The sequence below is a fragment of the Mesorhizobium sp. M0045 genome (assembly GCF_040323385.1).
Lineage (GTDB): Bacteria > Pseudomonadota > Alphaproteobacteria > Rhizobiales > Rhizobiaceae > Mesorhizobium.
The window spans coordinates 1-52,644 of record NZ_JAMYUY010000011.1 but is presented as its reverse complement, the minus strand read 5'-3'; the positions used below and the strand labels follow the sequence as shown (position 1 = coordinate 52,644).

At 61.6% G+C, this 52,644-nt stretch carries 63 protein-coding genes and 1 pseudogene (1 of these 64 only partly in view); 9 read left to right on the top strand and 55 right to left on the bottom strand.

The window, feature by feature from the left end; all coding sequences use genetic code 11:
• The 4 genes from kdsA to NKJ72_RS18460 form a co-directional block, all read right to left on the bottom strand.
• Positions 1-141 carry the start of a 3-deoxy-8-phosphooctulonate synthase gene (gene kdsA, locus NKJ72_RS18475; protein WP_254817187.1) on the bottom strand. Its footprint begins 711 nt before the window's first position, so the window shows 141 of its 852 coding nt (coding positions 1-141); the start codon lies at positions 139-141; the stop codon falls past the left edge of the window.
• Positions 138-1,022 (bottom strand): VOC family protein, encoded by an 885-nt coding sequence (locus NKJ72_RS18470; RefSeq protein ID WP_352478819.1) that lies wholly within the window; start codon positions 1,020-1,022, stop codon positions 138-140. Before NKJ72_RS18470 ends, kdsA begins: the two co-directional genes overlap by 4 nt.
• Before the next feature lie 97 nt (positions 1,023-1,119).
• Entirely contained in the window at positions 1,120-1,407 is a 288-nt protein-coding gene (locus tag NKJ72_RS18465; protein ID WP_254817185.1) for a Dabb family protein, read from the bottom strand.
• Between the two features lie 103 nt (positions 1,408-1,510).
• On the bottom strand, positions 1,511-1,645 hold the full coding sequence (locus NKJ72_RS18460; protein WP_292655342.1) for a hypothetical protein: 135 nt from the start codon (positions 1,643-1,645) through the stop codon (positions 1,511-1,513).
• A 158-nt stretch (positions 1,646-1,803) separates the two neighbouring features.
• Here NKJ72_RS18460 and NKJ72_RS18455 point away from each other — a divergent pair.
• A pseudogene (locus tag NKJ72_RS18455) lies at positions 1,804-2,794 on the top strand (glycerophosphodiester phosphodiesterase family protein).
• 85 nt (positions 2,795-2,879) lie between these two features.
• Here the strand turns inward: NKJ72_RS18455 and NKJ72_RS18450 are convergent.
• Positions 2,880-4,859 carry a bifunctional 2',3'-cyclic-nucleotide 2'-phosphodiesterase/3'-nucleotidase gene (locus NKJ72_RS18450; RefSeq protein WP_352478818.1) on the bottom strand — a complete coding sequence of 660 codons (1,980 nt, stop codon included), beginning with the start codon at positions 4,857-4,859 and terminating at the stop codon, positions 2,880-2,882.
• Between the two features lie 131 nt (positions 4,860-4,990).
• Positions 4,991-6,256, bottom strand: coding sequence for an NAD(P)/FAD-dependent oxidoreductase (locus NKJ72_RS18445; protein WP_352478817.1), 1,266 nt, complete (start codon positions 6,254-6,256; stop codon positions 4,991-4,993).
• A gap of 180 nt (positions 6,257-6,436) precedes the next feature.
• On the opposite strand from NKJ72_RS18445, the gene NKJ72_RS18440 reads away from it, so the two are divergent.
• Positions 6,437-7,093, top strand: a complete 657-nt coding sequence (locus tag NKJ72_RS18440) for a 5-formyltetrahydrofolate cyclo-ligase (protein ID WP_352478816.1) — start codon at positions 6,437-6,439, stop codon at positions 7,091-7,093.
• A 12-nt stretch (positions 7,094-7,105) separates the two neighbouring features.
• Here NKJ72_RS18440 and NKJ72_RS18435 read toward each other — a convergent pair whose 3' ends face one another.
• A complete protein-coding gene (locus tag NKJ72_RS18435; protein WP_023675099.1) occupies positions 7,106-7,579 on the bottom strand; it encodes an Lrp/AsnC family transcriptional regulator in 474 nt (157 codons plus the stop codon).
• Between the two features lie 157 nt (positions 7,580-7,736).
• Between NKJ72_RS18435 and ald the strand changes: the two genes are divergently transcribed.
• The gene (ald, locus tag NKJ72_RS18430; RefSeq protein WP_352478815.1) at positions 7,737-8,852 is read left to right on the top strand and encodes an alanine dehydrogenase; all 1,116 of its coding nucleotides are present in this window, start codon (positions 7,737-7,739) and stop codon (positions 8,850-8,852) included.
• A 197-nt stretch (positions 8,853-9,049) separates the two neighbouring features.
• Entirely contained in the window at positions 9,050-10,351 is a 1,302-nt protein-coding gene (locus tag NKJ72_RS18425; RefSeq protein WP_352478814.1) for an outer membrane protein, read from the top strand.
• 218 nt (positions 10,352-10,569) lie between these two features.
• On the opposite strand, the gene NKJ72_RS18420 is transcribed toward NKJ72_RS18425, so the two are convergent.
• The 6 genes from NKJ72_RS18420 to NKJ72_RS18395 form a co-directional block, all read right to left on the bottom strand.
• Positions 10,570-11,037 (bottom strand): DUF1203 domain-containing protein, encoded by a 468-nt coding sequence (locus NKJ72_RS18420; protein ID WP_254817179.1) that lies wholly within the window; start codon positions 11,035-11,037, stop codon positions 10,570-10,572.
• Positions 11,038-11,114: 77 nt separating this feature from the next.
• Positions 11,115-11,921: a 4-hydroxy-tetrahydrodipicolinate reductase gene (dapB, locus tag NKJ72_RS18415; protein WP_352478813.1), complete on the bottom strand. Its 807-nt coding sequence runs from the start codon at positions 11,919-11,921 to the stop codon at positions 11,115-11,117.
• Positions 11,922-12,066: 145 nt separating this feature from the next.
• Positions 12,067-12,630: a GNAT family N-acetyltransferase gene (locus NKJ72_RS18410; RefSeq protein WP_292655364.1), complete on the bottom strand. Its 564-nt coding sequence runs from the start codon at positions 12,628-12,630 to the stop codon at positions 12,067-12,069.
• 5 nt (positions 12,631-12,635) lie between these two features.
• A complete protein-coding gene (sseA, locus tag NKJ72_RS18405; RefSeq protein ID WP_352478812.1) occupies positions 12,636-13,487 on the bottom strand; it encodes a 3-mercaptopyruvate sulfurtransferase in 852 nt (283 codons plus the stop codon).
• A gap of 35 nt (positions 13,488-13,522) precedes the next feature.
• Positions 13,523-14,266: an alanyl-tRNA editing protein gene (locus NKJ72_RS18400; protein ID WP_352478811.1), complete on the bottom strand. Its 744-nt coding sequence runs from the start codon at positions 14,264-14,266 to the stop codon at positions 13,523-13,525.
• Positions 14,266-15,300 (bottom strand): cysteine synthase A, encoded by a 1,035-nt coding sequence (locus tag NKJ72_RS18395; RefSeq protein ID WP_352478810.1) that lies wholly within the window; start codon positions 15,298-15,300, stop codon positions 14,266-14,268. Before NKJ72_RS18395 ends, NKJ72_RS18400 begins: the two co-directional genes overlap by 1 nt.
• Positions 15,301-15,514: 214 nt before the next feature.
• On the opposite strand from NKJ72_RS18395, the gene NKJ72_RS18390 reads away from it, so the two are divergent.
• Complete coding sequence (locus NKJ72_RS18390; protein WP_352478809.1) at positions 15,515-16,336, top strand: SDR family oxidoreductase; 822 nt, start codon at positions 15,515-15,517, stop codon at positions 16,334-16,336.
• A gap of 236 nt (positions 16,337-16,572) precedes the next feature.
• Here the strand turns inward: NKJ72_RS18390 and NKJ72_RS18385 are convergent, their stop codons facing one another.
• Positions 16,573-17,994, bottom strand: coding sequence for a DEAD/DEAH box helicase (locus NKJ72_RS18385; protein WP_352478808.1), 1,422 nt, complete (start codon positions 17,992-17,994; stop codon positions 16,573-16,575).
• A 387-nt stretch (positions 17,995-18,381) separates the two neighbouring features.
• Between NKJ72_RS18385 and NKJ72_RS18380 the strand changes: the two genes are divergently transcribed.
• On the top strand, positions 18,382-19,914 hold the full coding sequence (locus NKJ72_RS18380) for an acyl-CoA carboxylase subunit beta (protein WP_352478807.1): 1,533 nt from the start codon (positions 18,382-18,384) through the stop codon (positions 19,912-19,914).
• 172 nt (positions 19,915-20,086) lie between these two features.
• Here NKJ72_RS18380 and NKJ72_RS18375 read toward each other — a convergent pair whose 3' ends face one another.
• Positions 20,087-22,090: a hypothetical protein gene (locus tag NKJ72_RS18375; RefSeq protein ID WP_352478806.1), complete on the bottom strand. Its 2,004-nt coding sequence runs from the start codon at positions 22,088-22,090 to the stop codon at positions 20,087-20,089.
• Positions 22,087-23,616 carry an NAD(P)H-hydrate dehydratase gene (locus tag NKJ72_RS18370; RefSeq protein ID WP_352478805.1) on the bottom strand — a complete coding sequence of 510 codons (1,530 nt, stop codon included), beginning with the start codon at positions 23,614-23,616 and terminating at the stop codon, positions 22,087-22,089. The genes NKJ72_RS18375 and NKJ72_RS18370 overlap by 4 nt, the downstream gene beginning before the upstream one ends.
• A gap of 364 nt (positions 23,617-23,980) precedes the next feature.
• On the opposite strand from NKJ72_RS18370, the gene NKJ72_RS18365 reads away from it, so the two are divergent.
• Together NKJ72_RS18365 and glnA are read left to right on the top strand one after the other, a co-directional pair.
• Complete coding sequence (locus NKJ72_RS18365) at positions 23,981-24,319, top strand: P-II family nitrogen regulator (protein ID WP_019857988.1); 339 nt, start codon at positions 23,981-23,983, stop codon at positions 24,317-24,319.
• A 53-nt stretch (positions 24,320-24,372) separates the two neighbouring features.
• A complete protein-coding gene (gene glnA / locus NKJ72_RS18360; protein ID WP_254817166.1) occupies positions 24,373-25,782 on the top strand; it encodes a type I glutamate--ammonia ligase in 1,410 nt (469 codons plus the stop codon).
• Between the two features lie 118 nt (positions 25,783-25,900).
• Here the strand turns inward: glnA and NKJ72_RS18355 are convergent, their stop codons facing one another.
• Positions 25,901-26,941, bottom strand: a complete 1,041-nt coding sequence (locus NKJ72_RS18355) for a glutamine synthetase beta-grasp domain-containing protein (protein ID WP_352478804.1) — start codon at positions 26,939-26,941, stop codon at positions 25,901-25,903.
• Between the two features lie 319 nt (positions 26,942-27,260).
• Between NKJ72_RS18355 and NKJ72_RS18350 the strand changes: the two genes are divergently transcribed.
• Entirely contained in the window at positions 27,261-27,455 is a 195-nt protein-coding gene (locus NKJ72_RS18350; protein WP_292660390.1) for a DUF2735 domain-containing protein, read from the top strand.
• 76 nt (positions 27,456-27,531) lie between these two features.
• Here the strand turns inward: NKJ72_RS18350 and NKJ72_RS18345 are convergent, their stop codons facing one another.
• The 38 genes from NKJ72_RS18345 to NKJ72_RS18160 form a co-directional block, all read right to left on the bottom strand.
• Positions 27,532-29,421, bottom strand: a complete 1,890-nt coding sequence (locus NKJ72_RS18345) for an MFS transporter (protein ID WP_352478803.1) — start codon at positions 29,419-29,421, stop codon at positions 27,532-27,534.
• A gap of 185 nt (positions 29,422-29,606) precedes the next feature.
• Entirely contained in the window at positions 29,607-30,398 is a 792-nt protein-coding gene (locus NKJ72_RS18340) for an ATP12 family chaperone protein (RefSeq protein ID WP_352478801.1), read from the bottom strand.
• Between the two features lie 2 nt (positions 30,399-30,400).
• Positions 30,401-31,258, bottom strand: a complete 858-nt coding sequence (locus NKJ72_RS18335; RefSeq protein WP_502894261.1) for a DMT family transporter — start codon at positions 31,256-31,258, stop codon at positions 30,401-30,403.
• A 68-nt stretch (positions 31,259-31,326) separates the two neighbouring features.
• Complete coding sequence (locus NKJ72_RS18330; protein ID WP_352478798.1) at positions 31,327-32,307, bottom strand: RluA family pseudouridine synthase; 981 nt, start codon at positions 32,305-32,307, stop codon at positions 31,327-31,329.
• Between the two features lie 62 nt (positions 32,308-32,369).
• Entirely contained in the window at positions 32,370-32,708 is a 339-nt protein-coding gene (locus NKJ72_RS18325) for a DUF190 domain-containing protein (RefSeq protein ID WP_352478796.1), read from the bottom strand.
• Positions 32,705-33,076: a fluoride efflux transporter CrcB gene (crcB, locus tag NKJ72_RS18320; RefSeq protein WP_254817401.1), complete on the bottom strand. Its 372-nt coding sequence runs from the start codon at positions 33,074-33,076 to the stop codon at positions 32,705-32,707. The genes NKJ72_RS18325 and crcB (NKJ72_RS18320) overlap by 4 nt, the downstream gene beginning before the upstream one ends.
• A 125-nt stretch (positions 33,077-33,201) precedes the next feature.
• Positions 33,202-33,588: a fluoride efflux transporter CrcB gene (gene crcB, locus NKJ72_RS18315; protein ID WP_352478794.1), complete on the bottom strand. Its 387-nt coding sequence runs from the start codon at positions 33,586-33,588 to the stop codon at positions 33,202-33,204.
• A 31-nt stretch (positions 33,589-33,619) separates the two neighbouring features.
• Positions 33,620-34,450, bottom strand: coding sequence for an aspartyl/asparaginyl beta-hydroxylase domain-containing protein (locus NKJ72_RS18310; RefSeq protein ID WP_352478793.1), 831 nt, complete (start codon positions 34,448-34,450; stop codon positions 33,620-33,622).
• Positions 34,451-34,586: 136 nt separating this feature from the next.
• The gene (locus NKJ72_RS18305; RefSeq protein ID WP_352478791.1) at positions 34,587-35,897 is read right to left on the bottom strand and encodes a replication-associated recombination protein A; all 1,311 of its coding nucleotides are present in this window, start codon (positions 35,895-35,897) and stop codon (positions 34,587-34,589) included.
• A 43-nt stretch (positions 35,898-35,940) separates the two neighbouring features.
• On the bottom strand, positions 35,941-37,428 hold the full coding sequence (locus NKJ72_RS18300) for a DegQ family serine endoprotease (RefSeq protein ID WP_352478789.1): 1,488 nt from the start codon (positions 37,426-37,428) through the stop codon (positions 35,941-35,943).
• Between the two features lie 193 nt (positions 37,429-37,621).
• Entirely contained in the window at positions 37,622-38,053 is a 432-nt protein-coding gene (gene rplQ, locus NKJ72_RS18295; protein WP_023675127.1) for a 50S ribosomal protein L17, read from the bottom strand.
• Positions 38,054-38,169: 116 nt separating this feature from the next.
• Positions 38,170-39,180 carry a DNA-directed RNA polymerase subunit alpha gene (locus tag NKJ72_RS18290; RefSeq protein WP_023675128.1) on the bottom strand — a complete coding sequence of 337 codons (1,011 nt, stop codon included), beginning with the start codon at positions 39,178-39,180 and terminating at the stop codon, positions 38,170-38,172.
• Between the two features lie 104 nt (positions 39,181-39,284).
• Positions 39,285-39,674: a 30S ribosomal protein S11 gene (gene rpsK / locus NKJ72_RS18285; RefSeq protein ID WP_023799279.1), complete on the bottom strand. Its 390-nt coding sequence runs from the start codon at positions 39,672-39,674 to the stop codon at positions 39,285-39,287.
• 134 nt (positions 39,675-39,808) lie between these two features.
• The gene (rpsM, locus tag NKJ72_RS18280) at positions 39,809-40,177 is read right to left on the bottom strand and encodes a 30S ribosomal protein S13 (RefSeq protein ID WP_006205445.1); all 369 of its coding nucleotides are present in this window, start codon (positions 40,175-40,177) and stop codon (positions 39,809-39,811) included.
• 198 nt (positions 40,178-40,375) lie between these two features.
• On the bottom strand, positions 40,376-40,987 hold the full coding sequence (locus tag NKJ72_RS18275) for an adenylate kinase (protein ID WP_352478786.1): 612 nt from the start codon (positions 40,985-40,987) through the stop codon (positions 40,376-40,378).
• Entirely contained in the window at positions 40,984-42,324 is a 1,341-nt protein-coding gene (gene secY, locus NKJ72_RS18270; protein ID WP_023675130.1) for a preprotein translocase subunit SecY, read from the bottom strand. The genes NKJ72_RS18275 and secY overlap by 4 nt, the downstream gene beginning before the upstream one ends.
• A 191-nt stretch (positions 42,325-42,515) precedes the next feature.
• Positions 42,516-42,989, bottom strand: coding sequence for a 50S ribosomal protein L15 (rplO, locus tag NKJ72_RS18265; protein WP_352478784.1), 474 nt, complete (start codon positions 42,987-42,989; stop codon positions 42,516-42,518).
• A gap of 22 nt (positions 42,990-43,011) precedes the next feature.
• Positions 43,012-43,209 carry a 50S ribosomal protein L30 gene (gene rpmD, locus NKJ72_RS18260; RefSeq protein ID WP_006205449.1) on the bottom strand — a complete coding sequence of 66 codons (198 nt, stop codon included), beginning with the start codon at positions 43,207-43,209 and terminating at the stop codon, positions 43,012-43,014.
• A gap of 24 nt (positions 43,210-43,233) precedes the next feature.
• A complete protein-coding gene (gene rpsE, locus NKJ72_RS18255) occupies positions 43,234-43,797 on the bottom strand; it encodes a 30S ribosomal protein S5 (RefSeq protein WP_006333394.1) in 564 nt (187 codons plus the stop codon).
• Positions 43,798-43,880: 83 nt separating this feature from the next.
• A complete protein-coding gene (gene rplR / locus NKJ72_RS18250; protein WP_352478782.1) occupies positions 43,881-44,240 on the bottom strand; it encodes a 50S ribosomal protein L18 in 360 nt (119 codons plus the stop codon).
• A gap of 85 nt (positions 44,241-44,325) precedes the next feature.
• Positions 44,326-44,859, bottom strand: coding sequence for a 50S ribosomal protein L6 (gene rplF / locus NKJ72_RS18245; protein ID WP_023675133.1), 534 nt, complete (start codon positions 44,857-44,859; stop codon positions 44,326-44,328).
• Between the two features lie 88 nt (positions 44,860-44,947).
• Positions 44,948-45,346, bottom strand: coding sequence for a 30S ribosomal protein S8 (gene rpsH, locus NKJ72_RS18240; protein WP_006205453.1), 399 nt, complete (start codon positions 45,344-45,346; stop codon positions 44,948-44,950).
• A 12-nt stretch (positions 45,347-45,358) separates the two neighbouring features.
• On the bottom strand, positions 45,359-45,664 hold the full coding sequence (rpsN, locus tag NKJ72_RS18235; RefSeq protein WP_352478780.1) for a 30S ribosomal protein S14: 306 nt from the start codon (positions 45,662-45,664) through the stop codon (positions 45,359-45,361).
• Between the two features lie 27 nt (positions 45,665-45,691).
• A complete protein-coding gene (gene rplE / locus NKJ72_RS18230; RefSeq protein WP_008875670.1) occupies positions 45,692-46,270 on the bottom strand; it encodes a 50S ribosomal protein L5 in 579 nt (192 codons plus the stop codon).
• Entirely contained in the window at positions 46,263-46,577 is a 315-nt protein-coding gene (rplX, locus tag NKJ72_RS18225; protein WP_254817150.1) for a 50S ribosomal protein L24, read from the bottom strand. Before rplX ends, rplE begins: the two co-directional genes overlap by 8 nt.
• Positions 46,578-46,589: 12 nt before the next feature.
• Positions 46,590-46,958, bottom strand: coding sequence for a 50S ribosomal protein L14 (rplN, locus tag NKJ72_RS18220; protein ID WP_006205457.1), 369 nt, complete (start codon positions 46,956-46,958; stop codon positions 46,590-46,592).
• Between the two features lie 82 nt (positions 46,959-47,040).
• Entirely contained in the window at positions 47,041-47,280 is a 240-nt protein-coding gene (gene rpsQ, locus NKJ72_RS18215) for a 30S ribosomal protein S17 (protein ID WP_023675136.1), read from the bottom strand.
• An 11-nt stretch (positions 47,281-47,291) separates the two neighbouring features.
• Positions 47,292-47,492 (bottom strand): 50S ribosomal protein L29, encoded by a 201-nt coding sequence (gene rpmC / locus NKJ72_RS18210; protein ID WP_006205459.1) that lies wholly within the window; start codon positions 47,490-47,492, stop codon positions 47,292-47,294.
• 13 nt (positions 47,493-47,505) lie between these two features.
• Positions 47,506-47,919: a 50S ribosomal protein L16 gene (gene rplP / locus NKJ72_RS18205; RefSeq protein ID WP_006205460.1), complete on the bottom strand. Its 414-nt coding sequence runs from the start codon at positions 47,917-47,919 to the stop codon at positions 47,506-47,508.
• A 27-nt stretch (positions 47,920-47,946) separates the two neighbouring features.
• On the bottom strand, positions 47,947-48,672 hold the full coding sequence (rpsC, locus tag NKJ72_RS18200; RefSeq protein WP_023675137.1) for a 30S ribosomal protein S3: 726 nt from the start codon (positions 48,670-48,672) through the stop codon (positions 47,947-47,949).
• The gene (gene rplV, locus NKJ72_RS18195) at positions 48,672-49,061 is read right to left on the bottom strand and encodes a 50S ribosomal protein L22 (protein WP_006205462.1); all 390 of its coding nucleotides are present in this window, start codon (positions 49,059-49,061) and stop codon (positions 48,672-48,674) included. Before rplV ends, rpsC begins: the two co-directional genes overlap by 1 nt.
• Before the next feature lie 2 nt (positions 49,062-49,063).
• Positions 49,064-49,342 (bottom strand): 30S ribosomal protein S19, encoded by a 279-nt coding sequence (gene rpsS, locus NKJ72_RS18190; RefSeq protein ID WP_006205463.1) that lies wholly within the window; start codon positions 49,340-49,342, stop codon positions 49,064-49,066.
• Positions 49,343-49,358: 16 nt separating this feature from the next.
• A complete protein-coding gene (gene rplB / locus NKJ72_RS18185; protein ID WP_023675138.1) occupies positions 49,359-50,192 on the bottom strand; it encodes a 50S ribosomal protein L2 in 834 nt (277 codons plus the stop codon).
• A 22-nt stretch (positions 50,193-50,214) separates the two neighbouring features.
• A complete protein-coding gene (locus NKJ72_RS18180) occupies positions 50,215-50,508 on the bottom strand; it encodes a 50S ribosomal protein L23 (RefSeq protein ID WP_006205465.1) in 294 nt (97 codons plus the stop codon).
• Positions 50,505-51,125 (bottom strand): 50S ribosomal protein L4, encoded by a 621-nt coding sequence (rplD, locus tag NKJ72_RS18175; protein ID WP_023675140.1) that lies wholly within the window; start codon positions 51,123-51,125, stop codon positions 50,505-50,507. The genes NKJ72_RS18180 and rplD overlap by 4 nt, the downstream gene beginning before the upstream one ends.
• A complete protein-coding gene (gene rplC / locus NKJ72_RS18170; protein ID WP_254817149.1) occupies positions 51,125-51,853 on the bottom strand; it encodes a 50S ribosomal protein L3 in 729 nt (242 codons plus the stop codon). Before rplC ends, rplD begins: the two co-directional genes overlap by 1 nt.
• 96 nt (positions 51,854-51,949) lie before the next feature.
• Positions 51,950-52,258 (bottom strand): 30S ribosomal protein S10, encoded by a 309-nt coding sequence (rpsJ, locus tag NKJ72_RS18165; RefSeq protein WP_006205468.1) that lies wholly within the window; start codon positions 52,256-52,258, stop codon positions 51,950-51,952.
• Positions 52,259-52,321: 63 nt separating this feature from the next.
• Positions 52,322-52,644, bottom strand: a 323-nt coding sequence (locus NKJ72_RS18160; RefSeq protein WP_502901861.1) for an EF-Tu C-terminal domain-related protein, incomplete at its 5' end; no start/stop codon positions are given.

Below are 52,644 nucleotides of genomic sequence, written 5' to 3'. Positions count from 1 at the left end.
CGCACCGGCCATGTCGAAAGCGTGCTGCCGCGATTCCAGCTGACATGGACCGGCGATCAGCGATAAGGGCGCGCTGTTGCCGAAAATGACTTTGCCGACCGCAACGGAAGAGTTCGGCATCAGTGGATTGAGCTTGTTCATGCGATCTCCCGGAAAATGAAGGCGGCGCCCTGCCCTGGCGCCGGCGGCACGATGATATCACCGCCGCGCGTGTGGTGTTCGACGGAATTGGCTGCAAACAGCTTGGCGACGGCGTCGGCGTGCCTAATCGAAAAGACGATCCCGGCATAGCGGAGTTCAGATGGCGCGCCGGCAGGAATGCCGAAGCGTGCCGAATAGGCTGCAGGATCCAGAATGGTCACTACGGCATTCGGCAGCTCATAGACAGTGCCGCCCTGCGCCTCGATTCCGGCTGCGATCGAAATCAAGCGGCCTTGTTCGAAAGGTTCGCCAGTGACTGCTACGACTTCGACAATGCCGGTTGCGCCATTAGCGTGGCCCTGCAACGCAGTGCGGTCGACGTTCGGCGCATTGATCCGCTCGCAGGCGAAGAGAAAAGCGTCCGTTGCCTTGCCTGTAGCCGCGAAGGCCAGTTTGAACGATGCGGTGTCGCTCTTTCCCGTCGCATCGGTGAAGGCGCGCGAAAAGCTTAGCGCGTCCCCCGCCGACAGACCGGCTTCCATGTAACGCGCGTGGTCCGCGGCGGCGCTTTCGGTGCCCAGCGCCACGGCAGAAAATCCTTCATCGCCGTTTTCTTCGCGATAGGTGCGATCACGCGCGACAAAGACATTGCGGTTCGCGATCGCCTTTGCCACGGCCTGTCTGTCGGCGACCACGAGCGGCTCGAGATAGGTGCCGTCGGTGTGGAAGACACAGCAGTTTTTCGTTCCGAAAGGGTGGATACCTGTCGGCGCAACAGTAAAGCCAAGCAGGGTCAAGCGCGCCCGCGCAATATCGAGGCTCGCGGTCGGCAGCACCAGGTGATCGAGCGGATGAGGCCTTGCGGAGGTGTTCTCGGTCATGTCCCGCGCGGTGTGCCTCATTCCTGAAAATGGTTCAAGGGCTTGGCCGACGCCTCAGCGGCAAGACCATTATCAGCGCCTAGGGGACGGCGGCTCGTCAACTTGCAACGATGTCGGCCGAATAACGCAATTCGCGTAGCGGTTTGACCCGGCTGGTCGTCTCTGCATAGAGCGGATGCGCCTTGTAGGCGGCGAGCGCCGCTTCGTCCTCGAACTCGGCGTAGACGACCACATCGATCTCATCCGAGAGCGGGTCGACCTTGGTGTTGAGCGTTACCTCGAAATGACGCGAATGAGGTATCTTGCCAAGCGCCAGGAGGCCCGTGCGCACTGCCTCGACATCCGCTTTATGCCGTGCGCTGAAGAAAACGATATGCCGGATCAACCCAGCCTCCTCGACCGTTGGACCGGCGTTCTTTTGTGTCAGCGGCAGCGTGCCGTCAATCGGCAGGTTTGTCGCGTCTGCGAACCGTAGCAGCGAAGAGAAACTACACCATGCTGGTTACATAGTGCACGATGCGGGTCACCTCCCTGACCGTCCTGTCGAGGTAGCGGCCTTGGTTGTAAATGCCGTCCCAGATCAGGAAAAAGGTGACGGTCGTGATGACGATGACATAACGCATGACTAAAACTAGCGCATATGGACGGCTGCAACCATAACGATTCCAACGCTGCTGGGGACCCTCCCCGGGAATCTTTAGCGGCCGTTTGATCTGCCCGGCCGTCAAAAAGTCCGATCGTGACGCAGGATGCGGCCATAACGGCCAATGGGAATCATATCATGCGCAGACGGACGATCTCCCTCGTTGCAATTCTTGTCGCTGCGGGCGGCATCTGGCTCAACAACACCTCGCTGCTTTCGAGCCGGCCGGCCGGCACCCCTTCGGTGCTTGCGCATCGCGGCCTGGCTCAGGATTTCGACCGTACGAACCTCGGATCGGAAACATGCACGGCCGCTCGCATGCTGACGCCGCGCCATTCCTTCCTCGAGAACACGATACCGTCGATGGAAGCCGCCTTCGCGCTCGGTGCGGACGCGCTCGAACTTGATGTCCATCCTACCACGGACGGCAAGTTCGCCGTCTTCCACGATTGGACGCTGGATTGTCGCACCGACGGCAAGGGTGAAACGCGCAGCCATGCAATGTCCGAATTGAAGACGCTCGATATTGGTTATGGCTACACTGCCGATGGCGGCAAGACCTTTCCGTTTCGCGGCAAGGGTGTCGGCATGATGCCGTCGCTGGATGAAGTCTTGCAGCGCTTCCCGAACCGGCGCTTCAACATCAACGTCAAAAGCAACGATCCCAAGGAAGGCGAGATGCTGGCTGCCCTGGCTCGCCACATTGACGCCGGCCGAGCGCCCCAATCTGACGGTCTATGGCGGCGACAGGCCTATGGACGCGGTCAAGGCAGCATTGCCGGATACGCACACGCTGAGCCGCGCATCCCTGACGCGCTGCATTCTTCGCTACACTGCGCTCGGCTGGAGCGGCTACGTTCCTGATGCCTGCCGCCAGGGCACTTTGCTCATCCCCGTCAATATCGCAAAGTGGATGTGGGGCTGGCCGGACCGTTTTCTCGACCGTATGGACGGTGTCGGCAGCCATGTCTACCTGCTCGGTCCCTATTCCGGCGGCGGCTTTTCACAAGGCCTCGACGACCCAGCCTCGATCGACCAACTGCCGGACGATTATTCCGGTGGGATTTCGACGGACGCACTGGATCTGGTCATGCCTGCCGTCAAGCGGCGTTTCGCACCACGTGGGTGACAAGGCCATCTACTGGAAAAAGGTTTGCCATACCGGACAGTATCTTAGCGCTGAGACAGTTTCGAGTCGACGCTCAAATCCTCACCTAGAGAGTGATGCGGTACTTGGCAAACCCTGCTTCGCCCTCGCCCGCCGGCTCGATCTTCAGCGACGTCACTTGCGCAATGAAATCCTTTGCCCTGGCGCCGGTCTGGAATACGACGCTGGTTCCCGGTAGTGGCGCAAACGACCAGTTGGCGTCCGCCGACGGATTGATGGTGCCTTTGCTGACGATATAACGCACGATCACATCGCGGTTGGTGTCGGGCGCTTCGTAGATGATCTTCGAGGCATTGATCTGCGGGAAATTGCCTCCGCCGCCGGCTCGGTAGTTGTTGGTGGCGACGACGAATTTCCGCTTGGGATCAATTGGTTTGCCGTTGAACATCAAGTCAATAATGCGGTTCGAGCCAGCATTCACCAGCCCGCCCTTCGAATCATATTTCGGTGGCTGCGACAGATCGATTTTGTAGGTGACGCCGTCGATCACGTCGAAATTATAGGATGGGAAGTCAGTGTTGATGAGCGCCTGGTCGGCTTTGCCCGGTTCGATCCGGTTGAAGATGCCGGCCGACATTTCCAGCCATTCCTTCACCTCCGCTCCGGTGATTTCGACGGCGCGCACCGTGTTTGGATAGAGGTAGAGGTCGGCGACGTTCTTGATGGCGATATCGCCCACCGGCACGTCGGTGTAATAGTCGGCGCCGTTGCGCCCACCCGCCTTGAACGGTGCCGCCGCCGACAGCAGCGGCATATCCTTCCACTCGGTGTTCTTCAGGATGTCCTTCAAGTACCAGGTCTGCGCCTGACTGACGATCTGGACCGATGGATCGTCGGCGACCAGCGCAAAATAGGAATAGAGCGGCGCCGAGGTTTTGCCGACAGGCCGGCGCACATAGGCGAGCGTCGCCTCGTGATCCTGTTTGAGCGCGTCGACGATGCGCTGGTCGTCCGCGACGGTCGGCTTGTTCGTCTTGTCGACCCGCTCAAAGATCGGCCTGGCCTCAGAGGTCGCCGAGACGATTTTCCATGTCGATCCGTCGCGCTCCAGCAACAGATCGATCAGCCCCATATGCGAGCCCCAGAAGCCGGCCATAACGGCGGGCTTGCCTTGCAGCGTGCCTTTCGCCGGATCGACGGCTTCCAGCAACTGAAAGTCCTTCTTGCCAGGGAAGACGAGGTGCTGGTGGCCGGTGAACACCGCATCGATGCCTTCGACACCTGCCACGAAGACGGAGGCATTCTCCATCATGTCGCTTTGCTTCACGTCGATGCCGGAATGGGAGAGCGCAATGACGATGTCGGCGCCTTCTTCCTTCATTTGCGGCACCCACGCCTTGGCCGCCTCGACGATGTCGCGCGTCTTGACACTTCCTTCGAGATTTTTCAGGTCCCAGACCATGATCTGCGGCGGCACGAAGCCAATGATGCCGATCCTGATCGGTTGCTCGGCGCCCGATCCGTCTTTGATCTTCCTGTCGAGGATGACATACGGCTTGAGATAGAGCTTGTCGTCGCGCGGGTTCGCGGCGAGCTCGGTGCCGCGGATCAGGTTCGCGCAGACGAACGGGAAATTGGCACCGGCCAGCACCTTGTCCATGAACGACAGGCCATAGTTGAACTCGTGGTTGCCGAGCGTCGAGCATTCGTAGCCGAGCAGGTTCATGCCCTTCATGACCGGATGCAGATCGCCATCCTTCATCCCTCTCTCGTAGGCGATGTAGTCGCCCATCGGGTTGCCTTGTAGAAGGTCGCCATTATCGACCAGCATCGCGTTGGTTGCTTCCTTGCGCACGGCTTCAATCAACGATGCCGTTCGCGACAGCCCCATCGTGTCGTTGGCTTTGTCGGCGTAGTAATCGTAAGGCAGCACATTCACGTGGATGTCGGTCGTCTCCATAATCCTCAGATGCGCCTGATTGGCTTGAGCCCGGGCGGAGAACGGATGCAGCATAATCAGCGCTCCGCTCACGGCAACGCCGGCGAGGAAATCGCGGCGTGAGACGAGGTGGCGCAGTTGGGACATTCGTTTTCTCTTTCTTCCACGACCTGACAAGTCCTGCCCGAAGCAAAGCTTCGCGCCGAAATCCAGCCGAGTCCAGAAGCCGATTCCATCAAGAGGAGGTGACGCGCCGATGAATGTCCGGCAGCGAACAATCAGCCCTTATCGTCGTCGCCCTGGGTGATCAACCGCGCGCTGCGCTGACCGGTGAAGTAGATCCATAGCCAGCTCAGGGAAACCGCAAGCCGGTTACGAAAGCCGATCAGGAAGTAGATATGCGCCAAGCCCCACAGCCACCAGGCAAGCCGGCCGGTGAGCTTGATCCAGCCGAAATCGATGGCCGCGGCGCGCTTGCCGATCGTCGCCAGATCGCCGTCATGCCTGTAGCTGAAAGGACGCGGTGTCGCGTCACCGGCAAGCCTTGCCTTGATCGTCGCGGCGACGTGCCGTCCCTGTTGCTTGGCGGCGGGCGCGACGCCCGGCACCAGCCGGCCATCCGGCCGCAGGACGTGCGCTGCGTCACCGATGACGAAAATCTCCCGGTTTCCCGGCACACTCAGGTCGGGCTCGACAAGCACTCTGCCCGCGCGGTCCGCTGCCGCGCCGAGCCATTCGGCGGCCGGCGAAGCGGCGACGCCCGCCGCCCACAGGATTGTCCTGGCCGGCAAGTGTGTGTCGCCGAAGACGACACCCTCGGCATCGCAGCGCGTAACCGCCCGGCCGAGTTCGACGGTCACGCTGAGCCGTTCGAGCGCCTTCGTTGCATAACCGGAGAGTTCGGGAGCGAAATTGGACAGGATGCGGTCGCCGGCCTCAATCAGCACCACACGCGTCTGCCGCGTGTCGATGTTGCGGAACTCGCCGCGCAGCGTGTCGTGCGCCAGCTCAGCAATAGTGCCGGCCAGTTCCACGCCGGTCGGCCCGCCGCCGACGATCGCCAGCGTCAGCAATGCCTGACGGTTGGCGGGATCGGTTTCCCGTTCGGCCCGCTCGAAAGCTAAAAGAATACGCCGTCGAATGGTGGTGGCATCCTCCAGCGTCTTCAGGCCCGGGGCAAACGGTTCCCATTCGTCATGGCCGAAATAGGCGTGCCGCGCGCCGGTCGCCAGCACAAGCGTGTCGTAAGCGACCGTGCCGCCGTCCTGCAGCAGCACGCGCTTGCCGGTGCGGTCGATGCCGGTAACGGTGGCGAGCAGCGTCGTCACGTCATCGCGCTTGCGCAGGAGATGGCGGATCGGCCAGGCCACTTCGGAGGTGGCCAGCGCCGTCGTCGCCACCTGGTAGAGCAGTGGCTGAAAGAGGTGATGATTACGCCTGTCGATCATGGTGATGCGCACCGGCGCGTGGGCAAGTGCGCGGGTGAATTCGAGACCGCCGAATCCGGCGCCTACGACGACGACGTGATGGTTGGCTGTGTTCATCTCACTCATCCCTCTCGCCAAGGCTGATGTAAGTGTCGTTGTGCAGTGCAGCAATGCCTGCGCTGCAACTAACTGGGAGTCGTCTCTTGATGTCGTGAATACGCATGCTGCAGACTCGTTCCCAGATATAGCCTGCGTCCAGGATACGACTTGGTTGGAACTGTATATTGCAGGTGAAGCATGGCTAGGGATGAAGATGAAGGCTCAGCGCAGTACGCCTCGCCGCCTTGTTTTATGCACGAGCTCGACCCGGAGTTCCAAGCGCCGCTATCCGACTGGACCGACGTAAGGCGCTGGCGCAAGGCCGAGCGCCAGCGATTGATCGCATCCCGCCTTGCCGTTTCAGCCGACACGCGCGCAGCCATGTCGCAGCGCATTGCCGAAGGGCTCGACGCGATGATCGGTGACATCGCCGGCCGCGTGGTCAGCCTCTATTGGCCGTTTCGCGGCGAGCCGGACCTGCGCCCGTGGATGGAAACCGTCGACGCGCGGGGCGGGCGCACGGCGTTGCCCGTCGTCGTCGAGAAAGACCGGCCGCTTGTCTTTCGCGCCTATACCCACGGAGACCGGCTGGAGAAGGGCGTCTGGAATATCCCGATACCGGCTGACGGCGATCCGGTGTTACCCGACATCGTCATTTCGCCGATTGTCGGCATCGATCCTGAGCAGTTTCGCCTGGGCTATGGCGGCGGCTTCTTCGATCGTACGCTTGCCGCGATGCCCTTCAAACCGCTGGTCATCGGCGTCGGCTACGAACTGCAGCGCATCGTCACCATCTACCCGCAGCCGCACGACATTCCGATGGACCGTGTGGTGACCGAGGCAGTCAACACCTAGGCGAGTTCGGGCCTAGGCGAGTTCAGGTTTCATTCCCACCGCTGTGCGATCGACGATTTCGCGCAAGGCAAAAGACGAATTGATCTTCGTCACATGCGGCATTGCCGACAGCCACTCCTTGTGGATACGTTCGTAGTCGACGAGATCCTTTGCCGCTATACGCAGGATGTAGTCATATTCGCCCGACATCAAATGGCAGGATAGGACGTTCGGGCAGCGCTTTATCGCTGCCTCGAAATCCGACAACGTCTTCTCGAATTGCCCGGACAGCGATATATGCACGATCGCCGTCATCTGGTGCCCAAGTGCAGCGTTGGACAGCCGGGCGTGATAGCCGCGGATGGTTCCGGATTTCTCCAGATTGTCCAGCCGCCGCGAACAGGCCGACTGCGATAGGCCGACCTTCTCGGCGAGCGCTGCATTGGGTATGCGCCCATCCTTCTGCAACGTCTCAAGAATGGCGATATCAATCCTGTCGAGCGGCATTTTTGCGAGTTCCTGCGACAATTGCAATGTTTTGCGCAACGATTATCGAAGAGTCGCCTCTCAGGCAAGCGCATTCGCAAACACTTATCGAGCGATTCGTGGTTCACTATCTCTAGACAGGGAACGAGCCCCAAAGGGCCGGATCAGGAGAAAAAAGATGCGCGTCGGCTGCCCCCGGGAAATCAAGAATCACGAATACCGCGTCGGCCTGACACCGGGCTCGGTCCGCGAATATGTCGCGCATGGCCATGAAGTGCTTGTCGAGACCGGCGCCGGTGCAGGCATCGGCGCCGATGACAACGCGTATCGCGCTGCCGGCGCCACGATCGCCAAGACGGCAGCCGACGTGTTTGCCAAGTCCGACATGATCGTGAAGGTCAAGGAGCCGCAGGCCAACGAATGGGTTCAGCTCCGCGATGGCCAGATCCTCTATACCTATCTACATCTTGCCCCGGATCCGGAGCAAACCAAGGGCCTGTTGGCCTCCGGCGTGACCGCGATAGCTTACGAGACGGTCACCGACGAGCGCGGCGGCCTCCCGCTCTTGGCGCCGATGTCGGAAGTTGCCGGCCGCCTGTCGATCCAGGCGGGCGCCACGGCGCTGCAAAAGGCCAATGGCGGCCGCGGCGTGCTACTTGGCGGCGTGCCCGGCGTGCTCCCCGGCAAGGTCACCGTGCTCGGCGGCGGCGTTGTCGGCCTGCATGCCGCACGGATGGCGGCCGGCCTCGGCGCCGACGTCACTATTATCGACCGCTCGATCCCGCGCCTGCGTCAGCTCGACGACATCTTTGGCGGCCGCGTTCACACCCGCTACTCGACCGTCGAGGCGCTGGAGGAAGAATGTTTTTCGGCTGACATAGTCGTCGGCGCCGTGCTGATCCCGGGGGCAGCAGCGCCCAAGCTGGTGACGCGCGAAATGCTGTCGGGCATGAAGAAAGGAGCCGTGCTGGTCGACGTCGCCATCGACCAGGGCGGTTGTTTCGAGACCTCGCACGCCACCACCCATGCCGAGCCGACCTATGAAGTCGACGGCATCATCCATTATTGCGTCGCCAACATGCCGGGCGCGGTGCCGGTCACCTCGGCCCACGCGCTCAACAATGCTACGCTGCACTATGGCCTGCAGCTCGCCAACAAGGGCCTCAAGGCGCTGGTAGACGACCACCATCTGCGCAACGGGCTTAACGTCCACAAGGGCAAGATAACGAATCGCGCGGTGGCCGAAGCGCTCGGTTACGAACTGGTCGAGCCGAAGGCCGTTCTCGCGGCCTGATTTCCAACCGTTTGTTCCTGATGAGTCGCCGATGCTGTCGGCGGCTGCTTGTTCACAGGCAATTTTCTCGGTCTACAGCCGGTCTTGCCCGCATCTGGTGCCCGTTTGATGCAATGTGCTCTTTCTGTGGCTTTTTTGTTACAGCCGCCACAATGAGCCGATGCTACGTAGATGCCGGGTTCACCAGGGGCAGGGTAATGATCAGCAGAAAATTCACGAAATCTCTTCTTCTCGGCGCAGTTTCTGTTCTGGCGCTTGGGTCGGTCTCTCATGCCGCCGACGTGGTCGAACCGGTCGTGGAGACGGCGGGCTTCAACTGGAGTGGCATCTACGTCGGCTTTGGCGTTGGCGCCGGGGCGAACGTCCACGAGTTGAGCAGCGACTTCATTCCTGGGGTGTCGTTCAACGGTATTGGTGGCGAAGGCCTGTACGGTGAACTCACCGTTGGGTATGACTATATGGTGGCGCCGCGGTTCCTGATCGGCGGACTTCTGGACGCTCATGCCGGCAACATCGAAACCTCCCTCGACGTTGCTGGATTCGACGCATCGGTCAAAGAGACCTATGGTTTCGACGCTGGCTTGCGGGCAGGCTACCTCTTCACGCCAAACACTTTGGGCTATGTCCTTGGTGGCTATTCATGGCAGAAATACAAATTTGACACGAGCGCAGGTTTTGACTTCGACTGGGACCAGAGCGGCTACTTCGTCGGAGCCGGCGTCGAGACGGCCATCAACAGCAACTGGACCATCAAAACCGAATATCGTTTTACGCAATTCAGCACCAACGATGATGTCCTTTCCGAGTTCGGTGTACCGGATGGCGCAATCAACCTCGATACATCGCGTCACACGTTCCAGGTAGCAGCCAATTATCGTTTTGGCGCCCAGAATGGCGGTGTCTCTTCCTTTGAGGCACCTACCTACAACTGGACCGGCTTCTATATCGGCGGTGCGGGCGGCGCGGGTGCGTCGGTGCATCAGATCAATGTTCCGCCGCTTGGCGACCTGGAGTTCAACGGTATCGGCGGCGAAGGCGTGTTTGGCGAATTGAACGCCGGCTACGATCATGACTTCGGCAGCTGGGTTGCCGGCGTTATGGTTGATGCTCGCTACTCCGGCATGACCTCGGAGCTGGAAGTGCCCGGCGGGTCCATTAATCTGGACACCGACTATGGTTTCGATGTGCTGGGCCGGGTCGGTTTGAAGGTCAACGAATCAACCCTCGCCTATGTGCTTGGCGGTTACAGCTGGCAGCATTTCGATCTGAACGCATCTTCACCCATCGGCGACATCATCGATTGGGGCTCGAGCGGCTTCTCGGTCGGTGGTGGTTTGGAAGCGGCCGTGACCAACAACGTAACTGTCGGTCTCGAATATCGTTATTCGCAGTTTGCCGAGAAGGATATTCTGGAGGAGTTTGGAGGGCCGAGCGATGTCCTCACCACCACTCCTTCTTTCCACACCGTCCGTATCGGTGCGAAGTATAAGTTCAACTAAGGCCCTCCAGGCAAATCGTTCAAGCCCGCCGGCTAATCCCGGCGGGTTTTTTGTTTTGCGAACAATGCAGGCACAAAAAAGCGGAGCCAAAGCCCCGCTTCCTCGGTTATCGAGATTTCCGCCGATTCATCCGCGGTCGGCAAATCGATCGACAGTCTCTTTCTACCGCTTGTATGCGACGGGAGTGCGACAGGCCCAAGCCGGTGCAGCCTGTTCGGTTACGCGCGGTCGATCCGGCACTGATAGCAATTGTTGCGGGCCGAGCGGATGTGGACGTAAGCAATGTCGTCGCGTTTGAACAACGTCTCTGCCCGTGCGGCAATGGCGTCGGTCGGAATGACGCCGCCGCTACCGTAAACAATACGGTCGTCCTTGCCATAACCGCGCACGATGTAATCGCTGCTTTCGAGCATTTCTGGAAGCAACTCAACCTCGGCAGCGCGTTCGCATTCTTCCGCATGCAGAAAGATCGGCCCGGTTTCGGCATAAGGCTGCAGCTCCGGAAAAGGCCTATAGGCCAGAACAAGATAGGCTTCCCCCGCAGCAACATTCTTCAAGCAATGACGGCAAGGCACGCCGTCGCCGTCCGAAATCTGCCGCTCTGGCATCAGGCCATAAGCATCCGCCCCGCCGCGCTGAAGTGCCCGGACTGCGTCGGTTGGCAAGGCTTTGAATCTTATCGTCATGGCAAAATCTCCGGTGTCGTTGACCGGAAATTATGCTCGCAAGACAGAGCTTCCCACCCGATTCCTGCCGAAATGGATCAGTCCATCAGCGCGTCGAGACCGCGAACCAGACCCTTGATCTGCTGTACCCGTCTGATGGCGAGCAGCGTGCCCGCCACATAGGGTGCCGCGGACGAGCCGGCGTCGTGGCGGATGGTCAGCCGCTCGTCTGGCAGGCCGAACAGCGCCTCGCAGGACAGGATGTAGGACGGCAGGCGAAGCGCGTGCACTTGCACCCCCTCGCCTGCGCCGACCGCACCCCCGCGTGTAGCCGGCACGCCAGAGACCTCGGAGACCGGCTTTGCCGTTGAGGCCTTGCGGATGTCGGCCAGCGCCTCAGCAAGCTCCCGTGCGGTACCGGAGGGCGCGTCGGGCTTCTTTGCACTGGCATAATCGATGACCTCGACATCCGGCACGTATTTTGCCGCCATAAGTGCAAACCGCTTCATCAGCGTGGCGGTGATGGAAAAGTTGCCGGCGGCAACGACGCCGACGCCGTTGGCGCGCGCCGCGGCATCGATGTCGGCATAGTCGGCAGCACCCAGTCCCGATGTGCCGATCACAGCGTGCCGTCCCTTGTCGATGGCGAGCAGCACATGGTCTTTCACGACATGCGGCTTGGTGAAGTCGACCAGTACGTCCGACGGCGCCTCCAGCGCCTCGGCCAGCGAAGCCGAAACGACAATACCATTAGCCGGCATGCCAACCAGCAGACCGGAATCCTGCCCAGCACCGCTGCGGGACACGGCCCCGGCCAGCGCCATGTCGCCTTGCGCCGCGATCGCCGGAACTAGCGCCTTGCCGACCCAGCCCGTCGCACCGGCCATTACCGCCCGTATTGTCATCGTGCGATCCTCCATCACCATCGGTTTTTAGACGACAGCGATATGGAAAGTGCCCGGCTCATACAAGTCGGACCCGCCTTTGAGTGTTGATCCAGACCCTGGGCGTGGCAACGACAAGCTGAAGCCTGGATGAACGGGCCTGAAATCAGGGCCGCATGACGCTGGCCGCGCGCTCGGCGAAAGACATCGGATGCACGACCTCTTTTTTTTGCGCCACTGGCGTAAAGCCTAGTTTTTGATAGAGCGGCAGTGCTGCTGGGTGATCGAGGGTGCAGGTTTGCACGGTTACCCGCCTTGGCCCGTGCGACCACGCCGCGGCGATTGCCGCACCGAGGAACCAGCGGCCGATGCCTTGCCCGGTCGCGTGCTCCATCATTCCGAAATAAGCGAGTTCCACTTCCTCCGGCAAATGCGGCTTGAGGTCGAAGAAGCCGGCCGGCGCACCATCCAGATAAAGCACCCTGATGTCGCGGTCCTCGCGGTGAATGCCCGCCGCAAGCTCCTCGTCGCTCAGCCTCAGCACATTGACCCAGTGCCATTTGCGGCCGACCCGATCCATCAAATAGCGGTAGAAATGCAGCGGAATGTCTTTGGTCTTGAGCAGCGCGATCTGGCGGTTGTACGGCAGAGGCGGCGAATAGGCAGGCGGCACATGCATTTCGAGAAACGTCACGGTGACGTCGATGTCTTCCAGCGATCCGTCTTCCATCACCGTCAGTCCTTGCCCGTCACGACGGGCGTGTCGGAAAGCCCGCCCCATTCGGTCCACGAACCGTCATAAAGCCTGTTGTCGGCATGGCCAAGCGTCTCCAAAGCCAGCGTGATGGCTGCCGCGGTGACGCCCGACCCGCAGGAGGTGACGACCGGCTTCGACAGGTCGATGCCCGCTCCTTCGATCACGTTGCGTAGCCTGTCCTTTGGCAACAATTCGCCGTTTTCCGAAAGCGCCGAAAACGGCACGTTGTGCGCGCCCGGCATATGACCGGAGCGGATGCCGGGGCGCGGCTCCGGCTCGGTGCCGGCAAAACGGCCAGGCGAGCGCGCGTCGGCGATCTGGCTCTCCCCCGTCTCGACGATCCGGCGCATATCGGCAAGGCTGGCGACGCGGGCGGCATCGAAGTTGGCATAAAACACGCAAGGCGCGATCTTCGTCAGCTCCGCCGTCACCGGCCGTCCGGCGGCTTTCCAACGGTCGAAGCCGCCGTCGAGAATATAGACCTGGAATACGCCCATGACGCGAAACAACCACCAGGCGCGCGGTGCAGAAAAGAACCCTGGCCCGTCATAGACAACAATCGTGTCATCGGCCGAAATACCCATCGCGCCGACATATTGCGCGAAATGCTGCGGCGACGGCAGCGTGTGCGGCAGAGCCACGTCGGGGTCCGAAACCGCATCCTGGTCAAGGAAGCGGGCGCCTGGAATATGCGCTGCGTCATACTCCGCGCGCGCGTCGCGCTTTTGGGCCGGCAGATACCAAGACGCGTCGACAATCGTCAGGCCGGGCTTGCCGAGCTGCTTCTGCAACCAATCGGCATCGATGGTGAAAGGACTGTCGTCGGCCATCTTTTCTCTCCTGTCCCGCCTGTCGCAGTCCTATATCAGGCTGGCGGCATAGGACCAAAGCGAATGCGGAAGCGCCGGTTCTCGCGGCCCTTCTTCTCGATCTTGCCGATATGGATCTCGCCGATTTCGCCGGTGCTCTTTACATGGGTGCCGCCGCAAGGCTGGCTGTCGATCGAGGCGTTCTCGCCGATGCAGACCAATCGGATCTTTCCCGTGCCAGCCGGAGGCCGCACATTCTTGGATTTCACCAGGCCCGGATTGTATGCCAGTTCCTCGTCGGAAATGAGCCGGGTGAAGATCGGGTGGTCGGCCCGCACCAGCTCCATCAGTCTGGCCGTCACGTCTTCCTTGGTAAAGCCGGCGTCCGGGATGTCGAAATCGATACGGCTGTCGTCCTCGGAAACCGCGGCGCCGGTGATCGGGAACGGGCAGACGACGGTAAGCAGGTGGCAGGCAGAATGCATGCGCATCAGCAACTGCCGCCGCGGCCAGTCGATGGCGAGCCGCATGCGCTCGCCCACCTTTGGAACTGCCTGCTCCAGCGCCGGCACATGGATGATCTCGTCGTTGGTTTCGCCGGTGATCGTAGCGGCAATCGCTATGCCGGTGCCGTCGGCGCGCTCGAGGCTGCCGGTGTCGCCCGGCTGCCCGCCCGACGTGGCGTAAAACACCGTCCGGTCCAGAATGATGCCGCCGCGATCGTTGACTGCGACGACAGTGGCGTCGGCCGTCCCCAGATAGGCGTCGTCACGAAACAGCGCTTCGGTCTTGTGCGCCATCACGCAACCCTTTCGAACGGTACCGAAATCGTGCTCTGTTGCTCCATCCACCCCGGCACCGGCAGCTTCTTTTCGCGCAGGAATTCAGGATTGAACAGCTTCGACTGGTAGCGCGTGCCGTAGTCGCAAAGCATGGTCACGATGGTGTGGCCGGGGCCTAGCTCGCGCGCCAGGCGAATGGCGCCGGCAATGTTGATGCCGGTCGAACCGCCAACGCAAAGCCCCTCCTCCTGGATCAGGTCGAATATGATCGGCAGTGCGTCCTCGTCGGGGATCTGGAAAGCAAAATCGGGTGTAAAGCCTTGGAGATTGGCGGTGATCCGCCCCTGCCCGATGCCTTCGGTGATCGAACTGCCCTCGGATTTCAGCTCGCCGCTGGTGTAGAAGGAATAGAGCGCAGCCCCCAGCGGATCGGCCAGCGCTATCTTGACTTGGCTGTTCTTGGCCTTCAGCCCGAAACCGACGCCTGCCAGAGTGCCGCCGGAACCGACCGCCGACACGAAACCATCCACCTTGCCGTCGGTCTGGTTCCAGATTTCTTCGGCCGTAGTACGGATATGGCCGTCACGGTTGGCGACATTGTCGAACTGGTTGGCCCAGATCGCGCCGTTCGGCTCGGTCTTCGCCATCTGCTCGGCCAGCCGGCCCGACAGCTTCACGTAGTTGTTCGGGTTCTTGTAAGGCACGGCGGGCACTTCGATCAGCTCGGCGCCGAGCAGTTTGATTGTATCCTTCTTCTCCTGGCTCTGGGTGTCGGGAATGACGATCACCGTGCGGTAGCCGAGCGCCTTGGCAACCAGTGTCAAGCCGATGCCGGTGTTTCCGGCCGTCCCCTCGACGATGACGCCGCCGGGCCGCAGCAACCCACGCTGCTCCGCATCGCGGATGATAAACAGGCCGGCGCGGTCCTTGACCGACTGCCCGGGATTCATGAATTCGGCCTTGCCCAGGATCTCGCAGCCGGTTTCTTCCGAGGCCTTGTTGAGGCGGATCAGGGGCGTGTTGCCGATCACGTCGATCACAGAACGGGGCATGGAGATTCCTTTGTGGGTGCGGCGAAACCCTAGAAACCCGAAGCTTCGGTTTCAAGGCAAGAATTTGCCTGGTCCAGTCGCATTCGCACACTGCAATTCCTGCACCCAGGGGCGCCCAGCCGGTATTCATTTCAACGATGTACCGAAAAGCACTCTTTTCATTCGATTTCTTCACCGGTAGAGCGCAGGTTAAGAAGAGCCGGCGGGGCGCAGCATGACACTCTATTTGGCCAATCCGAAGCATGGCGTCGCCTGGATTACGGGCGGCAGCAGCGGTATCGGCCGTTCGCTGGCCAAGGATCTTGCCGCTCAGGGCTATGTCATCGCGGTGACTGCGCCCGATGACCATCCGATCGATACGCTCATCGTCGAAACGGCGCAGATGTCGGGGCGTGTCGCAGCCTTTCCTTGCGACGTGACCGACGAAAAACGCATGGCAGAGACGGTTGCAGCGATCGAGAAAAATCTCGGTCCGATCGTGTTGGCAGTGTTCAACGCGGGAAGCTATATCGCAACGCCGGGCGAGGATCTTGTCGCGCGCAATTTCCGTGGGTCTTTCGAAGTCAATTATTTCGGCATCATCAATGGCCTGGTGCCGGTCATCGAACGCATGCGCGTACGCTCGCGCGGCCATGTCGTGCTGATCGGTTCGGTCACCGCCTATTTCGGCTGGCCCACTACCGCTGCCTATGGCGGCACCAAGGCGGCAGTCAATATCCTGGCCGAGTCGCTGAAATACGATTTCGACAAGATGAACGTCCGCATCCAGGTGATTAATCCGGGCTTTGTCGACACGCGGCTGACTGAGAAGAACTTCCTGCCGATGCCGGGCTTGATGCCGGTCAACCTGGCCTCGAGCCGTATCGCGAAAGGCATCGAATGCGGCGGCTTCGAAGTCACTTTCCCACGCCGCCTGAGCTGGACGCTGAAGCTGCTCAGGATGCTGCCGAGGCCGTTCTCCCGATGGGTGATCAGCACGGTCACCCGCTGGAATGCGCGGCCGCTGAATTTCGACCGCAAGCCACCGGTCGAATAGGATCGGTGACGGGGCGACGGATCGTGTCTGCGGGTCGCTGGGGCGCCACGTCATTGCCGGCGACGCGCTCGCGCCATCGACCACGGCTTTCCTCGCGCAGCGGATTGTCGTGTGGGTCGAGGCGGTGGTGAAGTAAACCAAAGGCCTCAAGCAAAGGGCGACCGAAGCATCACTCCGGTCGCCCTTTTCAATCGTGAGTAACCAAGCCAGGCTTGGCCGGACGCAAAACGGTCAGATTATGCCGCCCGCGCAGCCGGCCGCTTGCCGCCGAAGCGGCGCTTGTTGTTGCCCTTGAAGGGCTTGGCGCCTTCCGGCTTGCGGTCGCCCGCAAAGGCCGGCTTGTCGCCGCCGAAACGCTTCTTGGCGAAGCCGTTGTTGGCGCCGCCGGGACGCCTGCCGTCGCGACGGCCGTTGTGGTCGTTGCGATCGTTGGCCGGCTCGAAGCTGCGCTCGTTCTTCTCAGCCGGATTGCGCTGCGGATCGGGGCTGCCGAGATGATCGGCAACGATCGGCAGCTTGGTGCGGATGATACGCTCGACCTGGCGCAGCTTGGCGTTTTCCGACGGGTCGCAAAGCGTGATGGCGATGCCATCCATGCCGTTACGGCCGGTGCGGCCGATACGGTGGACATAGCTCTCCGCCTCATCCGGCAGGTCGAAATTCACCACATGGCTAATGCCGGGCACATCGATGCCGCGTGCCGCAATGTCGGTCGCCACGAGAATGCGCACCGAGCCTTCGCGGAAATCGTTGAGCGCCTTCTGGCGGGCATTCTGCGACTTGTTGCCGTGGATAACGGCGGCCTTGAAGCCGTCGCGCTCGAGGTCCTTGGTCACCCTGTCGGCGCCATGCTTGGTGCGCGAAAAGATGATAACGGACTTCATCGCCTCGTCGGCGAGCATCGTCGATAACACCTGGCGCTTCTGCTTGGTGCGGGCAAAGACGACGCCCTGCACGATCTCCGCGGCCGCAGTGCTGTGGGGGGCGACCTCGACGCGGATCGGGTTCTTCAGCAAGCCTTTCGCCAGCTCGGCGATTTCGGCCGGCATGGTCGCCGAGAACAGCACCGTCTGACGGTCCGGCGCCGTCGCCCTGGCGATGCGCTTGACGTCGTTGATGAAGCCCATGTCGAGCATGCGGTCGCCTTCGTCGAGCACCAGCCATTTGGTGTCGGCAAGTACGAGATCGCCCTCACGCACCAGATCGGTCAGCCGGCCAGGCGTGGCGATCAGGATGTCGACGCCGGGTGCAACCTTCTTGACCTGGCTGAAGCGCGAGACGCCGCCAAGCACCAGCGCGGTCGAGACATGTGCGCCCTTGGCGAGAATCTTGATGGTGTCCTCGATCTGTACGGCGAGCTCGCGCGTCGGCGCCAGGATCAGCGCACGAGCCGTCTTCGGCCGGCGCTTGGTGCCAAGCGCGATGATCTTCGACAGGATCGGCAGCGCGAACGCCGCGGTCTTGCCCGAGCCGGTCTGGGCGATGCCGAAAATGTCGCGGCCTTCGAGCTGCGGCGGGATAGCCTGCGCTTGAATCGGCTTGGGATCGGTAAAGCCTGCGCCATGGGTGGCCTTGAGCAGTGCACCACTAATTCCAAGTGCGGCGAAACCGGTCAGTTCCCAAGTGTTCTCACCGGTCAAAGTGTTTTCATTGGTCAAAATATTCTTCTTTCATACGGCTTCTGGCCGCAAACATCGATGGCGGCAGGGCGCAACCTGCCGTCGACAATTGTCATGAAACGACAAGGCGGGCGGACGTCATCGTCCACACGGCTGCGCTGTCGTGCCCGCAGGCTTCATGCCACGGGGCTTTTTCGCCACCTTGCCGATATGTCGGGAAGAGGGAAAACAGACGCAACCAGTCTCATTCGTCGAGAAGGCCGGAGTGTCCCGGCCCAAGCGCCTATGCCGCCGCATATGGCCCAGTTCGCTTCGGAATGCAAGGGGTCGGATGCTGCAGCGCAGCAAAAGCCATGGCGAAGCGGCGCTTGCGCTCACTTGCTGCCACGATTACCACAATCCAGCTTTCCGTTTTGGGGACCGGTCATGAAGGACGTGCTGAAGGAACTCGAGCGGCGCCGCGAGATCGCCCGCATGGGCGGCGGCCGAGCCCGCATCGAGGCCCAGCACAAGAAGGGCAAGCTCACCGCCCGTGAGCGCATCGACGTCTTCCTCGACGAAGGCTCGTTCGAGGAGTTCGACATGTTCGTCGAGCACCGTTCGACCGATTTCGGCATGGAGAAAACCAAGATCGCCGGCGATGGCGTCGTTACCGGCTGGGGCACCATCAACGGTCGCCCGGTCTATCTTTTCGCCAAGGATTTCACCGTGTTCGGCGGCTCGCTGTCCGAGGCACATGCCGAAAAGGTAGTCAAGGTGCAGGAGATGGCATTGCGCAACCGCGCGCCGATCATCGGCATCTACGACGCCGGCGGCGCCCGCATCCAGGAAGGCGTGGCGGCGCTCGGCGGCTACGCCGAGATCTTCCAGCGCAATGTTCTGGCCTCCGGGGTCATCCCACAGATTTCGCTGATCATGGGCCCTTGCGCAGGCGGCGACGTCTATTCGCCGGCGATGACCGACTTCATCTTCATGGTCCGCGGCACCTCCTACATGTTCGTCACCGGGCCGGATGTGGTGAAGACCGTCACCAACGAGACAGTCACCGCCGAAAGCCTCGGCGGCGCTTCCGTCCACACGACGAAGTCCTCGATCGCCGACGGAGCCTACGACAATGACGTCGAGGCGCTGTTGCAGATGCGCCGGCTGGTCGATCTGCTGCCCGCCTCCAACACGGCGGAAATTCCCGAGATCGAATGCCACCAGTCGGTCACCGATCACGATCTGTCGCTCGACAGGCTGATTCCCGACAATGCCAACAAACCCTACGACATCAAGGAGTTGATCCTTAAAGTTGCCGACGAGGGTGACTTCTTCGAAATCCAGCAGAATTTTGCGAAAAACATCGTCACCGGCTTCGGCCGTGTCGAGGGCCGCACCGTCGGCTTCGTCGCCAACCAGCCGATGGTGCTGGCCGGCGTGCTCGATGCCGACGCCAGCCGCAAGGCGGCGCGCTTCGTACGCTTCTGCGACTGCTTCTCGATCCCGATCGTCACCTTCGTGGACGTTCCGGGCTTCCTGCCCGGCACCGCGCAGGAGTATGGCGGGCTGATCAAACATGGGGCCAAGCTTCTGTTCGCCTATGCCGAAGCGACCGTGCCAAAGATCACCGTCATCACCAGAAAGGCCTATGGCGGCGCCTATGACGTTATGGCATCAAAGCATTTGCGCGGCGACATGAACTATGCCTGGCCTACGGCGCAGATTGCCGTGATGGGCGCCAGGGGAGCGGTCGAGATCATCTACCGCAAGGACATCGGCGATGCGGAGAAAATTGCTGCGCATACAAAGGCTTACGAGGATCGCTTCCTTTCGCCCTTCGTTGCCGCCGAGCGCGGCTATGTCGACGAGGTGATCATGCCGCATTCGACCCGCCGGCGCATCGCCCGCGCACTCAGGATGCTGCGCAACAAGGACATGCAGAACCCCTGGAAGAAACACGACAATATTCCGCTGTGAGGCGCTGATGTCGCGCCTGATCTGGTTTCCGCCTTGGCGAGCCTGCTGAGCGATACGATCGTCGCCGAACGCGTCCGGCATTTCGACGGTGAATGGACATCGAACATCGCCGACGACCTCGATCGATAGCTGTCCGCCTGGAGCTACTGCGGCCAATGTCAGAGTCGTCGGCCTATTCCGCTTCCGCCGCTCCGAACCCGGCTCCCATCATCGCGCTGACAGCGCCCGACCACGGCGTGGCGTGATTGTCGATGCGCATCTGGAAGATGAAGTAGGTCGGCGAGCAGAAGCCGATGCCTTTCACCTTGCCGATGCCCGGCGTATCGGGCGGCAGCGACTGGCACATGTAATCCTCGCGACAGAAATGGCCGGCCGAGCAAGCGGGACGATTACCGCGATTGACAGCGCCGCCCAGGCACTGGTCGAAATTATTGGTCGCCACGCAGGTGTCGAATTTTTTGCCGCCGACCAATCCGCAAATCTCGTTCGGCATCGGCTTGCCCGGTTTGAAGGCGGCAAAGCTGCGATCCCGATCGTCGCAGCCGCGATAGGCGATACCCGCCGGCACGCCGATCTTCGGCGGTCGGCAGGTGTAGCCAGTACGCGAAATGCCTGGCGCGAACGCCGCGAACTGGCCGGTGATGATATAGCGGTCATTGAAAGGTTGCGCCGGGTTGCTGGTGATCGAGCCGGTCAGGCACGGATGGCCGGAGAATATGTTTTCGCTGTCCTTGGGCAACAGACATTGCGCCAGCTTGGTGCGCACGCCGGACGCGGTCGCCAGCGGCGTGCAGACGGTGCCGCCGCCGCATTGCCAAGTCGCGCCGAAACGGGCTGCATCTTCCGGCATGAAGCACGGCATCGCCATTTCGGCCGGCGAATAGGCAATTTCGCTGGCATCGTTCCATGTCGCCGGCGGCGCGAAGGACAGCGGGCGGAAGCGGTTCGGTTCCTTGCCCCCGGCAGTCGCGCGCAGCCAGGCGACGCGGCGCGGGACATCGGCGTGAAGATGCGGTGAGATACCGACCTCGATGCGGTTGAGCGGCGAGGTCGTCTTGTCATCCAGGCCGATAAAGTGGAACCCGGCGGTCGAACCCGCCTGATGGCAGCCTTGGCAGGCGCCATTGTCCAGCCGCTCGACCAATGCCTCTGGCGTGCGCACCAGCTTCCGCTTGGAATAATCAAGCCCGGCTAAATCCGCGGGCTGGAACAGTGGCGTGAACGGGTGGTTGGCCTGCCTTGCGCTGCCGAAAGTCGACCATGAGACTACCTTCTTTGCCAAGAATTTATCGGGGATTTGGTAGACGCCGGAGTCGATTGCCGCGACATTGGTGCGGACATAGTCGGCAAGTCTTGCTTTCAGCGCAGCGTCGTCGGCGAGACGTGCCGTGTCGGGCGTGTTTTCCAGCGGTCTTTCACTGACAGCCCCGCCGTCGATGCCGAAAATGCGCATGAGATAGGCGGCCTGTCCGCCGAATTCGGTCTCCTGGCCGGAGGGGAAGCGGACCACTTGCGCATTGAGCTCGAGCTGCTTGAAGGTGAGCGCCGCTCTTTCCAGCGGCCCGCCGATCAGCCAGCCGGCATCGACGCTCTCGTCGAGTTGTGGTGCCCAGCGTCCGGCGACGCCGACACAACCGCCATCGGCATCCGGCGCGACATTGTAGATGGCACTGAAATTGAACGGCAGGCGCGAGGCCAAAACCTTGCCGTTCTTCTTGAAGCTGTAGGCGAGGCGATAGATGAAGCGCACTTCGCCGCAACTCGTGTCGCCTTGCAGCGCGGCGAAGTCGCGCCGATCGAGCCGGTTGACTATGCCGACGAGACGGAAGCGCGCGGCATCGGTCCTCAGCCAGCGCATGTCCATGACACGGCCGACATTGCCGTCGGTCACCTCGTAAAGCGGCCGGCCGCCGGCCTTCATCTCGGCCCACAATGCTGCGACGTCGCTTGCAATCGTTTCGACGATCGCATGATAGGCCGGCGCCTTGTCGTAGAGAGTCTTCAAATCGCCCTTGCCATCGACGCCGAAAATGCCGGCGAAACCATAGCCGTCGCTGTCAAGCTCGGCGAGAACGGCCGGGTCGTCGACGATGGTTAGCGGAGTTTCGGCGTTCGCGGCATGTACCATGGACATGGCACTAATGATCGCAACGAGCAGCGCAATCAGGCGGTTCATTCGGCAGCCATCCCGCGGCTTTCAACGAGTTCGCGCAGCACCGCCACCAGCGCCAGCGGCAGGTCCTCGGCGATCAGCCCCGGTCCGAAACGGCTGCCGGTCTCGGCATGGATCCAGACTGCCGCACAGGCCGCTTCGAAGGCTGGCATGCCCTGAGCCAGCAACCCGGCGATGATGCCCGACAGAACATCGCCCGAACCGGCCGTAGCCAGCCATGAGGCACCATTGCTGTTGATCGCTGCCCGGCCATTGGGGGCCGCAATCACTGTGTCGGCGCCCTTGTAGACGAGGATAGCACTGGCACGCTTAGCGGCGGCGCGGGCCTTGGCGAGCTTGGACAAATCGTGGTGCCCGGCGACATCGGGAAAAAGCTTGGCGAACTCGCCCTCATGCGGCGTCATCACCAGAGCCGGCGTTTTCGGTCGACGGGCGGCTTCGAACAGGGCATCCGGCGCATCGCGAAATGAGGTGATGCCGTCGGCGTCGAGCACCAGCCCGTCCATCCCGCTGCCCTGCCCATGGGCGTTGCCGAGTATGATCAGGGCAAAATCGCGCGTTTTCTTCCCGATGCCAAATCCCGGGCCAAGCACGAAGGCCGATGGGCGGCGGCTGCCGACGAATTCGTCCACATCCGCGATAGTGTCTATCTTGTGCAGCATGACCGAGGTCAGATGCGCCGCGTTCACCTGCATGGCGTTCGCCGGCGACAGCAAGGTGACGGCCCCTGCCCCGCTCCGGGCCGCGGCAAGCGCCGACAGCCGCGCAGCACCCGTCGCCGACGGTCCGCCGGAAAAGACGCCAACATGGCCGCGCTTGTATTTATGGGCGTCGACCGCCGGAACCGGAAGGCGGTCAAGCCAGAGCGCCGGAATGTTCTCGAATGTTCGCGGTTGAAGCTGCGCAACGATGCTGTTGTCTATGCCGATATCGGCGAGCTCGATGTCGCCGCACAGCTCGCGCCCCGGCAACAGCAGATGGCCTGGCTTTTTTCGCGCGAAGGTCACCGTGGTCCGGGCCCGGAAGGCCTTTCCTAACACATTGCCGCTCTCCCCTGAAACGCCCGACGGCAGGTCGACCGCCACAACCGGCAAGTTCAATTCGGCCGCAATGTCGATCACCTTGGCGGCGTCGCCGGACAGCGGCTTGGACAGCCCCGCCCCATAGAGCGCGTCAACCACGACGGAGCCCACCTCGGCAACGAAATCCGACAGCGGCCGAGCTTCAACCGGGCATTCCGAGGCAGCGAGTGCCGCATCACGGCCGCCTTTGGGCGATCCGGACGCCCACACAGAGACATCGACTGCGCTCTCCCGAAGGATGCGGGCCACGACATAGCCGTCGCCGCCATTGTTACCGGGGCCGCAAAGCACGTGGACGCGTGCCGCCGCCGGGTAGCGCTTGAGCACTACGGCGGCAACCGCGGCGCCGGCATTGCGCATCAGGCCAATACCGTCGAATGGACCGGCGGCAATCGCCAGCCGGTCGGCCTCGGCCATTTCGGAGGGAGACAAAAGTTCGTTGCTCATGAAATATCAGGCGACATGCACATCATTTCCCCAAGCATTGTCCAGTTTTTGATCCGACGCAAACAACGAAGGTCCCCAAGCAAATTTGGCGGCGCACCTCGTTCGGGACGACGGCGCGCAGCTGCTCATGAAATATCCGATCTGCCCAATTTTTGTGCGGACGGCAGGACCGGCGGTGTGTAGGCTCGAGGCGTTCATGGCACATCCGACGCAGCGAATGATGCGAATGTACATTCCTGCGCGGCATGGTATCCAAATCAAGTGAGGCTGCTCGACGCCCCATCAATTGGCACAGTTCGTGCTTGATCGAGGCGCAAGCGGGGCTCACAACCCGTCTTTTTTGGCAGTGGAGGCCACTTTTTACATGAAAAAGATCGAAGCGATCATCAAGCCGTTCAAGCTAGACGAAGTGAAAGAAGCGCTTCAGGAGGCCGGGCTGCAAGGCATCACCGTGACCGAAGCCAAGGGCTTTGGCCGCCAGAAGGGCCATACCGAGCTTTATCGCGGCGCCGAATATGTCGTCGACTTCCTGCCAAAGGTGAAAATCGAGGTCGTGCTCGGCGACGATGCGGTCGAAGCCGCGATCGAAGCTATCCGCAAGGCGGCCCAGACCGGCCGTATCGGCGACGGCAAGATCTTCGTCTCGAACATCGAGGAAGTGGTGCGCATCCGCACCGGCGAAACCGGCATGGACGCCGTCTGAATTTTCCCGTTAAAAGGCCACGTTCAAACGTCATCACATAGGGAAGCAGGGACATGACGACAGCCAAAGACATCATGAAGCAGATCAAAGACAACGACGTGAAGTTCGTTGATCTGCGCTTCACCGATCCGAAGGGCAAACTGCAGCACGTAACGATGGATGTCGTCGAGGTCGAGGAAGACATGTTTGCCGATGGCGTCATGTTCGACGGTTCCTCGATCGCCGGCTGGAAGGCGATCAACGAGTCCGACATGGTGCTGATGCCCGATGCAGATACGGTGCATATGGACCCGTTCTTCGCCCAGTCGACCATGGTCATCCTGTGCGACATTCTCGATCCGATCTCGGGAGAATCCTACAACCGCGACCCCCGCGGCACCGCCAAGAAGGCCGAGGCCTACATGAAGGCGGAAGGCATCGGCGACCAGATCTTCGTCGGTCCTGAAGCCGAGTTCTTCGTGTTCGACGACGTCAAGTACAAGGCCGATCCCTACAACACCGGCTTCAGGCTGGATTCCACCGAACTGCCGTCCAATGACGACACCGACTATGAGACCGGCAATCTCGGTCACCGGCCGCGCATCAAGGGCGGCTATTTCCCGGTGCCGCCGATCGATTCGGCACAAGACATGCGTTCGGAAATGCTCACCGTGCTCGCGGAAATGGGCGTGCGCGTTGAAAAGCACCATCACGAAGTGGCCGCCGCGCAGCACGAGCTCGGCATCAAGTTCGACACGCTGGTCCGCAACGCCGACAAGATGCTGATCTACAAATATGTCGTGCACCAGGTCGCCAACGCCTATGGGAAGACGGCCACTTTCATGCCGAAGCCGGTGTTCGGCGACAATGGCTCGGGCATGCATGTCCACCAGTCGATCTGGAAGGAAGGCAAGCCGACTTTCGCCGGCAACGAATATGCCGGCCTGTCCGAGAGCTGCCTGTTCTACATCGGTGGCATCATCAAGCATGCGAAGGCGATCAACGCCTTCACCAACCCGCTGACCAATTCCTACAAGCGCCTGGTTCCGGGCTATGAAGCGCCGGTGCTGCTCGCCTATTCGGCACGCAACCGCTCGGCCTCGTGCCGCATTCCGTTCGGCTCGTCGCCGAAATCCAAGCGCGTCGAGGTCCGCTTCCCCGATCCTGGTGCCAACCCCTATCTCGCCTTTGCCGCCATGCTGATGGCCGGCCTCGACGGCATCAAGAACAAGATCCACCCGGGACAGCCGATGGACAAGGATCTCTACGACCTGCCGCCGAAGGAATTGAAGAAGATCCCGACCGTCTGCGGGTCGCTGCGCGAAGCCCTGCAGAGCCTCGACAAGGACCGCGGCTTCCTGAAGGCCGGCGGCGTCTTCGACGACGACCAGATCGACAGCTATATCGAGCTCAAGATGGCCGAGGTGATGCGCTTCGAAATGACGCCGCATCCGGTCGAATACGATATGTATTATTCGGTGTGATCCCGAACCTCATAGTCACGTAGAAAAACCCCGGCGGAGACGCCGGGGTTTTTTATGCAATGCGATGGGAAAGAAAGTCACGGCACAGACACTCGAGGTCCGCGCCGTGAACGCATTCTCAAGCCGCCGCCGAAACCTCGGCGCTGGTCGGGACGGAGGCGATCGTCTTCAATATCTGCGAAGCGATCTGGTAGGGGTCGCCCTGCGAGTTCGGACGGCGATCCTCGAGATAGCCCTTGTAGCCGTTGTTGATAAAGGAATGCGGCACGCGGATCGAAGCGCCGCGGTCGGCGATGCCGTAGCTGAACCTGTTCCAGGGCGCGGTCTCGTGCTTGCCGGTCAAACGCTTGTCGTTGTCCGGCCCATAGACGGCGATGTGATCCATCAGGTTTTTGTCGAAGGCTGCCATCAGCGCCTCGAAATAGGTCTTGCCGCCGACTTCGCGCATATAGGCGGTCGAGAAGTTGGCATGCATGCCGGAGCCGTTCCAATCGGTGTCGCCGAGCGGCTTGCAGTGGTATTCGATGTCGATGCCGTACTTCTCGGTCAGGCGCTGCAACAAATAGCGCGCCATCCACATCTGGTCGGCGGCCTTCTTGGAGCCCTTGCCAAAGATCTGGAATTCCCACTGGCCTTTGGCTACCTCGGCGTTGATGCCTTCATGATTGATGCCGGCGGCAAGGCAAAGGTCGAGATGCTCCTCGACGATCTGCCTGGCGACGGAGCCGACATTGCTGTAGCCGACGCCAGTGTAGTACGGGCCTTGCGGCGCCGGATAGCCACTCTCGGGGAAGCCGAGCGGACGGCCGTCCTTGTAGAAGAAATATTCCTGCTCGAAGCCGAACCAGGCGCCCTCGTCGTCGAGAATGGTGGCGCGTTTGTTGGACGCGTGCGGCGTCACGCCGTCCGGCATCATGACCTCGCACATGACGAGCGCGCCATTGGTGCGGGCGGGATCCGGATAGACGGCGACCGGCTTCAAAACGCAGTCGGAGCTGTGGCCCTCGGCCTGCATGGTCGAAGAACCGTCGAAGCCCCACAGCGGAAGCTGGTCGAGCGTCGGAAACTCGGCGTAGTCCTTGACCTGCGTCTTTCCGCGGAGGTTGGGAACCGGGGTGTATCCATCGAGCCAAATGTACTCGAGCTTGTATTTCGTCATTCTAGCCTCTCGTTGCTTGATCACCGAACCCTGGATGGCGCCGGGGCGAGCCGGCCTATCCAGCAGCCGACCTGCCGGATTACTAAAATGCAATTCGTGTGCCATTCTCGCCGGCGACGGATGCGGCAAAAGTGAGGTTCTATCCGCCCAAAATCGCTGGTCCGCCGTCATGCTGCGCTCGGATCATCCACAAGCACATTTTGCACAAATAATGTGCACGTACTGATCTTTTCGTAATCATGTTGCCTAATTCGGTTGCTGAACCTATGTTGGGGAAAGGTTGAATCGGCAAGGTTCTGTCGAAGAAAGGAAACCGACAATGGAAATCACTTCCACTCGTCAGTCGGCCAAAATCCTGATGTTCCCGGTGGCAGCGCGCGCCTCTGCCTCAAATTTAAGCGGAAAGGCTAAGTTCGCGGCAGAACTTGCTTCTTTGCGCAACCGAACGGATTTCGGAAGTGCCTGGTATCATGAGGCAGCGATCGAGGAAGCGAAACAGGATCGGAAGAGCTAAGCCCTGCACTCGATAAATTGAAAAAGCCCGGCGCGATCGCTCGCGCCGGGCTTTGCTTTGAACCGGGACGGGCCGGCTACTGTTTGGTGTGCAGGTCCGTTCCGAGCGTGTCCCTGATAAAGATCATGCCGATGATCAGCGACATCGCCGCGATCACCACTGGGTACCAGAGACCGTAGTAGATATCGCCCTTGTAGGCGCTGAGCGCGAACACCGTCGCCGGCAGCAGCCCGCCGAACCAGCCATTGCCGATGTGATAGGGCAGCGACATGCCGGTGTAGCGGATGCGGGTCGGGAACATCTCGACCAGGATCGCGGCGATCGGCCCGTACACCATCGTGACGAAGACCACGAGGATGAACAGGATGGCGATCGTCATCGGCCAGTTGACCGCTGCAGGGTCGGCAAACATGGCGAAGGGACCGCCGCCGGGTACGGTGTAGACAGTGACCTCGGGGGCTCCCGCAGCCTCGTCGGCAGTCAGCAGCTTGTCCTTGATCGCCTGGTCAGTCGGAACGGTAGCCTTGTCGCCGGCGCGGATTGCCGCGGCATCGAGCTTCAGCTCAGGATTGGCCGCAATAAAGGCCTCGAGCTTCTGGTCCGGCACCTTGGCGGCTGCCCGCTTCAGCGGGTAGCCGCCATCCCGAAGTGCCGTGTAGACCGCCTTGGCGAAAGCTGCATCCTTGGCCTTGGCCTGATCGCCGGCGGCCGTGGCGTCATAAGACTCGACCGTCTCGTTGCCGATTTTGACCGACGCGGCTGTACCAGGCGCCGCAGTCGATACCACGTCGTAAGGCACCGAGTTCTTGGTCAGGAACGACGTGGCGATATCGCACGAGGTCGTGAACTTTGCAGTGCCCACCGGGTTGAACTGGAACTTGCAGTCTCCCGGTGCCGCGGTCACCGTCGCGCGTGTGTTCTGCTGCGCTGTGGCGAGCGCCGGATTGGCTGCCCAGGTCAGCGCCTTGAACAACGGGAAGGTGCAGACGATCGCCAGCGCAAGGCCGGCCATGATGATCGGCTTGCGGCCGATCTTGTCGGAGAGCCAGCCGAACACGACGAAAAAGATGGAGCCGACTGCTAGCGCGATTGCGATCATGATGTTGACCGACTGCGCGTCGACCTTGAGCACGTTGGTCAGGAAGAACAGCGCGTAGAACTGGCCATTGTACCAGACTACGGCCTGGCCTGCTGTGAGGCCGAGCAGTGCCAGCAGGGCAATCTTTGCGTTCTTCCACTGGCCGAAGGCTTCCGACAGCGGCGCCTTGGAGCCTTTGCCTTCGTCCTTCATGCGCTGGAAGGTCGGCGATTCAGAAAGCGACAGTCGGATCCATATCGAAATCCCGAGGAGCAGAAAAGAAACGATGAACGGAATGCGCCAGCCCCAGGCGGCGTAGGTTTCCTTGGCCATCGACCCCTGGACGATCAGAATGACGACCAGCGACAGGAACAGGCCGAGCGTTGCCGTCGTCTGTATCCACGACGTGTAGTAGCCGCGGCGATCGTCAGGTGCGTGCTCGGCGACATAGGTCGCGGCACCGCCATACTCGCCGCCGAGCGCCAGGCCCTGCAACATGCGCAAGATGATCAGGATCACGGGAGCGGCGATGCCCAAAGTCGCATAGCCAGGCAGCAAGCCGACCAGGAAGGTCGACAGGCCCATGATCGTCATGGTGACAAGGAAAGTGTATTTACGGCCGACAAGGTCGCCGATGCGGCCGAACAGCAATGCGCCGAACGGGCGCACGAGGAAGCCAGCGGCAAACGCCAGCAGCGCGAAAATATTGCGCGTCGCTTCCGGAATGGTTGGACTGAAAAAAGTCGAACCAATGAATACTGCCAGCGAGCCGTAGAGATAAAAATCGTACCATTCGAAAACGGTGCCGAGCGAAGAAGCGAAGATGACCTTCTTCTCCTCGCGTGTCATGCCGCGGCTTGTTTTGCCGGCGGTCGATGCCATTGCCATGAGCGTATCCTCCCGTGTGATTCCGTCAGCCCTCGATGCTGCGCGTCATCGTCCGCGTTTCCTCGCAACGCAGACTCAGTGCAGCCACCGGTGCAAAAAATGACAGAAAGCAGTGCCCAGAGGCAGACCGCCTTTGGGATTATGACTTTGGTCTAATGTGCAGTGCGAAATAGCGGGCGGTGCCGTCAGCCTTTGAGAGCTTCGAGCAGCTTGACTGCGGCCATCATGTCGCGCTTGCGGGCAGCACGGCGCGCGAGCGCCTCTGCATCATGGCCCCATTGCTCGGCTTGCCAGTCCTCGTCGACATGACCGGCAGCCCAGGCCGCCTCGCCGTCGAGCTCGCCGAAGTCGACGGCGATCGCCAGCAGCGCCGATCCGGTCAGCGAGGTCATGACGTGAATGGCGGCAAGGCGCAGCGGATCGGCACGTTGGGCAAGATGCTGGCCGAGCAGCGCGATACTCTCGCGCGGCTGTTCGACATGGATCACGCCTTCGGCGAGATGGAACCGGGCGCCGAGTGCGCTGCGCACCCAGTCGATGACCGGGTCCCAATGCTCGTTCTGCCGGTCGACTAGTCCTTGGGGCGCATCGGCGCGGTAGCAGAGCAGATCGGATGAGGCGAAGCGCAGGATGTCCTCCAGCACCGCCTGGGGATCACTGGCGACGCCATCGATTGCCGTATTGACCAGACGCATCACCGGCATCGTCACCGGGTCGATGGTCTCCTCCTGTGCGGCGAATTCGTCGGCGACGAGAGTAGCCGCCTTTTCGGTCGGCAGCGCCAGCAGCGCTTTGGCCGGCGTGCGGACGGGCTTGCCATCGAGATGGACGGCAAAACCATCTTCGACCGGCGCGACTGCGACGGTCTTGTAGAAGCGCTTCGGCAGTTGCGTCTTCATCTGGATCTGGGCGCGACGCACCGGGTCCGGATCGGAGAGCTGCTTTCCAGCTTCGAGGTCGTTCAATATGTCGCGCATGCTCATCCGGGGGCTTGTTTTCGGGCCGGCCGGTTGACGATGATAAGACCGGCGGCGATGAGGCCGAGTGCCAGGAAGATACGAACTGTCAACGGCTCGTTCAAGAAGACGGCGCCGCAGAGCACACCGAACACCGGCGACAGGAAGGTGAAGCTCGACAGTCCAGATGCAGGGTAGCGCCGGAGCAGCCAGAACCACAGAACATAGGTGAACGCGACGACGTAGACGGCCTGGAACAACAGAGCCAAGGTCGGCAGAACTGCAAAGCTGCGGACTGGCGGGCCGGCAAAAGGCATCACCAAAATCCCGACGACGGCGGCCCCGGCCAGCTGATAGAGCAGCAGCTTTTCGGCGCTGGCCGTCACCAGCTTCGATCGCTTGATGACGATATTGGTCACGGCCCACAGAATGCCGGCGCCGAGACTGAGCAAATCGCCGCTCAATGTTGCGCCGCCATTGGCGCTCAGTTTGTCGGAAAACACCGCGACCAGTCCGGCGAAAGCGAGCAGAAGACCAACGAGCTTGCGTGCCGTGATGCTTTCACCCAGCAGGAAATGGCCGCCGACCAGCATCCAGAACGGCATGGTGTTGACCAGCAAGGTGTTGCGCACGACGGTGGTGTGTTCGAGCCCGACATACAGAAACAGGAACTCGAGACCGAAAAGCGCGCCTGCCAGAATGCCGGCGACGAGGGTCTTGTCGGGCGTGAACAGCGCGATGCCGCGCCAGCGGCACCAGCCGAAAACACACAGGCCGCCGATCACCGAGCGGGCGATCGACAGGAAAACGGGATCGTAGCCGGCATAGGAGATCTTGGCGGCGACGTAGTTCAGCCCCCAGGAACAAGTCAGCCCAACCATGATGGCGGAGGCCGCCAGATCGACCGCGTCACGGCGGTCGAGCGTATCTGTGGCGACGCCCACCGGCCCTAGTCCTCCGCGCTTGCGTCGTCGAAGCCGATCAGGTTCCAGCTCTGGCGCATGTGCGGCGGCATCGGCGCGGTGATGTCGACGAACCCCTTATCGGGATGCGGGATGACGATGCGGCGGGCGTGCAGATGCAGACGGTTCTGCATGCCGCCGGGAAAATCCCAATTGGTGTCGGCCTCGAAATATTTGGGGTCACCGATGATCGGGCAGCCGATATGCGCGGCGTGGACACGAAGCTGGTGGGTGCGGCCGGTATACGGCTCCATCTCCAGCCAGGTCATCGTCTGTGCAGCCTGCTCGATGACACGGTAGTAAGACACGGCGTGGTCGGCGCCCTTTTCGCCATGCTTGGCGATGCGCACGCGATCGCCGTCGGGCGTCGGTTCCTTAATCAACCAGGTCGAGATCTTGTCCTCGCGCTTCGGCGGCACACCCTTGACCAGCGCCCAGTAGGTTTTCTTCGTCTCACGCGCCCGGAACGCTTCGGCGAGCTTCATGGCGGCGAGCCTTGTACGGGCGACAACCAGAACACCCGACGTGTCGCGGTCGAGCCGGTGCACCAGACGCGGCTTCTCGCCCTTTTGGTTGCGCCAGGCTTCCAGCATGTCGTCGACATTGCGGGTGACCCCCGAGCCGCCTTGCACCGCCAGGCCGGCCGGCTTGTTGAAGACAAAGACCTTCGGGTCCTCATGGATCAGCATCTTGGCTAGGACATCGGCGTCGCCCTGGTTGCGTATCGAATGGCCGGTCAGCGGGCTTTCGCCTTTCTTGTCGACTTCGAGCGGCGGCACACGCACCGTTTGGCCGGCTTCGACGCGGGTATCGGCCTTCACCCTGCCGCCGTCGACGCGGATCTGGCCGGAACGCAGCAGCTTCTGCAGATGACCAAAACCGAGACCGGGGAAATGGCTCTTGAACCAGCGGTCGAGCCGCATGCCCGCCTCACCGGCGTCCACTGTGATCTGTTCAACGCCTGCCATGATTCCAATCGCCGTTTTGCAGGCATGCAACGGCATTCGCCGGCACCCGCAATCTCACTCGGTTATTCGTTGTCGGTTCCATATTGCAGAACCTGAACTTTCTCCAGCGTAATCAAACCACTTGTCATGATTGTTTCAAGAACGGGCAGGAAACCGGCCAATTTTTCCTCGTCATCGACGATCTCGATGACCAGGGGCAGATCCTCCGATAGGCGGAGGATCTTCGTGGTGTGAAGCCGGCTGGAATGGCCGAACCCCATCGCGCCGCGCAGGACGGTCGCGCCGGCGATCTGCATTTCGCGGGCCCTCAGCACGATAACCTCATACAGCGGACGGCCATCTGCCTTGTCGTTTTCGCCGATAAATATGCGCAGCAATTGTGCCTGTGTTGGTATCTTCATTGCCTGGACCCTCTCAGCCGGTTGAGGCGAACTGCAAAGATGTGGCCGAGCCAGACGGCGGCAAGCCAGGCCACCACGGAGATCGCGATATTGAGTCCAGCCGCCAGAAACCTCCCGCCTTGCGCGAGGGTGAGCGTTTCAAGGCTGAAGGCCGAGAAGGTCGTCAGGCCGCCACAGAAGCCGGCCATGAAGAACTGGCGCTGCAGCGGACCGGCGAAGACACGACCATCCGGTCCCGTCAATGTCGCGTAGAAGCCGATGAGGAATGAGCCGACAATGTTGACGAGGAGTGTGCCGAAGGGAAATCCAGCGCCCCACAGGGCAGTGCTCGTCGATGAGGCAAGCGCCCGCAGCACACCGCCGATCATGCTGCCTGCGGCCACGGTCGCATAGAGCCGAACCGCTTCGGAGGTTCTGCGCCAACCAATGAGACGTCCGCCATGCCCGGCCGCGGCAGTCTCCGTCCCGTCGTGGCGGAGCTTCCGCGGGCCGCTCACGGCGCCCCGCTGCCAATCAGAAGACTTCCCGCGGCAAAGCCCAGCGTCACGCCGCCGAGGCTCAGGAAAACCGAAAGCAGCACATTTCCGCCGGCGCGCAGCCATTCGCCCTCGCGCGCCAGTGCCAGCGTCTGCAGGCTGAAGGAAGAGACCGTAGTGTAGCAGCCGAGGCCGCCGGTGACGGCAAAGGCCCAGATGGCGGGCATGCCGTCGCGCGTCACCGCATGCGCAACGACACCGATTGCAAACGCTCCCGAGACGTTGACCACCATCGTGCCCCAGGGAAAGGTCTCGCCAACCCGGCGGGCGACGAAGCCGGACAAGAAGAAGCGGGCCATTGCGCCGATCGCGCCACCAAGGCAGACAAGCAACAGATCATACATCGTGCTCCCTCGCACCGGTCACACTACGGTGTCAGGCGGCTCCGGCCTTCTTCGGCTTGCTGGAGGCGATCATCTTCCAGTTTTTGTAGAACATGGCATTGATGCGCTCGACGCTGACCGAAACGATGGCCAGGAGGCTCGCGATCAGACCGGGAAACGGCGACGGGCGAATGATGTCCATGAACACACAGTAGCGGCGCCCGTCATACTGGTTGACCGAGCGATGCAGTAGTGTGTCATCGAAGATGAACAGCGGGTTCTCGTGCCAGTAGTTCTTGGCGTTGCCGCACTCGACAAACACTTCCGATTTCACCGGGATGAGGTTGTAGAGAATGCGCAGGCTGAGCCGGAGCGGGCCAAAGTGCCAGGAAGTCGATTCCCTGCCGCTGAAAACAGAAACGGCAATCGTCTTGATATATTTGAAATCCTTGTTGAATTCGGCAACGTTGTCTATTTTGTGCTTGCCATACCACTGATAGACATACATGCCGCGCCGGCCGCTGCCGAAATTGGCGTCGATATCGGCGATGATCTCGTCCTTGCGCGCCTTAAATACGTCCAGGACCTCGTTGACCTCGCGTTGATAGTCCGGAGGAAACTGGTCCAGTTTCCAGATACCCCGGTTTCTGTAGCACAGCAGATCGACCAGCAGATTGAAGGGCGAAAGCAGCCAGGTGAAGATGCCGTTGCCGAGGAAATAACCACTGAACAGGGCCCAGTTCTTGTTGTCGTTGCGCAACACGTCGATCAGACCGAGGACAATGAAAATTGTCATCAGGATGGGAATGAAATAAAAGCCGAGCGCCAGCAGCGGGATCGCTATGGCGAACTTCCGAAGGGTCTTGCGAGATTTTTTTGTCATTTTTCCACGCGCCAGGCGCGATTCCATTCTGAATATCGTCGGTACGTTTCTGGCCTGTCCGCCGGCCGAAGGCGCATCTTGATAGGGTTTTTTGTCACGCCAGACAACGGCGATCACGCCACTGTGCGACTGGCAGCTATTTTTCTCGCTCGCTGCGCAGCTTCGCCCAATAATCCAGCCGCTTCCTGATATCGCGCTCGAAGCCGCGCTCGGGCGGGTCGTAGAATGTCTGCCTTCCCATCTTCTCCGGAAAATAGTCCTGGCCGGAAAAAGCGTCGGGCTCGTCGTGGTCGTAGCGATAGCCGGCGCCGTAATCTTCCTGTTTCATCAGCTTGGTCGGCGCATTGAGAATGTGCTTGGGCGGCAGCAGCGAACCGAATTCCTTCGCCGCCTGTGTGGCGGCCTTGAACGCGGTATAGACTGCATTGGATTTCGGCGCGGTAGCGAGATAGACGGTCGCCTCGGCGAAGGCCAGTTCGCCCTCGGGCGAGCCCAGATAGTCGTAGGCGTCCTTGGCGGCGTTAGCGACGACGAGCGCCTGCGGGTCGGCTAGCCCGATATCCTCCATCGCCATGCGCACCAACCGGCGCCCGAGATAAAGCGGATCTTCGCCGGCGTCGAACATGCGGGCCAGATAGTAGAGGGCCGCGTCGGGATCGGAGCCGCGCACCGATTTGTGCAAGGCGGAGATCAAATTGTAATGGCCGTCCTGGCCTTTGTCGTAGATCGGCGCGCGGCGCTGGACGATGCGCTGCAGAGCTTCGGCGCCGAACACCTCCTTTGATTTCGCTGCGCGCCAGACCTCTTCGGCGAGCGTCAGCGCCGCGCGGCCGTCGCCGTCGCTCATGCGGATGAGCATCGCCCGCGCGTCTTCATCGAGCGGCAGCGCCCTGCCCTCTGCCTGCTCGGCCCGCGCCAGCAGCTTGGCGATGCTGTCCTCGCCGAGCGAGTGAAAGACCAGCACGCGCGCGCGCGACAAAAGCGCGGCGTTAAGCTCGAAGGACGGGTTCTCGGTGGTGGCGCCGACCAGCACGACGGTGCCGTCTTCCATCACCGGCAGAAAACTGTCCTGCTGAGCGCGGTTGAAGCGATGGATCTCATCGACGAACAGCAGTGTCTGGCGGCCGTTCGAGCGGCGCAGCTTAGCTGCCTCGAACACTTTCTTCAGGTCGGCAACGCCGGAAAACACGGCCGAAATCTGTTCGAAGACGAGGCTTGTCTCTCCGGCAAGCAGCCGTGCGACCGTTGTCTTGCCGGTGCCGGGCGGGCCCCAGAAAATCATCGAACCGAGCGAGCCGGAGCCGATCAGCCGCGTCAGCGCGCCGTCGGGTCCGGTCAGGTGCTCCTGGCCGACGACCTCGCCAAGGTTCTTCGGGCGCAGACGGTCCGCCAGCGGCCTGCCGGGCGGCGTCTTTTCCGGTTCATCGACACTGAACAGATCGGCCATGCAACTTCTTCTGCCTGGAGCCCGATCATGCTGACGGTCGGGCTCAGTAACGCAACACCTGGCGCAGTATCTGCCCGCCGCGCTCGACGGTAAAGCGCCACCAGCGCGTATCCTGCTGGGCTACCTGTTCCAGGGTCGCCGCCTTGTCGATCGTCAGGCCATTGACCTCACGCACGATGTCGCCCGGCTGGAATCCAAAATCGGCAGCGGGCGAATCGCGGTTGATGTCGACCACGGTTACGCCTTTGACATCGGTGCGCAGACCGAGCCGTTGGGCAAGCCGTGGCGACAGTTCAGCAACCTTGGCGCCGGAAAACGGGCTGCGGCCGCGCAATGTGAGTTCCGCAGCTTTGGCGCCTTCGGGCGGTCGTTCCAGAGCGATGTCCATCGTCGCCTGCTGACCCTTGCTCAGAACGCCGAAGCTGGCGTTCGTACCAATCGACAGCGTCGCCATCCGGTAGTCCAGCGCCCCGACGCTCTCGACCGGCTTGCCGTTGAGCGACAGCACTACGTCGCCAGGCTTGAGCCCTGCCTTGGCCGCGGGTCCCGCCTCTTCGACTGAAGAAACCAGCGCACCGGTCGGTTTGTCCATGCCAAGCGATTCCGCAATCTGCGGCGTCACCGCCTCGAACTCGGCACCGGCATACGGCCGCTCGAAGAAGTCGAGCCCGGCCTTGGCCGCATCGGCGAAAGCGCGGACCATGTTCGAAGGGATGGCAAAGCCGATGCCGATCGAGCCGCCGCTACGGCTGTAGATCGCCGTGTTGATGCCGATCAGCTGCCCTCCCATGTTGACCAGCGCGCCGCCGGAATTGCCGGGATTGATGGCCGCGTCGGTCTGGATGAAGAAGCTGGAATCGGAGACGCCGATATGGCTGCGCGCCACCGCCGAAATGATGCCGCTGGTGGTGGTCTGGCCGACCCCGAACGGATTGCCGATCGCCAGCACCAGGTCGCCAACCTCGAGCGCGTCGGAATCGCCGATGGCGATCACCGGGAACGGCTTGTCGGAAGAAATCTTGAGCACGGCGAGGTCGAGCGTCTCATCCTTGAGCAGCACCTTACTGTCGAATTCGCGCCCGTCGGCGGTCGCGACCTTGACCTGGTCGGCGTCCTTGACGACATGGAAATTGGTCACCACGACGCCGGTCGGATCGACCAGTACCCCCGAACCGAGCGACGACTGCGCGCGCGGCTGCGAGCGGCCGAAGAACTCCTCGAAAAACGGATCGCCGTCGAAGGGTGACGCCACCTTGGCGGTCTGCGAGGCGTAGACATTGACTACAGCCGGCGCCGTCTGCTTGACCAGCGGCGCAAAGGACAGCTGCACCTCCTCGCGGCCGAACGGCACGCGCTTGTCGGGGCCGGAGGTGGCGTTTTCGCCTTCGACGCCATGCAACAGGTCGGTCAGCACGTCGGACAGACCAGGATCTGGCTTGGTCTCCTCCGCCAGCGCGTGCCTGGCCGCCGGCACGACGGCCAACGCCATCAAGGCGCAGATCAGAACAATGGACAGCCGTTTAACGCGCATTCCGAATCCTCCAAGTCGGGCGCCATTGTCCTGACGATTGTGCAAAATGAAAGGCTAAGCCGCTGAAATGCGATTATTTTGGGTAGTCGCCGCAAAAACCGGTGACCAAACCCCTACCAGCCCTGCCCGGTTACCTTCGGAAACAGAAAAGGGGCCCGGAGGCCCCTTTTGAACTTCTCAGGAAAGCCGAGCCTTATGCGGCCGCGGCTTCCTCTTCGGTGCCTTCAGCCTCGATGCGGGCACGGTCGCCGGCGCCCTTGGCCGAGGTGTCGCGGTCGACGAACTCGATGACCGCCATTGCCGCGTTATCACCGTGGCGGAAGCCGGCCTTCATGATGCGCAGATAGCCGCCGTTGCGGGTGGCATAACGTGGCGCGATGGTATCGAACAGGCGTTTGACGACGCCTTCATTGCCGATCTGGGCAATAACCTGGCGGCGGGCGTGCAGGTCGCCGCGCTTGCCGAGCGTCACCAGCTTCTCGACGATCGGACGCAAATCCTTCGCCTTCGGTAGCGTGGTGAGTATCTGCTCGTGCTCGATAAGCGACACGGCAAGGTTGGCAAACATCGACTTGCGATGGCTTATGCTGCGGGCGAACCGGCGGCCTTTAAATCCGTGGCGCATGGCTCTTCTCCTTCATTGCGGTTTCAAGAGGCCTGAGCCCCAGTTGGTTAGCCGCATGATCTTGTCCGAAAAGTCTGCAACTTTTTGCTGCGCTGACCTTCGGTTCGGGATCATGCTTAATATTGATCTTCGTAACGCTTGGCGAGGTCTTCGATGTTTTCCGGCGGCCAGTCCGGCACTTCCATGCCGAGATGCAGGCCCATCGCCGCCAGGACTTCCTTGATCTCGTTCAGCGACTTGCGGCCGAAGTTCGGGGTGCGCAGCATCTCGGCTTCGGTCTTCTGGATCAGGTCGCCGATGTAGACGATGTTGTCGTTCTTCAGGCAGTTGGCAGAGCGCACGGAAAGCTCGAGCTCGTCGACCTTCTTGAGCAGCGCCGGGTTGAAGGCAAGCTCGGTAACCTGCTCGGCGGCGACTTCCTTCTGCGGCTCGTCGAAATTGACGAACAGGCCGAGCTGGTCCTGCAGGATGCGAGCGGCGAAGGCCACTGCGTCCTCGCCCGAGATCGAACCATCGGTCTCGATGGTCATGGTCAGCTTGTCATAGTCGAGAACCTGGCCCTCGCGGGTGTTCTCGACCTTATAGGAGACCTTCTTGACCGGCGAATACAGGCTGTCGACGGGGATCAGCCCGATCGGCGCGTCCTCGGCGCGGTTGCGGTCGGCCGGCACATAGCCCTTGCCGGTGTCGACGGTGAATTCCATGCGGATTTCAGCGCCCTCGTCCAGCGTACAGATGACGTGGTCGGGATTAAGGATCTCGACGTCGCCAACCGTCTGGATGTCGCCGGCGAGAACCGCACCCGGTCCCTGCTTGCGTACGACCATGCGCTTGGGGCCGTCGCCTTCCATGCGGATGGCGATTTCCTTGATATTCAAGACGATGTCGGTCACGTCCTCGCGGACGCCGGCGATGGACGAGAATTCATGCAGAACGCCGTCGATCTGCACGGCGGTCACAGCCGCGCCACGCAGCGAAGATAGAAGCACGCGGCGCAGCGCGTTGCCGAGGGTGAGGCCGAAGCCGCGCTCGAGCGGCTCGGCGACGAGCGTGGTCAGCGTCTTCTTCTTCGACGAGAACTCGATCTTGTTCGGCTTGATCAGTTCTTGCCAATTTTTCTGGATCATAGTGCTTTCCTTCCGTTGTCCCGCCACCATCCAATCGTGGCGGGCGACCTGGAATGCCGTGGAGGAGCGCCCTTGAGGCGCTCGCGCGGCGTTCGGTAAATTCTTTAGACGCGGCGCTTCTTGCGCGGGCGGCAACCATTGTGCGGGATCGGCGTCACATCACGGATCGAGGTGATGGTGAAGCCGGCGGCCTGCAGCGCGCGCAGCGCCGATTCACGACCGGAGCCGGGTCCACAGACCTCGACCTCGAGCATGCGCATGCCGTGTTCTTGGGCCTTCTTGGCAACATCTTCGGCGGCCATCTGGGCAGCGAACGGGGTCGACTTGCGCGATCCCTTGAAGCCCTGGGCTCCAGCCGACGACCAGGCAATCGAGTTACCCTGCGCGTCGGTGATGGTGATCATCGTGTTGTTGAAGGTCGAATTGACATGGGCAACGCCCGACGAGATGTTCTTGCGTTCGCGACGGCGAACACGAGTGGCTTCCTTGGCCATGATGGTCCTTTCAGTTGATCTCTACACCGCCGTAATGCCAGCGGCTCCACCAGGGAGAAGGCAGTAGGGGAATATGGCAGTAGGGCAGTATGTCTGCCGTTCCTATTACTGCCCTACTCCCTTACTGCCCTAAATTACTTCTTCTTTCCGGCAATCGACTTGGCTGGGCCCTTGCGGGTGCGCGCATTGGTATGCGTGCGCTGGCCACGAACCGGCAGCGAGCGGCGGTGACGCAGGCCGCGGTAGCAGCCGAGGTCCATGAGTCGCTTGATGTTCATCGACACTTCGCGGCGCAGGTCGCCCTCGACCTGATAGTCGCGGTCGATGGTCTCGCGGATCTGCAGCACTTCCGCGTCGGTCAGCTGGTTGACGCGACGCTCGGCCGGGATGCCGACCTTGTCGACGATCTCCTGGGCGAACTTCTTGCCAATGCCGTGAATGTATTGAAGCGCGATGACGACGCGCTTGTTGGTCGGAATGTTGACGCCGGCTATACGAGCCATGTTCTTCTCTTCTCCATGTAGGCCGGGCGAGCCGGCGCTTCAAGTTGCCCCGCGTCCGGTGGAGGCCGGCCCTTGCGGGAGTTTCCAGTTCAAAGCGGCCTGCCTTGCCCTTGCGGACAAGCAAGCCTCATGCCTGATAGGAAGACGGGCCGCCATACCCCAGCGGGCCGCTCCAGTCAAGCGCAATCGTTCGATTCTCTAGCCGGCCGCTCGGCCAACCTGCCGGGTCGTCGCCCTGAGCACCGCCTCGATCTGCTGCGTCACCGCATCGATGTCGGCCATGCCATCGACGCCCCTAAGTTTGCCCTTGGCATAGTAGTAGCCGATCAGCGGCGAGGTTTTCTTGTAATATTCCCTCAAGCGTTCTTCGAACACCGCTGGACTGTCGTCCTTGCGCACTGGCAGGCCTGCGGCCTTGGCTTCTTCGGCGCGCTTGACGATTCGGCCAACCAGCGCCTTGTCGTCGACGACAAATTCGATGACCGCGTCTAGCTCCAGTCCGCGATCCGACAGCATTTCCTCAACGGCGTCCGCTTGCACCAGAGTTCGCGGATACCCGTCAAGGATGAAACCGTTTGCGCAATCAGCTTGATCGATGCGCTCGGCCACGATGGCATTGACGATAGCGTCGGACACCAGTTCGCCAGCGTCCATCACCGCCTTGGCGCGCTTGCCGACTTCGGTGCCGGCCTGAACAGCAGCACGCAGCATGTCCCCCGTGGAAAGCTGTGGGATGCCGTGTCGTTCTACCAGTCTCTGTGCTTGTGTCCCCTTGCCCGCCCCCGGCGGTCCAAGCAATATCAACCTCATCTGGCCTTTTTCCCCCCGCGCAGCTTCGACTTCTTGATCAGGCCCTCATACTGGTGCGCGATCAGGTGACCCTGAATCTGCGCCACCGTATCGAGCGTTACACTGACCACGATCAGGAGCGAAGTGCCACCAAGGTAGAACGGTACGCCAGTCGCTGAAATCAGGAACTCGGGCAGCAGACACACCAGCACCAGATAAATGGCGCCGACGACGGTGATGCGGGTGAGCACATAGTCGATATAGTCCGCAGTGCGCTCGCCCGGACGATAGCCCGGGATGAAACCAGAATGCTTCTTGAGCTGGTCGGCGGTGTCCTTCGGATTGAAGACGATCGCCGTATAGAAGAAGGCGAAGAACACGATCATCGCCGCGTAGAAGGCCATATAAAGCGGCTGGCCGTGGCCGAGCGCCGCCAGGATGGTGCTAGCCCATGCAGGCATATTGGTGGTCTGCGAGAAGCCGGCGACGGTCGCAGGCAGCAGCAGCAGCGACGAGGCGAAGATCGGCGGAATGACGCCGGACGTGTTGAGCTTCAGCGGCAGATGCGAGGTATCGCCCTGGAACATGCGATTGCCAACCTGGCGCTTGGGATACTGGATCAGCAGGCGGCGCTGGGCGCGCTCGAAGAAGACGATCAGCGCGATGACGATGATGGCGAGCACGATGATCGCTAGGATCAGGCCGGTCGACAAGGCGCCGGTGCGGCCAAGCTCCAGCGTGCCGGAGATGGCGCGCGGCAGGCCGGCGACGATGCCGGAGAAGATGATCAGCGAAATGCCGTTGCCGATGCCGCGGGCGGTGATCTGCTCGCCAAGCCACATCAGGAACATGGTGCCGCCGACCAGCGTGACGACGGTAGAGATGCGGAAGAACATGCCGGGATCGTTGACGATGCCATTGCCGCCCTCAAGCCCGACCGAAATGCCGTACGCCTGGACCAGCGCCAGAAGCACTGTGCCGTAGCGCGTGTACTGGTTGATGATCTTGCGGCCCTGCTCGCCTTCCTTCTTCAGCGCTTCCAGCGACGGAATGACCGAGGTCATCAGCTGCATAATGATGGAAGCGGAGATATAGGGCATAATGCCAAGGGCAAAGATCGCCATGCGCTGCACGGCGCCGCCGGCGAACATGTTGAACATGCCGAGCACGCCCTTGCTCTGCGACGAGAAGGCCTGGGCGAAAGCGTCGGGATTGATGCCGGGCAGCGGGATGTAGGTGCCAAGACGGTAGACGAGCAGCGCGCCGATGGTGAACCAGATGCGCTTCTTCAAATCCTCGGCTTTGGCGAAGGCCGAAAAATTCAGATTCGAGGCTAGTTGTTCAGCAGCCGAAGCCATGCCTGATTCTCCGCTTGGTCACGCTCGATGCCCGCAGCTCAGGCGGCGCGTGTCACCGAAGCTCACGAGATAAGCTCCGGACTGCAAACATGCAAGCGGCCGCGTTGATGCGGCCGCCACATCTGTCGGATCAAAGCACGACCGCAGGCAAAACCGAATTCCGCCTTTGCCGAACGTGCTTCAAATTGCCGTTACTCGGCGGCTGCCTGCTCAGGCAGTTTCACCGAGCCGCCGGCCTCTTCGATCTTCTCGATCGCGGCCTTGGAGGCTCCGGCCACGTCGAAGGCAAGCTTGGCCTTGATGTCGCCGTCCGAAAGGATGCGCACGCCGTCCTTGACGCGACGGATGACGCCGGCCGCAACCAGCGCCTCGGCCGTCACAACTGTCTTAGCGTCAAGCTTCTTGGCATCGAGCGCCGCCTGGATGCGGGCCAGCGACACGACAGTGAAGCTCTTGGCGAAGATATTGTTGAAGCCGCGCTTCGGCAGACGCCGGTAGAGCGGCATCTGGCCACCCTCGAAGCCGTTGACGGCGACACCGGAGCGCGCCTTCTGGCCCTTGACGCCGCGACCGGCGGTCTTGCCCGAACCGGAACCGATGCCACGGCCGAGACGCTTCTTGGAATGCGTCGCGCCGTCCTTGTCACGCAGATCATTGAGTTTCATCTGGATTCTCCTGCGCTCTGGCTCAGCCCTCGTCCACGACGCGGACGAGATGCTGGACGGCAGCGATCATGCCGCGCACGGAGGGCGTATCCTCCAGCGTGCGCTGCTTGTGCATCTTGTTGAGGCCGAGGCCGACCAGCGTTGCGCGCTGCTCCTTCGGCCGGCGGATCGGTGAACCGATCTGCTCGACGGTGATGGTCTTGGTTGCTTTCTTGGCCATGGTCAGATCCCTGGTCAGCGTCGACTATTCTTCAGCCGCAACGGCGGTGCCGCGGCGGGCCTGAAGGGTCGAATACTTGATGCCGCGCGCGGCAGCCACATCCTTCGGATGCATCTGGCTCTTCAGCGCGTCGAAAGTGGCGCGAACCATGTTGTAGGGGTTCGAAGAACCCATCGACTTGGCGACCACGTCATGCATGCCGAGCGTCTCGAATACGGCGCGCATCGGGCCGCCGGCGATGATGCCCGTACCTTGCTTGGCGGCGCGCAGCAGGACACGTCCCGCTCCCCAGCGTCCCTCGACGTCATGGTGCAGCGTGCGGCCCGAGCGCAACGGCACGAAGATCATGTCGCGCTTGGCCGATTCGGTCGCCTTGCGGATCGCCTCCGGCACTTCACGCGCCTTGCCGTGCCCGAAGCCGACGCGGCCCTTCTGGTCGCCGACGACAACGAGTGCTGCAAAGCCGAAGCGCCGGCCGCCCTTGACGACCTTGGCGACACGGTTGATGTGGACGAGCTTGTCGACCATGCCGTCGTCGCGTTCTTCGCGATCACGGCCGCGGCCGCCATCCCTACGTTCCTGTGCCATATCCTGTTCCTTGTTTTTTTCCGGAAGCACGGTTGATGATGATATCCGGCGGCCTCTGTGGGTCGCCGGGGCAAATTTCGTTTTTAGAAGCTCAGACCACCTTCACGTGCAGCCTCGGCAAGCGCCTTGACGCGGCCGTGGTAGATGTAGGCGCCCCGGTCGAAGACGACTTCCTTGATGCCGGCCTTCGAGGCACGCTCGGCGATCAGCTTGCCGATGGCAGCTGCGGCCGCGGTGTCGGCGCCGGTCTTGAGCGAGCCCTTGAGCTCCTTCTCAAGCGTCGAAGCAGCCGCGATGGTGTGGCCCTTGGTGTCGTCGATCACCTGGACATAGATGTTCTTCGACGTGCGATGGACCGACAAACGCGGACGATCGCCGGCAACCTTTTTGATCTGGCGGCGGACGCGCTGAGCGCGGCGTTGGGTGGATTCTTTCGAGCCCATGATATCAGTTCCTTGCCTTCAAAAAACGGGGGCAACCATATGCGGTAGGACGAGCCTCCCGCGACCGCTCCCCGCGGCGTTAAAATTACTTCTTCTTGCCTTCCTTGCGGACGATCTTCTCGCCAGCATAGCGGACGCCCTTGCCCTTGTAGGGCTCGGGGCTGCGGTACTCGCGGATCTCGGCGGCAACCTGACCGACCTGCTGCTTGTCGATGCCGGTCACGGTGATTTCCGTCGGCTTCGGCACCGAAATCGTCACGCCCTGCGGCGTCTCGTAGACAACGTCGTGGCTGAAGCCGAGCGCCAGCTGCAGGTTCTTGCCTTGCATGGCGGCGCGATAGCCGACGCCGGTGATCTCGAGCTTCTTTTCGAAGCCGTCCTTGACGCCCTGCAGGATGTTGACGATCTGCGTGCGCGACATGCCCCATTTGGAACGGGCGGTCTTGGTCTGGTCGCGCGGCTGGACAGCGATCTCGCTGCCTTCCATCTTGACCAGCACTTCGTCGTTCACCACGAACTTCAGCTCGCCCTTCGGACCCTTCGCCGTCACGGTCTGGCCGTTGACGGTCGCGGTCACGCCCTGCGGCAGCGAAACGGGTTTCTTTCCAATACGAGACATTCTGTTGTCCTCGTCACTTCTCTTGTTTCAGGTCTCGGTTTTCGGGACTTGATCCCGAAAGCCGGATTCCAACGGGTCACACACCAGATCAGAAGATCTGGCAGAGGATTTCCCCGCCGACATTCTGTTCGCGCGCTTCGTGGTCGGCCATCACACCCTTCGGCGTCGAAAGAATGGCGATGCCGAGGCCGTTGGCGACGTGTGGTATCGACTTGGCGGAAACGTAGACGCGGCGGCCGGGCTTCGAGACCCGGGCGATTTCGCGCACCACCGGCGCACCGTCGAAATACTTCAGCTCGATCTCGATTTCGGACTTGCCGTTGTCGAAGTCGGTCTGGCTGTAGTCGCGGATATAGCCTTCGGCCTTCAGCACGTCGAGGACACGGGTGCGCAGGCGCGAAGCCGGCGTCGAAACGCTCGACTTCTTACGGCCATACGCGTTGCGGATGCGGGTCAGCATATCGCCGAGAGGATCGCTCAATGACATGTTATGTCCTCCTTACCAGCTCGACTTGACCAGGCCCGGGATCTGGCCGTTATTGCCGAGATCACGAAGCGCGATACGCGATACTTTGAGCTTGCGATAATAGGCACGCGGACGTCCGGTGACTTCGCAGCGGTTGCGGATGCGGGTCTTGGCCGAGTTGCGCGGCAGCGCCGAAAGCTTCAGCTGAGCGCGGAAGCGCTCTTCCATCGGCTTGGCCTGATCCATGATGATCGCCTTGAGCACCTTGCGCTTGGCAGCGAACTGGTCCGCAAGCTTGCGGCGCCTGTTGTTCTTCTCGACTGAGCTGGTCTTTGCCATTTCAGATTTTTCCTTTTCTCGCTGCCGTTACTGGCGGAAGGGGAAGTTGAAGGCCTTGAGCAATGCCCTGGCTTCGTCGTCCGTCTTCGCAGTCGTACAAACGATGACGTCCATGCCCCAGATCTGATCAACCTTGTCGTAGTTGATCTCCGGAAACACGATGTGTTCCTTGATGCCCATGGCATAGTTGCCACGGCCATCGAAGCTCTTCGGGTTGAGCCCGCGGAAGTCGCGGACGCGCGGCAGTGCGATGTTCACGAGGCGGTCGAGGAACTCGTACATGCGTTCCTTGCGCAGCGTGACCTTGGCGCCGATCGGCATCTTCTCGCGGACCTTGAAGCCGGCGATCGAGTTGCGGGCGCGGGTGACAACGGCCTTCTGGCCGGCGATCATTGCAAGGTCTTCGGCCGCGATCGAAGGCTTCTTCGAATCGCCGGTCGCCTCGCCGACGCCCATGTTCAACACGATCTTGTCGATGCGCGGAACCTGCATCTCGTTCTCGTAGCCGAACTGCTCCTGCAGCGCCTTGCGAATGGTCTCGTTGTAGACCTGCTTGAGGCGCGGCGTGTTCTGGGCAGTTGCCTGCTTGGTTTGAGCCTTAGCCATTGATGACTTCTCCCGAGCGCTTGGCGACGCGCACCTTCTTGCCGTCCTTCTGGAAGATGAAGCCGACGCGGGTCGGCTTGCCATCCTTGGGGTCGGCCAGCGCGATGTTCGACAGCTGGATCGGCGCTTCCTTGGTGATGATCCCGCCCTCTTGGGACTGGGACTGCTTCTGATGACGACGGATCAGGTTGACGCCGCGCACCAGCGCGGTGTCGTCCTTCGGCTGCACCGAAAGGACTTCGCCCGAACGGCCCTTGTCCTTGCCGGCCAGCACGACGACCTTGTCGCCTTTTCTAATCTTTTGCATTGGTCCGGCTCCTTACAGCACTTCAGGCGCGAGCGAGATGATCTTCATGTGGTTCTTGGCGCGGAGTTCGCGCGGAACCGGTCCGAAGATACGCGTGCCGATCGGCTCTTTCTTGTTGTCGACGAGAACGGCTGCGTTCTTGTCGAAACGGATCACGCTGCCGTCCGGGCGGCGGATGTCCTTGGCCGTGCGAACCACGACCGCCTTCATCACATCGCCCTTCTTGACGCGGCCGCGCGGGATGGCTTCCTTGATCGACACCACGATGATGTCGCCCACGGAAGCGTATTTCCGCTTCGAGCCGCCCAGCACCTTGATGCACATGACACGACGGGCGCCGGAATTATCCGCGACGTCGAGGTTTGTTTGCATCTGAATCATGACTGGCCGCCTTCTTCTTTTCTAACGGGACGGGTTTCTCACCCCTCCCCGGTCTGTCCAAAATTCGTTTCGTTGGCCCTGATCAGGCCTGGTCCGAAGACACCACGACCCAGCGCTTGTCCTTGGAAATCGGCTTCGATTCCTGGATGAACACCTGATCGCCGACCTTGTGGGCGTTGTTCTCGTCGTGCGCCTTGTACTTCTTGGTCATGCGCACGGTCTTCTTCATCACGGGATGCGTGAAGCGCCGTTCGACCTTGACGACAACCGTCTTCTCGTTCTTGTCGCTGACGACGGTGCCCTGCAGAATGCGCTTTGGCATGGTTTTCGTCCTTAAGCCTTCTTGGCCGCGGACTTTTCCGCAGCGATGGTCTTGATACGCGCAATGTCCTTGCGGACCTGCCTCACGCGCGCGGTCTTCTCAAGCTGGCCGGTGGCCTTCTGGAAGCGCAGGTTGAACTGCTCCTTCTTCAGGCTGGCCAGGTCGTCGGTCAGCTGGTCCTGGGTCTTGGTCCGGATGTCTTCGGCTTTCATGATCAGCCCGTCCTTATTCTGCGATGCGCTGTACGAAGCGCGTCCTGACCGAGAGCTTGGCCGCGCCGAGACGCAGCGCCTCACGGGCGGTTTCCTCGTTGACGCCGTCGATCTCGAACATGATGCGACCCGGCTTGACGCGTGCCGCCCAGTAGTCGACCGCGCCCTTGCCCTTACCCATACGGACTTCAGTCGGCTTCGACGTAACCGGCACGTCCGGGAAGATACGGATCCACACCCGGCCGGCGCGCTTCATCTCGCGGGTGATCGCGCGGCGGGCCGCCTCGATCTCACGCGCGGTGACGCGGTTCGGCTCAAGCGCCTTCAGCCCGAAACCACCGAAATCCAGGTTGGTGCCGCCCTTGGCGGTACCGTGGATGCGGCCCTTGAACTGCTTGCGGAACTTTGTGCGCTTTGGCTGCAGCATCGTTCTAACTCCAAATTCCTGACTGTCTTACGCGTTTTCGCGACGGCGACCGCGCTCGCGCTCACCACCACCGCCATGCGCATGATCGCCCTCGGTGGCGCGGCGCTCCGATGCCATCGGGTCGTGCTCAAGGATTTCGCCCTTGAACACCCATACCTTGACACCGCAGATACCGTAGGCCGTATTCGCCTCGGCCGTGCCGTAGTCGACGTCGGCGCGCAACGTATGCAGCGGCACGCGGCCTTCGCGATACCATTCCATGCGCGCGATCTCCGCGCCGCCGAGACGACCGGCGCAGTTGATGCGGATGCCTTCGGCACCGAGGCGCATCGCCGACTGGACGGCGCGCTTCATGGCGCGGCGGAACGCGATGCGGCGCTCGAGCTGCTGGGCGATCGACTGGGCGACCAGGGTCGCGTCGATCTCCGGCTTGCGCACTTCGACGATGTTCAGATGCGTCTCGGACTTGGTCATCTCCATCAGCTTCTTGCGAAGCTTCTCGATGTCGGCGCCCTTCTTGCCGATGATCAGGCCCGGACGCGCCGCATGGATGGTGACGCGGCACTTCTTGTGCGGACGCTCGATCACGACCTTCGAGATCGCAGCCTGCTTGAGTTCCTTCTCAAGATATTTGCGGATCTTGATGTCCTCGTGCAGCAGCTTGCCGTACTCGCCGGTGTTCGCGAACCACCGCGAATCCCAGGTGCGGTTGATGCCGAGACGCAGACCGATCGGATTGACTTTCTGGCCCATTATGCGGCCTCCCCTTTTTCTTCGACTTCACGAACGACGATCGTGAGGTGCGAGAACGGCTTCTCGATACGGCTGGCGCGACCACGGCCACGGGCATGGAACCGCTTCATGACAATCGACTTGCCGACATAGGCTTCCGCCACGATCAGCGCATCGACGTCGAGGTCGTGGTTGTTTTCTGCGTTGGCGATCGCCGATTCCAGCGTCTTCTTGACCGTGCCGGAAATCCGCTTGGCCGAGAATTCGAGGTCGGAAAGCGCTGTCGCGACCTTCTTGCCGCGGATCAGCGCGGCAACCAGGTTCAGCTTCTGCGGGCTGATACGGATCGTGCGCAACACGGCGCGCGCTTCGTTGTCAGCAAGCCTGCGCGGAGCTTTGGCCTTGCCCATGATTATTTCCTCTTCGCCTTCTTATCCGCGCCGTGACCGTAATAGGTCCGGGTCGGAGCGAATTCACCGAACTTGTGACCGACCATGTCCTCGTTCACCGAGACGGGAACGTGTTTCTGGCCGTTGTAGACACCGAAGGTGAAGCCGACGAACTGCGGCAGGATGGTGGAGCGGCGGCTCCACATCTTGATCACCTCATTGCGACCACCTTCACGAACCTTGTCCACCTTCTTCAGAAGGTAGCCGTCGATGAAGGGGCCTTTCCAAATCGAACGAGTCACTTGGCGTTACCTCTTCTTAGCTCTTGCGCTGATGGCGCGAGCGCAGGATGAACTTGTCGGTCGCCTTGTTGGACCGCGTCTTCTTGCCCTTGGTCGGCTTGCCCCAGGGCGAAACCGGATGGCGGCCACCCGAGGTGCGGCCTTCGCCGCCGCCATGCGGATGGTCGACCGGGTTCATGGTCACGCCGCGATTGTGCGGACGTTTGCCACGCCACACGGTGCGGCCAGCCTTGCCGTCATTGATGTTGCCGTGGTCCGGGTTGGACACGGCACCGACAGTGGCCATGCAGGAGCCGTGGACGACACGCTGCTCGCCCGAATTGAGGCGCAGGATCGCCATGCCCTGGTCGCGGCCGACGAGCTGGCCATAACCACCGGCCGAACGGGCGACCTGAGCGCCCTTGCCAGGCTTCAGCTCGATATTATGGACGATCGTGCCGACCGGCATCGAGGCCAGCGGCATCGCATTGCCCGGCTTCACGTCGACCGATTCACCGGCTACGATCTTGTCGCCGGGAGCCAGACGCTGCGGGGCGATGATGTAGGACAGCTCGCCATCGTCGTACTTGATCAGCGCGATGAAGGCGGTGCGGTTCGGATCGTACTCGATACGCTCAACCGTACCGACGACGTCGAACTTGCGGCGCTTGAAGTCGATGATGCGGTAGGTGCGCTTGTGACCGCCGCCGATGAAGCGGGCCGTGATGCGGCCGTAATTGTTGCGGCCGCCCGACTTGGTCAGGCCTTCGGTCAGGCCCTTGACGGGCTTGCCCTTGTAGAGGCCCGAGCGGTCGACGATGACCAGCTGACGGGTGCTCGGCGTTACCGGGTTGAATTTTTTCAGTGCCATTGTTCTGTCCTCGCGACCTTGCTCAGAGACCCGTCGCGACGTCGATCGACTGGCCGTCGGCCAGCGTCACAACCGCCTTCTTGACGTCGCTCTGGCGGCCGATCGTGCCGCGGAAGCGCTTGATCTTGCCCTTGCGGACAAGCGTGTTCACAGCCATCACCTTGACGCCGAACAGCGCTTCGACGGCGGCCTTGATTTCCGGCTTCGACGCCTTCTTGGCGACATTGAAGACGACCTGGTTCTGCTCGGAAGCCATGGTCGACTTTTCGGTGATCGCCGGCGAGACGATCACGTCGTAGTGACGAAGGTCGGTCATTTGAAGCGCTCCTCGAGAGCCTCGACGGCGGCCTTGGAAAGGACCAGCGTGCCGCGGCGCAGAATGTCGTAGACGTTGATGCCCTGGATGGGCAGCACGTCGATGTTCGGGATGTTGGTCGCCGCCAGCTTGAAATTCTTGTCAAGCTCGGCGCCGCCGATCACCAGGGCGTTGCTCAGGCCCAGCGTCGCGAAATTCGCGATCAGTGCCTTGGTCTTGGCCTCGGTCAGCTTCAGCTCGTCGATGATGATGATCGACGCGCTTTTGGCCTTGGCCGAAAGCGCATGCTTGAGACCGAGCGCACGCACCTTCTTCGGCAGATCGTGCTCGTGGCTGCGCACGACCGGGCCGTGGGCCTTGCCGCCGCCGCGGAACTGCGGAGCGCGAGCCGAATGGTGACGGGCGCGGCCGGTACCCTTCTGCTTGTACATCTTGGCGCCGGTGCGGGCGATTTCCGCGCGGCCCTTGGCCTTGTGCGTGCCCTGCTGCTTCTTGGCGAGCTGCCAGCGCACGACGCGCTGCAGGATGTCCTCGCGCGGATCAAGGCCGAAAATCTCTTCGGAGAGCTTCAGCTTGCCGGCGTCCTTGCCGCCAAGCGTTGTAATCTTGAGGTCCATTATTCCGCTCCCTCTGTGGCCGGGGCCTCGTTCTTGGCGGCACCATCGGTTGCAACGGCGCGGATCGCGGCGGGCTTCGGCGCATTGGCCGGAAGCGCAACCTTGGCCGCATCGCGGACCAGGATCCATGCACCCTTCGAACCCGGGACCGCACCGCGGATCAGGATCAGGCCACGATCGGCGTCGGTCGAGACGACCTCGACATTCTGCGTGGTGACGCGGGTGTCACCCATGTGGCCGGCCATATGCTTGCCCTTGAACACCTTGCCCGGATCCTGGCGCTGGCCGGTCGAACCGTGTGTACGGTGCGACACCGAGTTGCCGTGCGTGGCGCGGCCGCCACCCATGTGGTGCCGCTTGATGACGCCCTGGAAACCCTTGCCGATCGTGGTTCCCGTCACATCGACCTTCTGGCCGACGACGAAATGCTCGACGGTGATCTCGGCGCCGACATCGATCATGTTGTCGGCGGAGACGCGGAACTCGGCAACCTTGGCCTTAGGCTCGACGGAAGCGGACGCGAAATGGCCGCGCATCGCCTTCGACGTGTTCTTCACCTTGGCAAGGCCAACGCCGAGCTGGACGGCGGTATAGCCGTTCTTCTCCTGCGTGCGCTGCGCCACGACCTGGCAGTTCTCCATCTGGAGAACAGTGACGGGAACATGTTCCCCGGCATCGTTGTAGATGCGGGTCATTCCCACCTTCTTTGCAATCACACCTGAACGCATCGGTTCAATTCCTTTAGAGTTCCCTGTCGGGGCTGTCGCCCCTCCACGCCTCTTGTTCCTTCAGAGTTCCGGGTCGCCCCGCTGACCTCTGGTTCCTTAGAGCTTGATCTCGACGTCGACACCGGCGGCCAGGTCGAGCTTCATCAAAGCATCGACCGTCTGCGGGGTCGGGTCGACGATGTCGAGCAGACGCTTGTGCGTGCGCATCTCGAACTGCTCGCGGCTCTTCTTGTCGACGTGAGGCGACCGGTTGACCGTGAACTTTTCGATCCGCGTCGGCAGCGGAATTGGGCCGCGGACGTTGGCGCCGGTGCGCTTGGCGGTCGACACGATTTCCCGTGTCGAGGCGTCGAGCACCCGGTGATCAAACGCCTTCAGGCGGATGCGGATATTCTGTCCGTTCATGCGTCACTTCCTTGTTCTGGCGCGGCGCGGGCAGCGCCCGCGACAGATCGGTTTAAGTCCAAATTACTCTTTGATGGTGACGACGATGCCGGCACCGACGGTGCGGCCGCCTTCACGGATGGCGAAGCGCAGCTTCTCTTCCATGGCGATCGGCACGATCAGCTCGACATCGACGGTGATGTTGTCGCCCGGCATCACCATCTCGGTGCCTTCCGGCAGCGACACGATGCCGGTCACGTCCGTCGTGCGGAAATAGAACTGCGGACGGTAGTTGGTGAAGAACGGCGTGTGGCGGCCGCCCTCGTCCTTGGTCAGGATGTAGGCTTCGGCAACGAACTTCTTGTGCGGCTTGACGGTGCCGGGCTTGGCCAGGACCTGGCCGCGCT

What these genes read in the sequence shown, in the direction of transcription:
- NKJ72_RS18470 (WP_352478819.1), bottom strand. Translation starts at nt 1,022, where the DNA reads ATGACCGAGAACACCTCCGCAAGGCCTCATCCGCTCGATCACCTGGTG.
- NKJ72_RS18460 (WP_292655342.1), bottom strand. Translation starts at nt 1,645, where the DNA reads ATGCGTTATGTCATCGTCATCACGACCGTCACCTTTTTCCTGATCTGG.
- NKJ72_RS18450 (WP_352478818.1), bottom strand. Translation starts at nt 4,859, where the DNA reads ATGTCCCAACTGCGCCACCTCGTCTCACGCCGCGATTTCCTCGCCGGC.
- NKJ72_RS18445 (WP_352478817.1), bottom strand. Translation starts at nt 6,256, where the DNA reads ATGAACACAGCCAACCATCACGTCGTCGTCGTAGGCGCCGGATTCGGC.
- NKJ72_RS18440 (WP_352478816.1), top strand. Translation starts at nt 6,437, where the DNA reads ATGGCTAGGGATGAAGATGAAGGCTCAGCGCAGTACGCCTCGCCGCCT.
- NKJ72_RS18435 (WP_023675099.1), bottom strand. Translation starts at nt 7,579, where the DNA reads ATGCCGCTCGACAGGATTGATATCGCCATTCTTGAGACGTTGCAGAAG.
- ald (WP_352478815.1), top strand. Translation starts at nt 7,737, where the DNA reads ATGCGCGTCGGCTGCCCCCGGGAAATCAAGAATCACGAATACCGCGTC.
- NKJ72_RS18425 (WP_352478814.1), top strand. Translation starts at nt 9,050, where the DNA reads ATGATCAGCAGAAAATTCACGAAATCTCTTCTTCTCGGCGCAGTTTCT.
- NKJ72_RS18420 (WP_254817179.1), bottom strand. Translation starts at nt 11,037, where the DNA reads ATGACGATAAGATTCAAAGCCTTGCCAACCGACGCAGTCCGGGCACTT.
- dapB (WP_352478813.1), bottom strand. Translation starts at nt 11,921, where the DNA reads ATGACAATACGGGCGGTAATGGCCGGTGCGACGGGCTGGGTCGGCAAG.
- NKJ72_RS18410 (WP_292655364.1), bottom strand. Translation starts at nt 12,630, where the DNA reads ATGGAAGACGGATCGCTGGAAGACATCGACGTCACCGTGACGTTTCTC.
- sseA (WP_352478812.1), bottom strand. Translation starts at nt 13,487, where the DNA reads ATGGCCGACGACAGTCCTTTCACCATCGATGCCGATTGGTTGCAGAAG.
- NKJ72_RS18400 (WP_352478811.1), bottom strand. Translation starts at nt 14,266, where the DNA reads ATGGCGCACAAGACCGAAGCGCTGTTTCGTGACGACGCCTATCTGGGG.
- NKJ72_RS18395 (WP_352478810.1), bottom strand. Translation starts at nt 15,300, where the DNA reads ATGCCCCGTTCTGTGATCGACGTGATCGGCAACACGCCCCTGATCCGC.
- NKJ72_RS18390 (WP_352478809.1), top strand. Translation starts at nt 15,515, where the DNA reads ATGACACTCTATTTGGCCAATCCGAAGCATGGCGTCGCCTGGATTACG.
- NKJ72_RS18380 (WP_352478807.1), top strand. Translation starts at nt 18,382, where the DNA reads ATGAAGGACGTGCTGAAGGAACTCGAGCGGCGCCGCGAGATCGCCCGC.
- NKJ72_RS18375 (WP_352478806.1), bottom strand. Translation starts at nt 22,090, where the DNA reads ATGAACCGCCTGATTGCGCTGCTCGTTGCGATCATTAGTGCCATGTCC.
- NKJ72_RS18370 (WP_352478805.1), bottom strand. Translation starts at nt 23,616, where the DNA reads ATGAGCAACGAACTTTTGTCTCCCTCCGAAATGGCCGAGGCCGACCGG.
- NKJ72_RS18365 (WP_019857988.1), top strand. Translation starts at nt 23,981, where the DNA reads ATGAAAAAGATCGAAGCGATCATCAAGCCGTTCAAGCTAGACGAAGTG.
- glnA (WP_254817166.1), top strand. Translation starts at nt 24,373, where the DNA reads ATGACGACAGCCAAAGACATCATGAAGCAGATCAAAGACAACGACGTG.
- NKJ72_RS18355 (WP_352478804.1), bottom strand. Translation starts at nt 26,941, where the DNA reads ATGACGAAATACAAGCTCGAGTACATTTGGCTCGATGGATACACCCCG.
- NKJ72_RS18350 (WP_292660390.1), top strand. Translation starts at nt 27,261, where the DNA reads ATGGAAATCACTTCCACTCGTCAGTCGGCCAAAATCCTGATGTTCCCG.
- NKJ72_RS18345 (WP_352478803.1), bottom strand. Translation starts at nt 29,421, where the DNA reads ATGGCAATGGCATCGACCGCCGGCAAAACAAGCCGCGGCATGACACGC.
- NKJ72_RS18340 (WP_352478801.1), bottom strand. Translation starts at nt 30,398, where the DNA reads ATGCGCGACATATTGAACGACCTCGAAGCTGGAAAGCAGCTCTCCGAT.
- NKJ72_RS18335 (WP_502894261.1), bottom strand. Translation starts at nt 31,258, where the DNA reads ATGGTTGGGCTGACTTGTTCCTGGGGGCTGAACTACGTCGCCGCCAAG.
- NKJ72_RS18330 (WP_352478798.1), bottom strand. Translation starts at nt 32,307, where the DNA reads ATGGCAGGCGTTGAACAGATCACAGTGGACGCCGGTGAGGCGGGCATG.
- NKJ72_RS18325 (WP_352478796.1), bottom strand. Translation starts at nt 32,708, where the DNA reads ATGAAGATACCAACACAGGCACAATTGCTGCGCATATTTATCGGCGAA.
- crcB (WP_254817401.1), bottom strand. Translation starts at nt 33,076, where the DNA reads ATGATCGGCGGTGTGCTGCGGGCGCTTGCCTCATCGACGAGCACTGCC.
- crcB (WP_352478794.1), bottom strand. Translation starts at nt 33,588, where the DNA reads ATGTATGATCTGTTGCTTGTCTGCCTTGGTGGCGCGATCGGCGCAATG.
- NKJ72_RS18310 (WP_352478793.1), bottom strand. Translation starts at nt 34,450, where the DNA reads ATGACAAAAAAATCTCGCAAGACCCTTCGGAAGTTCGCCATAGCGATC.
- NKJ72_RS18305 (WP_352478791.1), bottom strand. Translation starts at nt 35,897, where the DNA reads ATGGCCGATCTGTTCAGTGTCGATGAACCGGAAAAGACGCCGCCCGGC.
- NKJ72_RS18300 (WP_352478789.1), bottom strand. Translation starts at nt 37,428, where the DNA reads ATGCGCGTTAAACGGCTGTCCATTGTTCTGATCTGCGCCTTGATGGCG.
- rplQ (WP_023675127.1), bottom strand. Translation starts at nt 38,053, where the DNA reads ATGCGCCACGGATTTAAAGGCCGCCGGTTCGCCCGCAGCATAAGCCAT.
- NKJ72_RS18290 (WP_023675128.1), bottom strand. Translation starts at nt 39,180, where the DNA reads ATGATCCAGAAAAATTGGCAAGAACTGATCAAGCCGAACAAGATCGAG.
- rpsK (WP_023799279.1), bottom strand. Translation starts at nt 39,674, where the DNA reads ATGGCCAAGGAAGCCACTCGTGTTCGCCGTCGCGAACGCAAGAACATC.
- rpsM (WP_006205445.1), bottom strand. Translation starts at nt 40,177, where the DNA reads ATGGCTCGTATAGCCGGCGTCAACATTCCGACCAACAAGCGCGTCGTC.
- NKJ72_RS18275 (WP_352478786.1), bottom strand. Translation starts at nt 40,987, where the DNA reads ATGAGGTTGATATTGCTTGGACCGCCGGGGGCGGGCAAGGGGACACAA.
- secY (WP_023675130.1), bottom strand. Translation starts at nt 42,324, where the DNA reads ATGGCTTCGGCTGCTGAACAACTAGCCTCGAATCTGAATTTTTCGGCC.
- rplO (WP_352478784.1), bottom strand. Translation starts at nt 42,989, where the DNA reads ATGAAACTCAATGATCTGCGTGACAAGGACGGCGCGACGCATTCCAAG.
- rpmD (WP_006205449.1), bottom strand. Translation starts at nt 43,209, where the DNA reads ATGGCCAAGAAAGCAACCAAGACCATCACCGTCGAGCAGATCGGTTCA.
- rpsE (WP_006333394.1), bottom strand. Translation starts at nt 43,797, where the DNA reads ATGGCACAGGAACGTAGGGATGGCGGCCGCGGCCGTGATCGCGAAGAA.
- rplR (WP_352478782.1), bottom strand. Translation starts at nt 44,240, where the DNA reads ATGGGCTCGAAAGAATCCACCCAACGCCGCGCTCAGCGCGTCCGCCGC.
- rplF (WP_023675133.1), bottom strand. Translation starts at nt 44,859, where the DNA reads ATGTCTCGTATTGGAAAGAAACCCGTTTCGCTGCCGCAGGGCGTGACC.
- rpsH (WP_006205453.1), bottom strand. Translation starts at nt 45,346, where the DNA reads ATGTCATTGAGCGATCCTCTCGGCGATATGCTGACCCGCATCCGCAAC.
- rpsN (WP_352478780.1), bottom strand. Translation starts at nt 45,664, where the DNA reads ATGGCAAAGACCAGCTCAGTCGAGAAGAACAACAGGCGCCGCAAGCTT.
- rplE (WP_008875670.1), bottom strand. Translation starts at nt 46,270, where the DNA reads ATGGCTAAGGCTCAAACCAAGCAGGCAACTGCCCAGAACACGCCGCGC.
- rplX (WP_254817150.1), bottom strand. Translation starts at nt 46,577, where the DNA reads ATGCAAAAGATTAGAAAAGGCGACAAGGTCGTCGTGCTGGCCGGCAAG.
- rplN (WP_006205457.1), bottom strand. Translation starts at nt 46,958, where the DNA reads ATGATTCAGATGCAAACAAACCTCGACGTCGCGGATAATTCCGGCGCC.
- rpsQ (WP_023675136.1), bottom strand. Translation starts at nt 47,280, where the DNA reads ATGCCAAAGCGCATTCTGCAGGGCACCGTCGTCAGCGACAAGAACGAG.
- rpmC (WP_006205459.1), bottom strand. Translation starts at nt 47,492, where the DNA reads ATGAAAGCCGAAGACATCCGGACCAAGACCCAGGACCAGCTGACCGAC.
- rplP (WP_006205460.1), bottom strand. Translation starts at nt 47,919, where the DNA reads ATGCTGCAGCCAAAGCGCACAAAGTTCCGCAAGCAGTTCAAGGGCCGC.
- rpsC (WP_023675137.1), bottom strand. Translation starts at nt 48,672, where the DNA reads ATGGGCCAGAAAGTCAATCCGATCGGTCTGCGTCTCGGCATCAACCGC.
- rplV (WP_006205462.1), bottom strand. Translation starts at nt 49,061, where the DNA reads ATGGGCAAGGCCAAAGCTCCGCGCAGGCTTGCTGACAACGAAGCGCGC.
- rplB (WP_023675138.1), bottom strand. Translation starts at nt 50,192, where the DNA reads ATGGCACTGAAAAAATTCAACCCGGTAACGCCGAGCACCCGTCAGCTG.
- NKJ72_RS18180 (WP_006205465.1), bottom strand. Translation starts at nt 50,508, where the DNA reads ATGACCGACCTTCGTCACTACGACGTGATCGTCTCGCCGGCGATCACC.
- rplD (WP_023675140.1), bottom strand. Translation starts at nt 51,125, where the DNA reads ATGGACCTCAAGATTACAACGCTTGGCGGCAAGGACGCCGGCAAGCTG.
- rplC (WP_254817149.1), bottom strand. Translation starts at nt 51,853, where the DNA reads ATGCGTTCAGGTGTGATTGCAAAGAAGGTGGGAATGACCCGCATCTAC.
- rpsJ (WP_006205468.1), bottom strand. Translation starts at nt 52,258, where the DNA reads ATGAACGGACAGAATATCCGCATCCGCCTGAAGGCGTTTGATCACCGG.